The organism is Mycobacterium kyogaense (assembly GCF_003254575.1).
Taxonomy (GTDB): Bacteria; Actinomycetota; Actinomycetes; order Mycobacteriales; family Mycobacteriaceae; genus Mycobacterium; species Mycobacterium kyogaense.
The window spans coordinates 1-56,366 of record NZ_QJUA01000012.1 but is presented as its reverse complement, the minus strand read 5'-3'; the positions used below and the strand labels follow the sequence as shown (position 1 = coordinate 56,366).

General features: G+C 68.5%; 54 protein-coding genes and 1 pseudogene (1 of these 55 running past the window's edge). 27 read left to right on the top strand and 28 right to left on the bottom strand.

The genetic code is table 11. The annotated features are described in order from the left end of the window. The 3 genes in view from mptB to DMB80_RS11185 are tightly spaced (each overlapping or abutting the next) and all read left to right on the top strand, a layout consistent with a single transcriptional unit that may run on beyond the window. Positions 1-358, top strand: the 3' end of a protein-coding gene (gene mptB, locus DMB80_RS11195) for a polyprenol phosphomannose-dependent alpha 1,6 mannosyltransferase MptB (protein ID WP_111509920.1). It extends 1,310 nt beyond the left edge of the window; the window shows 358 of its 1,668 coding nt (coding positions 1,311-1,668); its start codon lies off the left edge, out of view; it ends in the stop codon at positions 356-358. Then, positions 349-1,290: an ABC transporter ATP-binding protein gene (locus DMB80_RS11190; protein WP_046361944.1), complete on the top strand. Its 942-nt coding sequence runs from the start codon at positions 349-351 to the stop codon at positions 1,288-1,290. The genes mptB and DMB80_RS11190 overlap by 10 nt, the downstream gene beginning before the upstream one ends. Continuing rightward, entirely contained in the window at positions 1,287-2,090 is an 804-nt protein-coding gene (locus DMB80_RS11185) for an ABC transporter permease (protein WP_046361943.1), read from the top strand. The genes DMB80_RS11190 and DMB80_RS11185 overlap by 4 nt, the downstream gene beginning before the upstream one ends. Here DMB80_RS11185 and DMB80_RS11180 read toward each other — a convergent pair. Beyond that, complete coding sequence (locus DMB80_RS11180; protein ID WP_111509919.1) at positions 2,058-2,699, bottom strand: hypothetical protein; 642 nt, start codon at positions 2,697-2,699, stop codon at positions 2,058-2,060. The two genes, DMB80_RS11185 and DMB80_RS11180, sit on opposite strands and share 33 nt — an antisense overlap. A 96-nt stretch (positions 2,700-2,795) precedes the next feature. Between DMB80_RS11180 and DMB80_RS11175 the strand changes: the two genes are divergently transcribed. Together DMB80_RS11175 and DMB80_RS11170 are read left to right on the top strand one after the other, a co-directional pair. Then, on the top strand, positions 2,796-3,383 hold the full coding sequence (locus DMB80_RS11175; protein ID WP_111509970.1) for a TetR/AcrR family transcriptional regulator: 588 nt from the start codon (positions 2,796-2,798) through the stop codon (positions 3,381-3,383). A gap of 21 nt (positions 3,384-3,404) precedes the next feature. Further along, positions 3,405-4,388 carry a COX15/CtaA family protein gene (locus tag DMB80_RS11170; protein ID WP_240431126.1) on the top strand — a complete coding sequence of 328 codons (984 nt, stop codon included), beginning with the start codon at positions 3,405-3,407 and terminating at the stop codon, positions 4,386-4,388. Here the strand turns inward: DMB80_RS11170 and DMB80_RS11165 are convergent. Further along, the gene (locus tag DMB80_RS11165; RefSeq protein WP_111509969.1) at positions 4,323-5,276 is read right to left on the bottom strand and encodes an ATP-grasp domain-containing protein; all 954 of its coding nucleotides are present in this window, start codon (positions 5,274-5,276) and stop codon (positions 4,323-4,325) included. The two genes, DMB80_RS11170 and DMB80_RS11165, sit on opposite strands and share 66 nt — an antisense overlap. Positions 5,277-5,295: 19 nt before the next feature. Between DMB80_RS11165 and DMB80_RS11160 the strand changes: the two genes are divergently transcribed. Next, positions 5,296-6,285 (top strand): quinone oxidoreductase family protein, encoded by a 990-nt coding sequence (locus DMB80_RS11160; RefSeq protein ID WP_205538623.1) that lies wholly within the window; start codon positions 5,296-5,298, stop codon positions 6,283-6,285. On the opposite strand, the gene DMB80_RS11155 is transcribed toward DMB80_RS11160, so the two are convergent. Beyond that, entirely contained in the window at positions 6,282-7,226 is a 945-nt protein-coding gene (locus DMB80_RS11155; protein ID WP_111509917.1) for a heme o synthase, read from the bottom strand. The genes DMB80_RS11160 and DMB80_RS11155 overlap by 4 nt on opposite strands. Before the next feature lie 189 nt (positions 7,227-7,415). Between DMB80_RS11155 and tkt the strand changes: the two genes are divergently transcribed. Genes tkt through pgl form a run of 5 tightly spaced genes read left to right on the top strand, consistent with a single transcriptional unit; the run spans position 7,416 to position 13,850 of the window. Next, positions 7,416-9,509, top strand: a complete 2,094-nt coding sequence (tkt, locus tag DMB80_RS11150) for a transketolase (RefSeq protein WP_111509967.1) — start codon at positions 7,416-7,418, stop codon at positions 9,507-9,509. Positions 9,510-9,526: 17 nt separating this feature from the next. After that, on the top strand, positions 9,527-10,642 hold the full coding sequence (gene tal / locus DMB80_RS11145) for a transaldolase (protein WP_111509916.1): 1,116 nt from the start codon (positions 9,527-9,529) through the stop codon (positions 10,640-10,642). A 42-nt stretch (positions 10,643-10,684) separates the two neighbouring features. Further along, entirely contained in the window at positions 10,685-12,214 is a 1,530-nt protein-coding gene (gene zwf, locus DMB80_RS11140) for a glucose-6-phosphate dehydrogenase (RefSeq protein ID WP_111509915.1), read from the top strand. Continuing rightward, the gene (gene opcA, locus DMB80_RS11135; protein ID WP_111509966.1) at positions 12,211-13,122 is read left to right on the top strand and encodes a glucose-6-phosphate dehydrogenase assembly protein OpcA; all 912 of its coding nucleotides are present in this window, start codon (positions 12,211-12,213) and stop codon (positions 13,120-13,122) included. Before zwf ends, opcA begins: the two co-directional genes overlap by 4 nt. Continuing rightward, on the top strand, positions 13,119-13,850 hold the full coding sequence (gene pgl, locus DMB80_RS11130; RefSeq protein WP_111509914.1) for a 6-phosphogluconolactonase: 732 nt from the start codon (positions 13,119-13,121) through the stop codon (positions 13,848-13,850). Before opcA ends, pgl begins: the two co-directional genes overlap by 4 nt. Here pgl and DMB80_RS11125 read toward each other — a convergent pair. The 3 genes from DMB80_RS11125 to DMB80_RS11115 are packed head-to-tail and all read right to left on the bottom strand — an operon-like array spanning position 13,847 to position 16,690. Beyond that, positions 13,847-14,467: a LutC/YkgG family protein gene (locus DMB80_RS11125; protein ID WP_111509913.1), complete on the bottom strand. Its 621-nt coding sequence runs from the start codon at positions 14,465-14,467 to the stop codon at positions 13,847-13,849. The two genes, pgl and DMB80_RS11125, sit on opposite strands and share 4 nt — an antisense overlap. Further along, positions 14,460-15,947: a LutB/LldF family L-lactate oxidation iron-sulfur protein gene (locus tag DMB80_RS11120; protein ID WP_111509912.1), complete on the bottom strand. Its 1,488-nt coding sequence runs from the start codon at positions 15,945-15,947 to the stop codon at positions 14,460-14,462. The genes DMB80_RS11125 and DMB80_RS11120 overlap by 8 nt, the downstream gene beginning before the upstream one ends. After that, positions 15,947-16,690 (bottom strand): (Fe-S)-binding protein, encoded by a 744-nt coding sequence (locus DMB80_RS11115; protein ID WP_111509911.1) that lies wholly within the window; start codon positions 16,688-16,690, stop codon positions 15,947-15,949. Before DMB80_RS11115 ends, DMB80_RS11120 begins: the two co-directional genes overlap by 1 nt. A gap of 49 nt (positions 16,691-16,739) precedes the next feature. On the opposite strand from DMB80_RS11115, the gene DMB80_RS11110 reads away from it, so the two are divergent. Continuing rightward, positions 16,740-17,114, top strand: a complete 375-nt coding sequence (locus tag DMB80_RS11110; RefSeq protein WP_111509910.1) for an ATPase — start codon at positions 16,740-16,742, stop codon at positions 17,112-17,114. Between the two features lie 2 nt (positions 17,115-17,116). Here DMB80_RS11110 and DMB80_RS11105 read toward each other — a convergent pair whose 3' ends face one another. Continuing rightward, a complete protein-coding gene (locus tag DMB80_RS11105) occupies positions 17,117-17,734 on the bottom strand; it encodes a TetR/AcrR family transcriptional regulator (RefSeq protein WP_111509909.1) in 618 nt (205 codons plus the stop codon). A gap of 146 nt (positions 17,735-17,880) precedes the next feature. Here DMB80_RS11105 and DMB80_RS11100 point away from each other — a divergent pair, with 146 nt between their 5' ends. The 4 genes and pseudogenes from DMB80_RS11100 to DMB80_RS28535 all read left to right on the top strand — a co-directional run bounded on the left by DMB80_RS11100 (position 17,881) and on the right by DMB80_RS28535 (position 23,027). Next, the gene (locus tag DMB80_RS11100; RefSeq protein WP_111509908.1) at positions 17,881-18,795 is read left to right on the top strand and encodes an AurF N-oxygenase family protein; all 915 of its coding nucleotides are present in this window, start codon (positions 17,881-17,883) and stop codon (positions 18,793-18,795) included. Beyond that, a complete protein-coding gene (locus DMB80_RS11095) occupies positions 18,792-19,640 on the top strand; it encodes a DUF4873 domain-containing protein (RefSeq protein WP_111509907.1) in 849 nt (282 codons plus the stop codon). The genes DMB80_RS11100 and DMB80_RS11095 overlap by 4 nt, the downstream gene beginning before the upstream one ends. Positions 19,641-19,653: 13 nt before the next feature. Continuing rightward, positions 19,654-21,309, top strand: a complete 1,656-nt coding sequence (locus DMB80_RS11090; protein ID WP_111509906.1) for an FAD-dependent oxidoreductase — start codon at positions 19,654-19,656, stop codon at positions 21,307-21,309. After that, a pseudogene (locus DMB80_RS28535) lies at positions 21,306-23,027 on the top strand (FAD-dependent oxidoreductase). Before DMB80_RS11090 ends, DMB80_RS28535 begins: the two are co-directional and overlap by 4 nt. Here DMB80_RS28535 and DMB80_RS11080 read toward each other — a convergent pair. After that, positions 23,024-24,007, bottom strand: coding sequence for an AraC family transcriptional regulator (locus tag DMB80_RS11080; protein WP_111509905.1), 984 nt, complete (start codon positions 24,005-24,007; stop codon positions 23,024-23,026). The pseudogene DMB80_RS28535 and the gene DMB80_RS11080 sit on opposite strands and share 4 nt — an antisense overlap. Positions 24,008-24,177: 170 nt before the next feature. Here DMB80_RS11080 and DMB80_RS11075 point away from each other — a divergent pair, with 170 nt between their 5' ends. The 5 genes from DMB80_RS11075 to DMB80_RS11055 all read left to right on the top strand — a co-directional run bounded on the left by DMB80_RS11075 (position 24,178) and on the right by DMB80_RS11055 (position 28,988). Then, on the top strand, positions 24,178-25,383 hold the full coding sequence (locus DMB80_RS11075) for a lipid-transfer protein (protein ID WP_111509904.1): 1,206 nt from the start codon (positions 24,178-24,180) through the stop codon (positions 25,381-25,383). Between the two features lie 72 nt (positions 25,384-25,455). Beyond that, positions 25,456-25,890 carry a type II toxin-antitoxin system Rv0910 family toxin gene (locus DMB80_RS11070; protein ID WP_111509903.1) on the top strand — a complete coding sequence of 145 codons (435 nt, stop codon included), beginning with the start codon at positions 25,456-25,458 and terminating at the stop codon, positions 25,888-25,890. A gap of 1 nt (position 25,891) precedes the next feature. Then, complete coding sequence (locus tag DMB80_RS11065; RefSeq protein WP_111509902.1) at positions 25,892-26,755, top strand: MaoC/PaaZ C-terminal domain-containing protein; 864 nt, start codon at positions 25,892-25,894, stop codon at positions 26,753-26,755. A gap of 66 nt (positions 26,756-26,821) precedes the next feature. Continuing rightward, on the top strand, positions 26,822-27,703 hold the full coding sequence (locus DMB80_RS11060; RefSeq protein ID WP_111509901.1) for an SDR family oxidoreductase: 882 nt from the start codon (positions 26,822-26,824) through the stop codon (positions 27,701-27,703). A gap of 19 nt (positions 27,704-27,722) precedes the next feature. After that, positions 27,723-28,988, top strand: a complete 1,266-nt coding sequence (locus DMB80_RS11055) for an acyl-CoA dehydrogenase family protein (RefSeq protein ID WP_111509900.1) — start codon at positions 27,723-27,725, stop codon at positions 28,986-28,988. 70 nt (positions 28,989-29,058) lie between these two features. Here the strand turns inward: DMB80_RS11055 and ppc are convergent, their stop codons facing one another. Next, a complete protein-coding gene (gene ppc / locus DMB80_RS11050) occupies positions 29,059-31,863 on the bottom strand; it encodes a phosphoenolpyruvate carboxylase (RefSeq protein ID WP_111509899.1) in 2,805 nt (934 codons plus the stop codon). Positions 31,864-31,922: 59 nt separating this feature from the next. On the opposite strand from ppc, the gene DMB80_RS11045 reads away from it, so the two are divergent. Next, positions 31,923-33,179: a flavin monoamine oxidase family protein gene (locus tag DMB80_RS11045; RefSeq protein ID WP_111509898.1), complete on the top strand. Its 1,257-nt coding sequence runs from the start codon at positions 31,923-31,925 to the stop codon at positions 33,177-33,179. Here DMB80_RS11045 and secG read toward each other — a convergent pair. The 5 genes from secG to DMB80_RS11020 all read right to left on the bottom strand — a co-directional run bounded on the left by secG (position 33,176) and on the right by DMB80_RS11020 (position 37,233). Next, the gene (secG, locus tag DMB80_RS11040; protein WP_046361928.1) at positions 33,176-33,409 is read right to left on the bottom strand and encodes a preprotein translocase subunit SecG; all 234 of its coding nucleotides are present in this window, start codon (positions 33,407-33,409) and stop codon (positions 33,176-33,178) included. The genes DMB80_RS11045 and secG overlap by 4 nt on opposite strands. A gap of 31 nt (positions 33,410-33,440) precedes the next feature. Further along, the gene (gene tpiA, locus DMB80_RS11035; RefSeq protein WP_046361927.1) at positions 33,441-34,226 is read right to left on the bottom strand and encodes a triose-phosphate isomerase; all 786 of its coding nucleotides are present in this window, start codon (positions 34,224-34,226) and stop codon (positions 33,441-33,443) included. 23 nt (positions 34,227-34,249) lie between these two features. Next, a complete protein-coding gene (locus DMB80_RS11030) occupies positions 34,250-35,458 on the bottom strand; it encodes a phosphoglycerate kinase (RefSeq protein ID WP_111509897.1) in 1,209 nt (402 codons plus the stop codon). A gap of 4 nt (positions 35,459-35,462) precedes the next feature. After that, on the bottom strand, positions 35,463-36,485 hold the full coding sequence (gap, locus tag DMB80_RS11025; protein WP_111509896.1) for a type I glyceraldehyde-3-phosphate dehydrogenase: 1,023 nt from the start codon (positions 36,483-36,485) through the stop codon (positions 35,463-35,465). A 112-nt stretch (positions 36,486-36,597) separates the two neighbouring features. Continuing rightward, complete coding sequence (locus DMB80_RS11020) at positions 36,598-37,233, bottom strand: transporter substrate-binding domain-containing protein (protein ID WP_111509895.1); 636 nt, start codon at positions 37,231-37,233, stop codon at positions 36,598-36,600. A 32-nt stretch (positions 37,234-37,265) separates the two neighbouring features. On the opposite strand from DMB80_RS11020, the gene DMB80_RS11015 reads away from it, so the two are divergent. Continuing rightward, complete coding sequence (locus DMB80_RS11015; RefSeq protein WP_240431123.1) at positions 37,266-38,510, top strand: threonine/serine exporter family protein; 1,245 nt, start codon at positions 37,266-37,268, stop codon at positions 38,508-38,510. Continuing rightward, on the top strand, positions 38,507-39,151 hold the full coding sequence (locus DMB80_RS11010) for a hypothetical protein (RefSeq protein WP_111509894.1): 645 nt from the start codon (positions 38,507-38,509) through the stop codon (positions 39,149-39,151). The genes DMB80_RS11015 and DMB80_RS11010 overlap by 4 nt, the downstream gene beginning before the upstream one ends. Positions 39,152-39,162: 11 nt before the next feature. Here DMB80_RS11010 and whiA read toward each other — a convergent pair whose 3' ends face one another. The 4 genes from whiA to uvrC are packed head-to-tail and all read right to left on the bottom strand — an operon-like array spanning position 39,163 to position 44,145. Beyond that, a complete protein-coding gene (gene whiA, locus DMB80_RS11005; protein ID WP_110797908.1) occupies positions 39,163-40,140 on the bottom strand; it encodes a DNA-binding protein WhiA in 978 nt (325 codons plus the stop codon). Continuing rightward, positions 40,137-41,204 carry a uridine diphosphate-N-acetylglucosamine-binding protein YvcK gene (gene yvcK, locus DMB80_RS11000; protein ID WP_111509893.1) on the bottom strand — a complete coding sequence of 356 codons (1,068 nt, stop codon included), beginning with the start codon at positions 41,202-41,204 and terminating at the stop codon, positions 40,137-40,139. The genes whiA and yvcK overlap by 4 nt, the downstream gene beginning before the upstream one ends. Beyond that, positions 41,201-42,091, bottom strand: a complete 891-nt coding sequence (gene rapZ / locus DMB80_RS10995) for an RNase adapter RapZ (RefSeq protein ID WP_240431122.1) — start codon at positions 42,089-42,091, stop codon at positions 41,201-41,203. Before rapZ ends, yvcK begins: the two co-directional genes overlap by 4 nt. Next, positions 42,088-44,145 (bottom strand): excinuclease ABC subunit UvrC, encoded by a 2,058-nt coding sequence (gene uvrC / locus DMB80_RS10990; protein WP_111509891.1) that lies wholly within the window; start codon positions 44,143-44,145, stop codon positions 42,088-42,090. The genes rapZ and uvrC overlap by 4 nt, the downstream gene beginning before the upstream one ends. Positions 44,146-44,233: 88 nt before the next feature. On the opposite strand from uvrC, the gene DMB80_RS10985 reads away from it, so the two are divergent. Then, entirely contained in the window at positions 44,234-46,111 is a 1,878-nt protein-coding gene (locus DMB80_RS10985) for a gamma-glutamyltransferase family protein (RefSeq protein WP_420812168.1), read from the top strand. On the opposite strand, the gene DMB80_RS10980 is transcribed toward DMB80_RS10985, so the two are convergent. From DMB80_RS10980 to DMB80_RS10965, 4 genes are all read right to left on the bottom strand, one after another. After that, the gene (locus DMB80_RS10980) at positions 46,092-46,586 is read right to left on the bottom strand and encodes a PH domain-containing protein (protein ID WP_111509890.1); all 495 of its coding nucleotides are present in this window, start codon (positions 46,584-46,586) and stop codon (positions 46,092-46,094) included. The genes DMB80_RS10985 and DMB80_RS10980 overlap by 20 nt on opposite strands. Next, positions 46,583-47,065 carry a 6,7-dimethyl-8-ribityllumazine synthase gene (gene ribH / locus DMB80_RS10975; RefSeq protein WP_111509889.1) on the bottom strand — a complete coding sequence of 161 codons (483 nt, stop codon included), beginning with the start codon at positions 47,063-47,065 and terminating at the stop codon, positions 46,583-46,585. Before ribH ends, DMB80_RS10980 begins: the two co-directional genes overlap by 4 nt. Continuing rightward, positions 47,062-48,333, bottom strand: coding sequence for a bifunctional 3,4-dihydroxy-2-butanone-4-phosphate synthase/GTP cyclohydrolase II (locus tag DMB80_RS10970; RefSeq protein ID WP_111509963.1), 1,272 nt, complete (start codon positions 48,331-48,333; stop codon positions 47,062-47,064). The genes ribH and DMB80_RS10970 overlap by 4 nt, the downstream gene beginning before the upstream one ends. Positions 48,334-48,507: 174 nt before the next feature. Continuing rightward, a complete protein-coding gene (locus DMB80_RS10965; protein WP_046361916.1) occupies positions 48,508-49,119 on the bottom strand; it encodes a riboflavin synthase in 612 nt (203 codons plus the stop codon). 61 nt (positions 49,120-49,180) lie between these two features. Between DMB80_RS10965 and DMB80_RS10960 the strand changes: the two genes are divergently transcribed. Both DMB80_RS10960 and DMB80_RS10955 read left to right on the top strand, forming a co-directional pair. Then, a complete protein-coding gene (locus DMB80_RS10960) occupies positions 49,181-49,885 on the top strand; it encodes an LppX_LprAFG lipoprotein (RefSeq protein ID WP_111509888.1) in 705 nt (234 codons plus the stop codon). Beyond that, the gene (locus DMB80_RS10955) at positions 49,885-51,450 is read left to right on the top strand and encodes an MFS transporter (protein WP_111509887.1); all 1,566 of its coding nucleotides are present in this window, start codon (positions 49,885-49,887) and stop codon (positions 51,448-51,450) included. Before DMB80_RS10960 ends, DMB80_RS10955 begins: the two co-directional genes overlap by 1 nt. Here DMB80_RS10955 and DMB80_RS10950 read toward each other — a convergent pair. From DMB80_RS10950 to DMB80_RS10925, 6 genes are all read right to left on the bottom strand, one after another. Next, complete coding sequence (locus DMB80_RS10950; protein ID WP_162938494.1) at positions 51,417-51,593, bottom strand: hypothetical protein; 177 nt, start codon at positions 51,591-51,593, stop codon at positions 51,417-51,419. The genes DMB80_RS10955 and DMB80_RS10950 overlap by 34 nt on opposite strands. Positions 51,594-51,781: 188 nt before the next feature. Continuing rightward, positions 51,782-52,783, bottom strand: coding sequence for a bifunctional diaminohydroxyphosphoribosylaminopyrimidine deaminase/5-amino-6-(5-phosphoribosylamino)uracil reductase RibD (gene ribD / locus DMB80_RS10945; RefSeq protein WP_110797904.1), 1,002 nt, complete (start codon positions 52,781-52,783; stop codon positions 51,782-51,784). After that, entirely contained in the window at positions 52,780-53,475 is a 696-nt protein-coding gene (gene rpe, locus DMB80_RS10940) for a ribulose-phosphate 3-epimerase (protein WP_111509885.1), read from the bottom strand. Before rpe ends, ribD begins: the two co-directional genes overlap by 4 nt. A gap of 4 nt (positions 53,476-53,479) precedes the next feature. Further along, positions 53,480-54,892 (bottom strand): RsmB/NOP family class I SAM-dependent RNA methyltransferase, encoded by a 1,413-nt coding sequence (locus DMB80_RS10935; protein WP_111509884.1) that lies wholly within the window; start codon positions 54,890-54,892, stop codon positions 53,480-53,482. Then, complete coding sequence (fmt, locus tag DMB80_RS10930) at positions 54,889-55,815, bottom strand: methionyl-tRNA formyltransferase (protein ID WP_111509883.1); 927 nt, start codon at positions 55,813-55,815, stop codon at positions 54,889-54,891. The genes DMB80_RS10935 and fmt overlap by 4 nt, the downstream gene beginning before the upstream one ends. A 20-nt stretch (positions 55,816-55,835) precedes the next feature. Continuing rightward, positions 55,836-56,351 (bottom strand): LemA family protein, encoded by a 516-nt coding sequence (locus DMB80_RS10925; RefSeq protein ID WP_111509882.1) that lies wholly within the window; start codon positions 56,349-56,351, stop codon positions 55,836-55,838. Between the last annotated feature and the right edge of the window lie 15 nt (positions 56,352-56,366).

The following is a 56,366-nucleotide window of genomic DNA, read 5'->3' as shown; positions in this document are numbered from 1 at the left end:
CGGCGGGCTCGGCGTCGCACTCGGCATCACCGTGCTGCTGTTCCCGGTGGTGCAGCCGTGGTACCTGCTGTGGGCGATCATCCCGCTGGCCGCCTGGGCCACCCGGCCGGGCTTTCGGGCCGCGGTCATCGCCGTCACGCTGATCGTGGGCATCTTCGGACCCACCGCCAACGGCGATCGCTTCGCACTGTTCCAGATCGTGCTGGCGACACTGGCCAGCACCGTGATCGTGCTCGCGCTGATCGCGTTGACCTACCGGTGGCTGCCGTGGCGGGCAGTGCCGGAGGCCGCGACGGGGCGCCTCGACGAGCCGGTAGGAGCGGCCGATAAGGCCGACGCCTACGCTGAATCTCCGTGACCTCCCGTTCCGGCGCCGCGCCAGTGCGGTTACGTGGCGTGACCAAGCGGTACGGCGCCACGGTGGCAGTGTCCGAGCTGGACCTGGAAGTGGGCGCCGCGGAGATCTTCGCGCTGCTCGGCCCCAACGGCGCAGGCAAGACCACGACGGTCGAGATGTGCGAGGGCTTCGCCCGTCCCGACGCCGGCAGCATCGAGATCCTCGGCCTCGACCCGGTGGCCGACAACGCCGAGGTCCGGGCGCGGACCGGGGTGATGCTCCAGGGCGGCGGCGCCTATCCCGCTGCGCGTGCCGGCGAGATGCTCCGGCTGGTGGCCTCCTATGCCGCCAACCCGTTGGACCCGGCGTGGCTGCTGGACACACTGGGGCTGACCGATTCGGCGCGCACCACCTACCGCCGGTTGTCCGGCGGGCAGCAGCAGCGCCTCGCGCTGGCGTGCGCGGTGGTCGGCCGTCCCGAGCTGGTGTTCCTCGACGAGCCGACGGCGGGCATGGATGCGCATGCGCGTCTCGTGGTGTGGGAACTGATCGATGCCCTCCGCCGCGACGGCGTGACGGTCGTGCTGACCACCCACCAACTCACCGAGGCCGAGGAACTGGCCGATCACATCCTGATCATCGATCGGGGTCAGGCCGTGGCCGGCGGCACACCGGCCGAGCTGATGCGCAGTGGCGCCGAGAACCAGCTGCGGTTCCGGGCACCGCGCATGTTGGATCTCTCCCTGCTGATCGCGGCGCTGCCCGAGAGCTACCGCGCGACCGAGACGTCCCCCGGGGAGTACCTCATCGAGGGCCGTATCGATCCGCAGGTGCTGGCGACCGTCACCGCGTGGTGCGCCCGCCTCGACGTGCTCGCCACCGACATGCGTGTCGAGCAGCGCAGTCTCGAGGACGTGTTCCTCGACGTGACGGGGCGGGAGTTGCGGCAGTGAACACACCCGGCAACACACCGAACCGCTTCGCCGAGGGCACCTTCTCCCCCGATCCGCGGCCCGCGCCGGTGCCACGGATGCTGGCCGCGCAGTACGGGCTGGAACTGCGGCTGCTGCTCCGCAACGGCGAGCAGCTGCTGCTGACCATGTTCATCCCGATCACGCTGCTGATCGGGCTCACCCTGCTGCCGCTGGGCTCGTTCGGCCCGGACCGGGCCGCGACGTTCACCCCGGCGATCATGGCGCTGGCGGTCATCTCGACCGCATTCACCGGGCAGGCCATCGCGGTCGCCTTCGACCGGCGCTACGGCGCGCTCAAGCGCCTCGGCGCTACGGCGCTGCCGGTGTGGGGCATCATCGCCGGCAAATCGCTGGCGGTGGTGACGGTGGTCTTCCTGCAGTCGATCCTGCTGGGCGCCATCGGCATCGGCCTGGGCTGGCGGCCCGCCCCGGCCGGTCTCGCACTGGGCGCGGTCATCATCGCCCTGGGCACCGCGGTGTTCGCCGCTCTGGGCCTGCTGCTCGGCGGCACCCTGCGGGCCGAGATCGTGCTCGCGGTGGCGAACCTGATGTGGTTCGTGTTCGCCGGGGTGGGCGCGCTGACGGTCGAGGGCGGCACCGACGGTGGCATCGTGCCGCGCGCGGTGGCGTGGATCGCCAGGCTGACGCCGTCGGGCGCGCTGACCGAGGCGCTGACGCGTGCGATGACGCTCTCGGTCGACTGGTTCGGCCTTGCGGTGTTGGCGATCTGGGGTGCCGCCGCAGGCTTATGCGCGCTGCGCTGGTTCCGCTTCACCTGAGTTCGCCAGCTGCGGCAGCAGGTGCTCCAGCTGCCCGACCTCCTCGATGTTGTGCCGCACCCAGGCCTCGACCATCGCGGGCCGGAACCGTCGGCGTAGCAGCGCGTTGACCGGGGCCATCGCCGCGCTGCGCGCACCGATGTCCATCACGGAGACGTAGTGGGTGCCCTCGACGCCCGCCGACCACGTGTGTTCGAGCGCGAAGATCGGCACGCCGACGAGCCGCTGCACCAACCGGATACCGGTGACGTCGAGTTTCTCGACCCGGTCGACGACGTCGACGCGGAACCTCGGATCGCCGCCGAACGCCTCGACGATGTGGAACCGGGCGCCCTCCCCGGCGCCGCCCCCGGGCGCCGCGCGCCACAGCTCCCAGCGGATGTGGTCCGTCGGGTGCCAGGCCAGATAGCGGTCCACCACGTGCCCGCCATAGCGCATCGTGCCGTCGAGGTGGGTGAACCAGTCGAGCAGCATGGCCGGCGTCACCCCGGCGAGGGGCCGGTGGTCGATCGTGACCCGGCGGCGGCCGTGGGCGCAGTCGGTGAACTGCACCGATGCGGTGTCGATCGGCCGCAGCGGATACAGCACGGGAAGTGTCGGGTGGTACATGTCCGTCCTCCGAAGATACGTTTGCGTTTCTTACGCAGAACGGTACGATCGGCCATTAAGATACGCAAGCGTTTCTCAAAGGAATCGAGTGTGATCATGCCCACCACACGTCGACGCGGCGCTGAGCTGGACGCAGCGATCAGATCGGCCGTCATGGAGTTGCTGGCCGCACACGGCCCTGACGGCGTGACGATGGAGGCGGTCGCCGCGGCCGCGCGCACCAGCAAGCCGGTGCTCTACCGGCGATGGAGTGATCGGCGCGCGCTGCTGCGCGACACCCTCATCGAGGTCGCGGCCGCGTCGATCCCCACCGCGGACACGGGCGCCTTCCGCACCGACATGCTGGCTGTGCTGCGCGGATGGGCCGAGTTGTTCGCCGGCCCGCAGGGTCCGTTGATGCGTTCGATAGTGATGGCGGTGGCGGCCGACCCCGAGCTGGCCGAGACGTTCTACGCCGACGTCGTCGGGAGCCGTAAAGCCGACGTGACCGCCCTGCTGGAGCGCGGTATCGAGCGCGGCGACGTGCGCGCCGACATCCCCATCGGCGTCATCCGCGAACTCGGTCAGAGCGTGCTGTGGCACCACCTGCTGATCACCGGCGATCCCATCGACGACGAGCTCGTGCTCACGCTGGTCGACGACGTGCTGGTGCCGCTCACCGCCCCTACTACGGCTCGTAGTTAGCCGGGCTCTACCATCGACACCGTGCCCAGCCGACGACTCGTGCCACGACTCTTCGTGCGGCTCGTCGATCTCCTTCCCGAACCGAGCCTGCGTGTTCAGCGCATCGTCGCCGCGGCCGTGATCCTCACCCAGGGCGGCATCGCCGTGACCGGCGCGATCGTCCGCGTCACCGCCTCAGGGCTGGGATGCCCGACCTGGCCGCAGTGCTTCCCCGGCAGCTACACCCCCGTCCCGCATGCCGAGGTGCCCGTCATCCATCAGGCGGTCGAGTTCGGCAACCGGTTGATCACGTTCCTCGTCGTTCTGACCGCAGCGGCGGCCGTCATCGTCGTCGTCCGTGCGCGACGCAGGCGCGAGGTGCTGATCTACGCGTGGCTGATGCCGGCGTCGACAGTGCTGCAGGCCGTGATCGGCGGCATCACCGTGCTCACCGGGTTGCTGTGGTGGACGGTGGCCGTACACCTGCTCGCCTCGATGCTGATGGTGTGGCTCGCCGTGCTGCTGTACGTCAAGATCGGCCAGCCCGACACGGGCGTGCTGGTGCGGCGCGCACCCAAGCCCCTGCGCCTGCTGACCGGCCTGTGCGGGATGACGCTGTCCGCGGTGCTGATCACCGGCACGATGGTCACCGGCGCAGGGCCGCACGCCGGCGACAAGAGCATCGACCGGCCGGTGCCGCGGCTGCAGGTCGAGATCACCACACTGGTCCATCTGCACTCGTCGCTGCTGGTGGCCTACCTCTCGCTGGTGGTGGGGCTGGGTTTCGGCCTGGTGGCCGCCCGCGCCACCCGGCCCGTGATGCGTCGTCTCGCGGTGCTGGTCGCACTTGTCGCCGCGCAGGGGCTGCTCGGTGCCGTGCAGTTCGCCACCGGGGTTCCCGAGGTCCTGGTGGCGTTCCACGTCGCCGGGGCGGCCGCGTGCACCGCGGCGACGGCCGCGCTATGGGCGGCGCTGCGCGAACGGGCCCTTCGCGAGGGGACCCAAGCCGAGCTCGTCGAGAGCTGACTCGACCGCCAGCGCGAATCTGCGCTGCTGCCGGTTCCGGGCAGGCTCGTCGAGCTGACGCCATCCCAGTGACGGCTCAACCAACTCGAGCTCCAGCAGGGCGGGCGCGTCGGGCCCGCCCAGCACGTCGACGCGCGCGTACAGCAGGTCGGTGACCCGGATGCCCAGATGAGCCGCTGCGGCGGCCAGCGCCGCGTGGCCGACCTCCCACAGCTCGTCGTCGGGGTCCGCGAGCTGCAGGCGCTCCTCGGCGTAGGTGCCGGACGGGTCGAGCGTCGGCCCCTGCCCGGGCTCGGGCAGCATCGGCCCCTTGGTGAAGGCGTGTGACGGCTCACCGCGCAGGAACACCAGCGCGGTCTCCCCGTCTGCGACTCGCGCGTCGTAGGGCTGCACCAGCGCCGTCCGTCCGTCGGCCTGCAGGGCCACGGCATGCGCGTACGCCGCGTCCGCGTCGCGGAACCGCATCGCGCCCACCGATCCGGCGCCGACCGCCGGTTTGACCACGACCTCCCCCTGCGGGATCGCCACCGTCTCCCCCGGCCCGAAGAAGGCACTGCGCACCGTCGCCACGCCGGCGGCGGCCAGGTCCGCCAGATAGCGCTTGTCGGTGTTCCACGCGACGACGTCGGGGCTGTTGAGCAGCCGGGGCACCTGTCGCGTCCACGCCAGGAACTCTGTGAGCCGCTCGGTGTAATCCCATGCCGCGCGCAGGATCACGACGTCGGCCTCCAGCGTCGCGGGGTCGTCCCAGGACAACCACCGGGCGTGCAACCCGCGGGTCCGCAGCGCGCCGACCAGACCGGCGTCGTCACCGTCGCCCTCCGGTAGCGCAGGACATCCCGCCAGCACGATGCGCGGATGGAACACCTCGGGGCGGGCGAGCTTCATGACGGGCATGATGTCACCTATGTACGCGATCGAAGTCGCCGAGACCGGCGGGCCGGAAGTTCTGTCCTACGTGGAGAAGCCCCAGCCTGCACCGGGACCCGATCAGGTGCTGATCAAGGCCGAGGCGATCGGCGTGAACTTCATCGACACGTACTTCCGCTCCGGGCTGTATCCGCGGGAGCTGCCGTTCGTCGTGGGCACCGAGGTGTGCGGCACGATCGAGGCCGTCGGCGACGACGTCGCCGCGCTCAACGTCGGCGACCGGGTGGTGACTGCGCAGGCCCTCGGCGCCTACGCCGAGTACTGTCTGGCCCCCGCCGACTTCGTCGCCTACGTGCCCGAGGGCGTCGCACCTGACGTGGCCGCTTCCGCGCTGCTGAAGGGCATGACGGCGCACTACCTGATCAAATCCACCTACCCGATCCAGCAGGGCGACACCGTGCTGGTGCATGCCGGCGCGGGCGGCGTCGGGCTGATCCTGACGCAGTGGGCCACCAGCATGGCGACGTCGGTGATCACCACCGTGTCCACACCGGACAAGGCGGAGCTGTCCCGGCAGGCCGGCGCGGTCGAGGTGCTGGACTACCCCAGTCAGGAGGACGGGGGCGCCGCCGCCTTCGGCGCGCGCATCCGCGAGCTCACCGACGGGAGCGGCGTGGAGGCGGTGTACGACGGGGTGGGCGCCTCGACGTTCGAGGCCAGCCTGGCCAGCCTCGCGGTGCGCGGCACCCTGGCACTGTTCGGCGCGGCGAGCGGGCCGGTGCCACCGTTCGATCCGCAGCGCCTCAACGCCGCGGGCTCGGTCTTCCTGACGCGGCCCAACCTCGCGCACCACACCCGCACGGCCGATGAGTTCTCGTGGCGCGCGGGCGAACTGCTGACCGCCATCGCCGACGGCACCCTGAGCGTGACCGTGAGCAATCGCTATGCACTACAGGACGCCGAGCAGGCTCACCGCGACCTGCAGGGCCGCAAGACCGTGGGCTCGGTCGTGCTGCTGCCCGGTTAGCGGGTCAGCAGCGTCGGCAGGTCCAGCGCCGAATCGACGGCCAGCGCGCAGAACACCACCGCGAGGTAGTTGTTCGACTGCAGGAACAGTCGCAGCGGCTTGACCGGCTCACCGCGTCGCACGCCGGCGTAGAGCTGATGGGCCATGACCAGGAACCAGGTGCCGGCGAGGATGGCGACCGATGCGTACAGCCATCCGGTTGCGAGCGCCAGGGCGAGCGTGGCGATCACGGTCAGCCAGGTGTAGACGAGAATCTGCTTGGTGACCTGTACCTCGGTGGCGACCACGGGCAGCATCGGCACGCCGGCCGCCTTGTAGTCCTCCTTGTAGCGCATCGCCAGCGCCCAGGTGTGCGGCGGCGTCCAGAAGAAGATGATGAGGAACATCACGATCGCCGGCCAGCTGATCGTGCCGGTCACCGCGGACCAGCCGATCATCACAGGCATGCAGCCTGCGGCCCCGCCCCACACGACGTTCTGCGAGGTCCGCCGCTTGAGCAGCAGCGTGTACACCAGCACGTAGAACGCGATCGTCGCGCCCGCCAGGTGCGCGGACAGCATGTTGGTGGTCCACCACAGCCAGAAGAACGATCCGACCGACAGCGCCAGCCCGAACACCAGCGCGTGACTGCGGGGCACGGTCGCGCGGGCCAGCGCGCGCCGCTCGGTGCGCTTCATCACCTTGTCGATGTCGGCGTCGGCGACACAGTTCAGCGTGTTGGCGCCGGCGGCGGCCAGTAGGCCGCCGAACATCGTGTTGAGGATCAGCAGCGGGTCGACGCTGCCGCGATGCGCCAGCAGCATCGCCGGGATCGTGGTGACGAGCAGCAGTTCGATGACGCGCGGCTTGGTCAGGCCCAGATAGCCGAGCAGTCTGGTGCGGAACCCGTGCGGCGCGGCGTCGGCCGAATCGCCGACGAGGTCGCCTTCGCGGATCCTCACCCAACCAACTCCTTCGTGCCACGTCTACTACAGGCGATGGTAGACCGCGGGGCGCCGTCCCCGAAATTCGCCGTCTGGTTACGGGTGGTAACCGGTACGGCGGGTATCACCCCTGCGTCTTCGCGTCGGTGAGCACTAGGGTGGTTGGTGCGGATCGACACGCCCCACCAAGTCCAAGGAGTGCGCCTCGTGACCACGCTCGAAGAGATCTCTTCGCTGACCCGACCGAACCATCCCGACGACTGGACCGAGCTCGACTCCCGCGCGGTGGACACCGTCCGCGTGCTGGCTGCCGATGCCGTCCAGAAGGTGGGCAACGGTCACCCCGGGACGGCGATGAGTCTGGCGCCGCTGGCCTACACGCTGTTCCAGCGCCAGATGCGCCACGACCCCAGCGACGTGCACTGGTTGGGCCGCGACCGGTTCGTGCTGTCCTGCGGGCACTCCAGCCTCACGCTCTACATCCAGCTCTATCTCGGCGGGTTCGGACTCGAACTGTCCGACATCGAAGCGCTGCGGACGTTCAAGTCCAAGACACCCGGTCACCCCGAGTTCCGGCACACCAAGGGCGTGGAGATCACCACCGGCCCGCTGGGGCAGGGCCTTGCCTCCGCTGTCGGCATGGCGATGGCGTCGCGCTACGAGCGCGGCCTGTTCGATCCCGACGCACCGGCCGGTGAGAGCCCCTTCGACCACTTCATCTACGTGATCGCCTCCGACGGCGACATCGAAGAAGGCGTGACCAGCGAGGCGTCCTCGTTGGCGGGCACCCAGCAGCTGGGCAATCTGATCGTGTTCTACGACAAGAACCAGATCTCCATCGAGCACGACACCAACATCGCGCTGAGCGAGGATGTCGCCGCGCGCTACCGCGCCTACGGGTGGCACGTGCAGGAGGTCGAGGGCGGCGAGAATGTCGTCGGTATCGAGCAGGCCATCGCCGAGGCCAAGAAGGTGACCGACAAGCCGTCGTTCATCGCGCTGCGCACGATCATCGGATATCCGGCGCCGAACAAGATGAACACCGGCGGCGTGCATGGCTCGGCGCTCGGGGACGACGAGGTCGCCGCCACCAAGAAGGTCCTGGGTTTCGATCCGGACAAGACGTTCGAGGTCAGCGACGAGGTGTTCGAGCACACCCGCAAGCTGGTCGAGCGGGGCCGTGAGGCGCACGAGAAGTGGCAGCCGGGCTTCGACGCGTGGGCGGAGCGTGAGCCCGAGCGCAAGAAGCTGCTGGACCGCCTGACCGCCGAGGAACTCCCCGAGGGCTGGGATTCGGACATCACGTACTGGGAGCCCGGCTCGAAGGCGGTCGCGACCCGCGCCGCGTTCGGCCAGGTACTCAACGACGTCGCACCGAAGCTCCCGGAACTGTGGGGTGGCTCGGCCGATCTGGCGGGCAGCAACAACACGACGATCAAGGGCGTGAAGTCGTTCGGTCCGCCGTCGATCTCGACGTCGGATTTCGAGGCCGACTGGTACGGCCGGGTGCTGCACTTCGGCATCCGGGAGCACGCGATGGGCTCGATCCTGTCGGGCATCGTGCTGCACGGCCCGACCCGGGCATTCGGCGGGACGTTCCTGCAGTTCTCGGATTACATGCGTCCGGCAGTGCGGTTGGCCTCGCTGATGGACATCGACACCATCTACATCTGGACCCACGATTCGATCGGACTGGGCGAGGACGGACCCACCCACCAGCCGATCGAACATCTGGCTGCGTTGCGGGCCATTCCGAATCTGTCGGTGGTGCGGCCGGGTGATCCGAACGAGACGGCATACGCGTGGAAGAGCATCCTCGCGCGCGGTAACGGCAGCGGCCCGGTCGGTTTCATCCTGAGCCGCCAGGGCATCCCCGTGCTGGAGGGCACCGACTCCGAGGGCGTCGCCAAGGGCGGGTACGTGCTCGGTGGTGGCTCCCCCGCCGACGACGCCGACGTCATGCTGATCGCGACGGGCTCCGAACTGCAGATCGCCGTCGAGGCGCAGAAGGCGTTGCGCGACAAGAACATCAATGCCTACGTCGTGTCGATGCCGTGCCTGGAGTGGTTCGAGTCCCAGCCCAAGGAGTACCGCGACAGCGTGTTGCCGCCTCAGGTGTCGGCGCGCGTCGCCATCGAGGCCGCGGTCGCGCAGAGTTGGTACAAGATCGTCGGCGACACCGGCGAGATCATCTCGATCGAGCACTTCGGCGAGTCGGCCGACGACAAGACGTTGTTCCGCGAATTCGGGTTCACTCCAGAGGCAGTGGTGGCCGCCGCGGAACGCAGTATCGCGAACTAGTCAGCGAAGGAATTGACATGACCCAGAACCAGAACCTGGCGGCCCTCTCGGCCGCGGGTGTTTCCGTATGGCTCGACGACCTGTCCCGCGAACGGCTGCAGACCGGCAATCTGCAGTCGCTGATCGACACGAAGTCGGTGGTGGGCGTGACCACCAACCCGTCGATCTTCCAGGCGGCGCTGTCCAAGGGTGACGCCTACGACGACCAGATCAAAGAGCTCGCCGAGCGCGGCGCCGACGTCGACGCCACCATCCGGACCGTCACCACCGACGACGTCCGAAACGCCTGCGATGTCTTCGCGAAGATCTACGAGCAGTCCGATGGCGTCGACGGCCGGGTGTCGATCGAGGTGGACCCGCGGCTGGCCCACGACACCGACAAGACGATCCTGCAGGCGATCGAGCTGTGGAAGATCGTCGACCGGCCCAACCTGCTGATCAAGATCCCCGCCACCGAGGCCGGTGTCCCGGCGATCGCTTCGGTTCTCGCCGAAGGTATCTCGGTGAACGTGACGCTGATCTTCTCCGTCGAGCGCTACCGCCTGGTGATGGACGCCTACCTCAAGGGTCTCGAGAAGGCCAAGGAAGCCGGCCACGACCTGTCCCGAATCCATTCGGTCGCATCGTTCTTCGTCTCTCGCGTGGACACCGAGATCGACAAGCGACTCGAGGACATCGGCACCGATGAGGCGTTGGCGCTGCGCGGCAAGGCCGGTGTCGCCAACGCACGACTGGCGTACGCCGCCTATGAAGAGGTGTTCCTCGGCGGTGAGCGCTTCGAGAAGCTGAAGAACGACGGCGCGCGGGTGCAGCGGCCGCTGTGGGCGTCGACGGGCGTGAAGAACCCCGACTACTCCGACACGCTCTACGTCACCGAGCTCGTCGCCCCGAACACCGTGAACACGATGCCGGAGAAGACGATGGACGCGGTCGCCGACCACGGCGTGGTCACCGGTGACACGGTCACCGGCAAGGGCGCGGAATCGCAGGAGATCTTCGATCAACTCTCCGCTGTCGGCATCGACCTGACCGACGTGTTCATCGCGCTCGAGGAGGAAGGCGTCGAGAAGTTCGAGAAGTCGTGGCAGGAATTGCTCGAAGCCACGCAGGGCCAGCTCGACGAGAAGAAGTGACCCGGCTGCGATGAGCGCTTGCGCGAAGAGCAAGAGACGACGATGAGCGAAGCCTGGCAGAACCCGCTGCGGGACAAGCGCGACAAGCGCATGCCCCGCATCGCGGGCCCGTGCTGTGTGGTGATCTTCGGTGTCACCGGGGACCTCGCCCGCAAGAAGCTGATGCCCGCGATCTACGACCTGGCCAACCGGGGGCTGCTGCCACCGTCGTTCGCCCTGGTCGGCTTCGCGCGGCGGGACTGGGCCGACCAGGACTTCAGTCAGGTCGTCCTCGACGCGGTCAAGCAGCACGCCCGCACGCCGTTCCGCCAGGAGGTCTGGGATCGCCTGGCCGAGGGAGTTCGCTTCGTACAGGGCACCTTCGACGACGAGAAAGCCTTCGAGAGCCTCGCCGAGACCCTGGGCAAGCTCGACGCCGAGCGCGGAACCGGTGGCAATCACGCTTTCTACCTGTCGATTCCGCCGAAGGCGTTTCCTCAGGTGCTCGAACAGCTCTCCCGCACCGGCCTGGCCAAGAAGCCGGAGGGCAGCTGGAGCCGCGTCGTCATCGAGAAACCATTCGGGCACGACCTCAAGAGCGCCGAGGAGCTCAACTCGATCGTCAACAACGTCTTCCCGGAGTCGTCGGTGTTCCGCATCGACCACTACCTCGGCAAGGAGACGGTGCAGAACATCCTGGCGCTGCGGTTCGCCAACGAGCTGTTCGAACCGGTGTGGAACTCCCATTACGTGGACAGCGTGCAGATCACGATGGCCGAGGACATCGGTCTGGGCGGGCGCGGCGGTTACTACGACGGCGTCGGGGCTGCGCGTGACGTGATCCAGAACCATCTGCTGCAGCTACTGGCGCTGACGGCCATGGAGGAACCCGTCAGCTTCTCCCCCGACGAGCTGCAGGCGGAAAAGATCAAGGTGCTCTCGGCGAGCAAGCTGGCCGAGCCCCTCGACGAGACCACCTCGCGGGGTCAGTACACCGCGGGCTGGCAGGGCGGCGAGCGGGTGGTCGGATTGCTGGAGGAGGAGGGGTTCTCGAAGACCTCCACCACCGAGACGTTCGCCGCGATCACCGTCGACGTCGACACCCGCCGGTGGGCCGGTGTCCCGTTCTACCTGCGGACCGGAAAGCGGTTGGGCCGCAGGGTCACCGAGATCGCGCTGATCTTCAAGCGGGCCCCGCACCTGCCGTTCGACGCCACCATGACCGAGGAGCTGGGGCAGAACGCCCTGGTGATCCGGGTCCAGCCGGACGAGGGCATCACGCTGCGCTTCGGGTCCAAAGTGCCGGGCAACATGATGGAAGTCCGCGACGTCAGCATGGACTTCTCCTACGGGTCGGCGTTCGCCGAGGAATCGCCGGAGGCCTACGAACGGCTGATCCTCGACGTCCTGCTCGGCGAGCCGTCGCTGTTCCCGGTCAACCAGGAGGTCGAATTGGCTTGGCGCATCCTCGATCCCGCGTTGGAGTACTGGGCCTCGCACGGGAAGCCGGACCCCTACGAATCGGGCGGGTGGGGCCCTGATTCGGCCTTCGAGATGTTGCGGCGCTCCGGCCGGGAATGGAGGCGGCCATGATTCTCGACCTTCCGGACACCACCACCGACGTCATCAACAAGAAGATCATCGCGCTGCGCGAAGAAGGCGGCGCTATAACGCTGGGCCGGGTGCTCACCCTCGTCATCGCGCCCACCACCGAGGCACTGCTCGAGGACTCGATCGAGGCGGCCAACGCAGCGAGCCGCGAGCATCCCTGCCGCGTCGTCGTCGTCGCACCGGGTGACCGCCTCGCGGACAAGGCCAGGCTCGACGCGCAGCTACGCGTGGGGCGGGACGCAGGCGCGAACGAGGTCGTGTGCCTACGGCTCTCCGGGCCGCTGGCCAACCACGCCAGCAGCGTCGTGATGCCTTTTCTGCTGCCCGATACGCCGGTCGTGACGTGGTGGCCCGATGTGGCCCCCGATGTGCCCGCCGAGGATCCACTGGGCAAGATCGCGCTCCGGCGTATCACCGATGCCACCAACGGCACCGACCCGCTGGGCTCTATCAAAGGCCGCCTCAAGGGCTACACCCCGGGCGACACCGACCTGGCATGGAGCCGGATCACCTACTGGCGGGCACTGTTGACGGCGGCTGTCGATCTGCCCCCACACGAGCCGATCACCTCGGCGCTGGTGTCGGGGCTGGCCACCGAGCCGGCGCTCGACGTGCTGGCCGGATGGTTGGCCTACCGCATCGACGGCCCGGTCCGCCGCGCCGTGGGCGAGCTGAAAGTGGAGCTGGTCCGCGACAGCGAGACGATCACGTTGAGCCGCCCCCAGGAGGGCGTCACCGCGAGACTCACCCGCACCTCCGCCCCCGAGGCTCTGGTTCCGTTGGCGCGCAGGGAGACACGCGAGTGCCTCGCCGAAGACATGCGGCGCCTCGATGCCGATGAGATCTATCACGAGGCCCTCCAGGGCATCGAGAAAGTGCAGTACGTGTGAACGCGATCGTCGAGCGCTTCGCAGACAAAGACGCTCTGGTGACTGCCGCCGGGGACCGGCTGGTGGACGCGATCACCGCGGCGATCTCGGCTCGGGGTCAGGCCAGCGTGGTCCTGACCGGCGGCGGCACCGGCATCGGGATGCTCGAGCGAGTCAAGGAGCGCAGCCGCGAGATCGACTGGTCGAAGGTGCACGTCTACTGGGGCGACGAGCGGTTCGTCACCCACGACGACGACGAGCGCAACGACAAGCAGGCCCGCGAGGCGCTGCTGGATGACATCGACATACCCGCGGTCAACGTGCACGCGATGGCGGCCAGCGACGGCGAGTTCGGCGACGACCTCGACGCGGCGGCGGCGGGCTATGAGCGAGTGCTGAACGAGACTTTCGTCGATCCCGAGCGCGAATTCGACGTGCACCTGCTGGGCATGGGCCCTGAAGGCCACGTCAATTCCCTGTTCCCGGACACCGACGCCGTGCGGGAGACCGAGCGCATGGTGGTCGGGGTGACCGATTCACCCAAGCCCCCGCCGCGCCGGATCACGTTGACCCTCCCGGCGATCCAGCGATCGCGTGAGGTGTGGCTGGTGGTGTCCGGCGACGGCAAGGCCGACGCGGTCGCCGCTGCGCTCGGCGGGGCGGCCCCGGTCGATCTGCCCGCGGCCGGCGCTGTGGGTCGCGAGGCCACAGTGTGGCTGCTCGACGAGGACGCGGCGAGCATGCTCTAGCCCAGGACGATCACGTGTAGCGTCCGCGGGCCGTGCACGCCCTCGACTCGGTCCAGCTCGATGTCGCTGGTGGCGCTCGGTCCGCTGATCCACGTCAACGGTCGAGTGTGGGAACCCGAATCGACTAGCCGCGCAAGGGCATTGGGCACGTCGTCGACGATCTGTGAGACGTGCACCACGCACACGTGCACGTCGGGCACCAGGCTCAGCGCCCGCCTGCCCTGGCCTGGGCCGTGGTCCAGGACCAGTGTGCCGGTGTTCGCGATCGCCACCGTCGCGGTGGTGACCACCGCGTCGACGGCATCGAGTGCGTCTGCATTCAGCCCCGTGTCGGACACCCACGGCGCAGCGCCGGGCCACCGGGCCTGGACGGCGGGATCTGCGATCACGGTGCGCGCATCGGCCAGCGCGGCGCTGATCGCTTGTGCCGCATCGGCTTCGGCGACGCGGTCGACGCGGGCACGGTAATCGGCGACACGCTCGACAAACCGCTCGACGAGGTCGAGATCACCGGTGCCGACGTCGGCGCCGTAGCGCCACGGGATGTCGGCCGGCGCCGGCCGGTCGGACAGCGCCGCACGGACACGGGCCAAGATCGCCTCGCGCGCCTCACTCATGGCCGCCTCCTGTTCTGTCCCACCACGCCCGGAACGACTCTGTCGGCGGCACCGGCGCGTCGCGCGCCCCCGACCAGGCGCTGGCAGGCCACGGCAGTGAGCGCAACCGCTGCTTGCCGCCGAACAGCTTGCTACGCAATGTCTTACCGCCCGCGGCCGCCACCTTTTCGAGGGCCTCCAGGCGGCGATGGTCGCCGAGCAGCCAGCTCGCCGCCGTCATCGCGACCTGCTCGCCCGACGGCACTCCCCCGCGATGTTCGTCGACCACGCGGGTCCGCATGTGCACCAGCATCGACGGGATGTCGATGCGGACAGGGCACACGTCGAAACACGCTCCGCACAGACTGGACGCATAGGGCAGCGATTTGTCGATCGCGCTCGTGGTGCCCCGCAGTTGTGGCGTCAGCACGGCACCGATCGGCCCGGGATAGACCGAACCGTAGGAGTGTCCGCCGGCGCGTTCATAGACCGGGCACACGTTCAGGCATGCCGAGCAGCGGATGCACCGCAGCGCGTCACGGCCGTCCACGTCGGCGAGCACCCCCGTGCGTCCGTTGTCCAGCAGCACGATGTGCACCTCGCGCGGGCCGTCGCCCTGCGCCGGCCCGGTCCAGATCGAGGTGTACGGGTTCTCCCGTTCCCCGGTGCTGCTGCGCGGCAAGACCTGCAGCATCACCTCGAGATCGCGCCACGACGGCAGCACCTTCTCGATGCCCACCACGGAGATCAGCGTCTCGGGCAGGGTCAGGCACATCCTGCCGTTGCCCTCCGACTCCACCACGACCAGGCTGCCGGTGTCGGCGATCGCGAAGTTGGCGCCGGAGACGGCGACCTTCGCCCGGAGGAATTTCTCCCGCAGGTGCAGCCGGGCCGCTTCGGCGAGGCGGCGCGGTTCATCGGTGAGATCGTCGGGCGCGGGCCGGCCGACCCGGCCCATCTCCCGCAGGAAGATCTCGCGCACCTCGGCGCGGTTGCGGTGGATGGCCGGGACCAGGATGTGGCTCGGCCAGTCGTCGCCCAGCTGGACGATCAGCTCAGCGAGATCGGTCTCCCACGCGTCGATTCCAGCCTCGGCCAACGCCTCGTTCAGCTCGATCTCCTGGGTGGCCATCGACTTGACCTTGACGACCTCGGAGGCGCCCTGCGCCCGCACCAGCTCGATGACGATCTGGTTGGCCTCGGCAGCGTCGCGCGCCCAGTGCACGGTGGCTCCTGCCGCGGTGGCGTTGGCCTCGAAGGCCTCCAGGTGCTCGTCGAGCCGGTGCAGCGCCGCGTCCTTGATGGCGGCTGCCGCCAGCCGCAGCTCCTCCCAGTTGTCGAGCTCTCCGACGACGTTGGCCCGCTTGGCGCGGATGGTGCCGGTGGCGTGGGTGAGGTTGCGGCGCAACACCGAGTTCTCCAACGCCGACTTGGCTGCGGTCGGGAAGGACGGAAGTCCGAGGTGTACCCCCGTGACACCGACGTGCGGGTGTCCGCTCATCAGGAGTCCTCCTCACTGCTGGCCAGGATTTCCGCGAGGTGCATGACGCGCACACCGGCACGCTGACGCGACAGAAGTCCGCCGATGTGCGCCAGGCACGAATTATCGCCGGCGACAAGCACTTCGGCGCCGGTGTCGCGGACTGCCCTGGCCTTGTCAGAACCCATCGCCACCGAGGTGTCCGCGTTCTTCATCGCGAAGGTGCCGCCGAATCCGCAGCACTGGTCGGCCCGTTCGAGGTCCACGAGGTCGATCCCGCGCACGGCCTCCAACAGCCGGCGGGGCCGATCGCCCACACCGAGCATCCTCAGTGAATGACAGGTGGGGTGGTAGGTGACGCGGTGAGGGAAGTACGCGCCGACATCGGTGACGCCGAGGACGTCTACGAGGAATTCGGAGAGCTCGTAGACGCGCGGTGCCACGGTCGCGACGCGCGCCGACAGGTCGTCGTCCCCGGACCGGGCGGCGATATCGCGATGCTGGTGACGCACCGATCCGACACAGGACCCCGACGGTGCGACGACGGCGTCGTAGCCGGCGAATGCGGCGGTGAATGCGCGGACCGCCGGAACGGCCTCGTCGGCGTACCCGGTGTTGGTGAACATCTGCCCGCAGCACGTCTGGTCACGCGGGAAGTCGACCTCGCAGCCCAGGCGGCGCAAAAGCCGGACAACGGCTTTCGGCGTCTCGGGCCACATCAGGTCGTTGTAGCAAGCGGCGAACAGCGCTACCCGAATCCTCATACGGACATCTTGACCACCGTATCCGACCGGGCGGGTCATACTTGCCGACATGGCAGATCGAAGCGGCAGACCCGTGCGCACCGGATCCGAACGCATCCGCAAGCTGGCGCAGGCCGCGCTCAACGCCGACGTCACCGTCGAGCAGGTAGACACCATCCTGGAGGGATTGAGCGAGACGCTCGATGACCTCGATAAGTCCACCGGCAACCTGGATGCCACCCTGGCCCGGTTCAACGACACAATCAGCAGCATCGACGAACTGGCGCCCCGCCTGATCGCGGTGGTCGACCGACTCGAGGGCATCGTGACGCGGGTCGAGCGGATCGTCGGGGTCGGCGAGTCACTGGTCGCCCCGCTGGCCATCACCGACCAGGTCGTGCGCGGGGTGATGGGCCGAGTGATGCGCGGCGCGGGGCTGGGGTGACCTCAGCCAGCCGGTGCCGCATAGCTCTCGGCGCGGAGCGCGACGAGAGCCGGGACGAGAAACCGACGTGCGTAGTTTTCCGGCCCCATCGGGCCGTCGATGTCGACGACGCCCCCCGGTATCAGGACGAGCGAATGGATCTGCCGAGCAATGTGTTCGGCGAACGGCGCCTGCATCTCGGCCGGTATGGTCTCATTCCGGACGAGTGATTCGATCAACTCGCGTGCGCGGTCGAGCGCAACGCTGCGATCAGCGATGATGTACGGCTTCAATGCGTCCGGGTTGACCTTGAGTGTCGTTTGAAGCGCTTGGTGGTCTCGCAGCCACCGGTATGCCGCACTGAACCCGACGATCAAGCGTTCGTCGGGGTCCTCGATATCGCTCACAGCCCTGCTGATTGCCGCAAAGAATCTCTGCAACTCTGCCGAAACCAGAGCCTGGATCAGGGAATCCTTGCCCTTGAAGTGCATGTACAGCGTGGCCCGCCCGATGCCACCGAGACGCGCGACCTCATCCATCGAGACCTTGCGCAACCCGGTGGTCTCGGCCAAGTGAAGTGTGGCTCCTAGTATCCGGCGACGCGTACCGGATGCGGTCCCGGGGCCTGGACGAGCAGCCATGCCGTGGAGTTTACCCTGGCCGCATCTTCGCCAGGTGAAATAATTACAGACACATAGATGACTTTTGTCTGTATGCCTGTTAGGTTCCGAGACACCAGGTCGGTCGACGACGTCGGCCGCTCGTCCAGCGTTTCGGAGGACAGACAATGACGACCACCTCGTCGACTCGATCCGATGCCCGGCGCGATCGCGCACAGAAGGCAGATCGGTTGCTCGACGGGTCGATGCGACGCTCTTACGACTCGTCGATCGACATCGACTGGGATGCGCCGCAAGATCCGGATGTGTTCTACCTGCCGGAAGAGGGCATCTCCCTTTTCGGCACCCCCATGTGGGAATCGATGCCGCATCGTCAGCGCGTCGAGCTATCGCGGCAAGAGGTCGCGAACATGCTGAGCCGCGGCGTCTGGTTCGAAAACACGCTCAACCAAGGCCTCTTCCGCGCGATGCTCTACCAGGATCCGTCCGCGCGGGACGTGCACTACGCACTGACCGAAATCGGCGACGAGACCCGGCACATGATCATGTTCGGCCGCGGCGCCACTGCGATCGGCGCTCAGCCGTACCGGTTGTCCAAGCTCGAAGCATTCACCGTGCAGTTGTTCCCGATCGCGTACAAAGGTCTGGCACTCTGGGTTGCCGCGTTGTGCGGCGAGGAGATCCTCGATGATCTGCAGCGCAAATCCGCGCACGATCCCGACATCCAGCCCATCGTCGCGCAGATCTTCCGCATCCACAGCGCCGAAGAAGCACGCCACATCCGGTACGCACGGGAAGGCGTCCTGCGCCGGCTGGAGCGCGCCGCATGGTGGGAACGCGCGTTCGTGCGTCAGATGAACGGCATCGCGGCAATTGTCCTGCGGCGCATCATGTACAACAAGGATGTCTACCGCCGCGCGGGCCTGGACCCCGAGGAGGCGATGCGGCAGGCGCGTGCCAATGAGCCGGTGAACGCGAGCCGGCGCGAGGCATTCGCGCCCCTGTACCACTTCTTGGTGGACAACGGCCTGATGGGCTGGGTGTCCCGTCTGATGTGGCGCAAACAGGGATTCCTCGAGTGACCCCACGCAACACCACCGTGGTCGACGTCGCGGTACGTGGTGCCTCTCCTGGCATCGAGCACTTGGCGCGCCGTGTCCGACGAGTGATTGCAGCGGAGCCCATCGTCCTGTCAGCCGATCTCCCCATGACGTTCGATCCCGAGAAAGACCGGTGGATCCTTACCGGAGACAACGGCAGTAGATGCGAGGCCGGCATCGTGGTCGATGCAACGGAAGCCGTGGATCGGCGTGGTCTACTCGACGAGGACGACGCCCGCGCGCGCTTCGGCTCGCATCGGTATCTCGGAGTGGCGCGGCACGGCTTTCCCAACTACTTCGTGGCCGGTGATCGCGACGCGGCACGCTACATCGTCCGTTGCCTGAAGGCCTTCGGCAGCAGACACGCGACGCGGATCGAGATCCGCGGTCACGCTCAGTCGCAGGCGGGTCGCTACATCGACCTGCAGCTGGAGCGCCTCAATCCCTCGGTGCGCAAGCGTCCAGTTCTCGACGACTTCGAATTCACCCATCGCGACGAACGGGAGAGCGACGGCGACTACCGCGGTCCCGCGATGATCACCGACGCGAACGGGGCCGCATACGAGGTCGACATCCATGTCCTCGCGGTGTTCCAGCCGATCGACAACGCCATCCGATGGTCCGGTCGGGTTCAGCCGACACCGCTCCTGAATGCGTTGCACCGCAGGGTGAACCAGCCGATCACGATCACCGTCGGAGCCAATCCGGCAGTATCCGCGGTCCTCGTCGACCGTGACCCGTGGGGCGGTTCGCACATCCTCGGCTCCGGAGCATCCCCCTATCCACTGCCGCTGGCAGCTGAGCTGGCCGGATTCACAGACATCTAGCGAGGAACCCGTCATGGCCTACGTCATCACCCAGAATTGCTGTAGCGACGCCTCGTGCCTCGCGGCGTGCCCGGTCGGGTGCATCCATCCCCGTCCGGACGAGCCGGGCTTCGGCACCGCCGAGATCTTGCACATCGATCCCGAGGCCTGCATCGACTGCGGCGCCTGCGCCGACGTGTGCCCGGTCGACGCGATCCTGCCCGAAACCGGCCTGCGGGACGACCAGCGCTGGTTCGCCGAAGCCAACGCGCGGTACTACGCAGACCACCCGATGTCCCCGAACTGGGACACGCGGAAGGCGCCGCTGATCCGACGTGGACTCGATGGGCTCCGCGTGGCCGTCGTCGGGTCCGGTGCGGCGGCCTGGTACGCCGCACGTTCCCTACTCCGTCACCCCGGAGTCGAGGTGACGATGTTCGAGAAGCTGCCCGTCCCCGGCGGTCTGGTCGAGTTCGGGGTGGCACCGGACCATCCGTCCACCAAGGCCGCCATGGCGCAGTTCCGGTGGATGCGCGACCAACAGTCCCGCTTCGGACTGCGCCTCAACGTCGACGTCGGCACCGACGTCACACACACGGACCTGATGCGTCACCACCACGCCGTCGTCTACGCGCACGGCTCCCAGGAGGAACGCCAGCTCGGCGTCCCTGGCGAAGAATTCGTCACCGGCGCATTGTCTTTCGTCAGCTGGTACAACGACCATCCGTACGCCGGGGACTTCACACCGAACCTGTGCGGACGGCGCGCGATGATCGTCGGCAACGGTAATGTGGCGCTGGACATGGCGCGGATCCTCGCCACCGCCCCCGACGCGCTCGCCGGTACCGGGATCGCGCCACGTGCGCTGGCTGCGCTGCGGGACTCGCACGTGGAAGAGGTGGTGATCGTCGGCCGCCGCGGCCCCACAGATGCCGCATTCACCGCCGCCGAACTGCACGGCCTGATGCAGACCGCGGGTATCGACGTGGTGGTTGATCCGGCCGACCTGGTCGATTCACCCTCATCGGCCACCGTCGACCTCCTGCGCGCCGCGTCCGTCGCCGCACCCACGCCCGGGGCCCGTCGAATTGTGCTGCGGTTCAACACCGTCGTCGAGCGAGTGACTCCATCGGACGACGGTGGAGTGTCGGTGGCACTTGCCGCCCCGGGTGGCGGGTCCGACGAAACAGTCGACGCCGCCGTGCTCTTGCGGGCCGTCGGCTTTCGTGGCACTCCCATTGCGGGCGTACCCTACTCGATCGAGACAGGCACGATCCCCAATGACGACAAGCGGGTCGTCGATCCGGACACGGGCGCGGTCATCCCCGGCGTGTACGCCACCGGATGGATCGCACGCGGGCCGAACGGCGGGATCGGCATCAACCGCAGTTGCGCCGAGGCCGCAGCCGAACACGTGATGGACGACTACGCAGGAGGGGCGCTCGGAGACCACCTCGACAGTGGATTCCCCGAATTGCTGCGCAACACCTGTCCACGAGTCGTAACGATCGACGGCGCCGACGGTTACGCGGACGCCGTCGAGCAAGCCAACGCGTACCGACGTGGGCGCCCGAGCGAACCGAGGACCCCGCTCGCAGTCGCCCGCGTCACACTACTTCCGTTGTGGCCCAGGGTTGGCCGCAGGTCGGGTCACCGCACCCCGGCATCGGCTGGCGGATCGAGGTCGTGAGCGACGGCAACCACTTCGATGTGTTGGTGATCGGTTCCGGTTTCGGTGGCAGCGTCACAGCGCTGCGGTTGACCGAGAAGGGTTACCGCGTCGGCGTACTCGAAGCAGGCCGGCGATTCGATGACTCCGACTTCGCGGAATCCACCTGGAACCTGAGAAAGTTCCTGTGGGCGCCGCGATTCGGTTGTTACGGCCTGCAGCGTATCCACCTACTGAACAACGTGATGGTGGTGGCCGGCGCCGGTGTCGGGGGAGGCTCGTTGAACTACGCGAACACCCTCTAGAAGCCGCCGGCGCCATTCTTCGACGATCCGCAGTGGCGCCACATCACGGACTGGGACGAGGAACTGAGCCCGTTCTACGATCAGGCCCGCCGGATGCTGGGCGTGGTGACCAATCCGCACGAGACCCCGGCGGATGAGGTGCTCAGGCAGGTCGCCGAAGAGATGGGCGCCGGTGAAACGTTCGTCCCGACCCCGGTCGGCGTGTACTTCAACGAGCCCGGACGCACCGACCCCGATCCGTTCTTCGGCGGGACCGGTCCCGCACGCACCGGTTGCACCCAGTGCGGCCAATGCATGTCGGGCTGCCGTGTGGGAGCGAAGAACACGTTGATCAAGAACTACATTCACCTCGCGGAACGCATCGGAGCACAGTTCATCCCGATGACCACGGTGACCGGGCTGCGCGAGGCCGCCGACGGCGGTTGGGCGGTGTACACCCGAGCGACTGGTACACGCAGGCAACGCGGTGTGTACACCGCCGACACCGTCGTGTTCGCGGCCGGGACGTGGGGCACGCAGCAGCTGCTGCATTCACTCAAGGACAGCGGCGCACTGCCGAAGCTCTCCGACCGGCTCGGCGTGCTCACGCGTACGAACTCGGAGTCGGTGCTGGGTGCGGCGCGCTACAAGGCCGACCCTGCACATGACCTGTCGCGGGGAGTCGCGATCACCAGCTCGTTTCACCCGACACCGGACACTCACATCGAGCCCTGCCGCTACGGACCGGGCCGCAACGCCATGGGGCTGCTGCAGACACTCCTCGTCGACGGCGGCCCGGGACGCACCCGGATTCCGAGGTTCCTCGAAAAGCTGACGAAGACGCCGTCCGAACTGAAACTGCTGCTCACCCAGAAGGACTGGGGGCAGCGCGTCATGGTGCTGCTGGTCATGCAGAGCCTGGACAACTCGATCACCACGTACACCCGCAAGATTCCCGGCTCCCGCCGGCGACTCATGACCTCCACACAGGGGCACGGCGCGCCGAACCCCAGCTGGATTCCCATCGGCAACGAGGTGGCTCGCCGGGTCGCGGCGAAACTGGACGGATCGCCGGCGGCGCATGGGGCGACATCCTCAACATTCCCGTGACCGCCCACTTCCTCGGCGGCGCTGTGATTTCCGAGACACCCGAAACCGGCGTCATCGATCCCTACCATCGGATCCACGGCTACCCGTCGCTGTACGTCGTCGACGGTGCCGCGATCTCCGCCAATCTCGGAGTCAACCCGTCGCTGTCGATCACTGCGCAGGCCGAGCGCGCCGCCTCGCTGTGGCCGAACAAAGGCGACGTGGACCGGCGCGCCGAGCAGGGCACCGGCTACCGACGCATCGCTCCGATCCCACCAATATCGCCCCGCGGTTCCCGCCGGCGCGCCCGGCCAGCTCCGGCTGCCGACACCGCGAGTGGTGGTCCACCCCGTTGAGCCCTGCTAGCGGTAATCGCTTGGTGCAGAACCGGTCCAGCGCCGAAAAGCTCTCCGGAACGCGCTGGTCTCGGAGAACCCGAGGCGCGTGGCGAGGTCGGCGATTGTCTCGTCGCCGTGCACCAGAGCCTGGACCGCTCGGTCCCGGAGCACCTCGTCGCGGATCCGGCGCTGGGAGGTGCCGTCCTCTCGGAGCAGTCGGCGCAGGTGGGGCGGGCTGATGGACAGCCGATCAGCGAGATCGTTGGCAGTCATCCACGGCCCGTTCGAGTTTCGTTCCATGATGAGCCGGATCTGGGTGGTGATCGTGGTGGTGTGCTCATGCGCGTAGAACAGGACCCCCGGTGCGTCGCGGAGAAAGTCCTTGAGATCGGCCTCGGAGCGGACCACAGGTCGGGTGAGCGCCTCGGGGTCGAACGACATCGTGTTCCGGGCCGCCCCGAACACCGGCCGGATACCGAAAATCGCCAGGTAGTCATCACTGAGATGTTCTGCGTTGACACGGAATTCGAGGTGGCGCAACTGCAGCGATGATCCCGTGAGCCAACCCGCGAACCGCTGGAGGCTGCTCATCAGCGTGAACGCGATGAACGAATCGACCGGCGAATCCGGATCGTCCAGCTGGCGGACCGTGACGACATCGTCGTTGACCTCGTACTCGCCGCGAACTCCGGCCCACACCGAGCTGAGCTCGAGCATCCGGGTCAATGCCGCGCGCAGGTCACGGCTGTGGATCAGGGTGAAGCCCGACAGGCGGAGCGTGCCGCGCGGAACGGGTCGCGGCCCCAAGCCGAAGAATTCGTCGTCAGTGACGTCCCAGAAATGCCGGATCACCGCGGTGGTCTGTTCCGGCGTGAGCCTGGTCAGCTCCAGGGAGTAGCGCTGCCAGTCGAGCCCGGTCTCCTGTAACGCGCGCTGTACGTCGAAGCCGCGCTTGACCATGGCCTCGACTGTGGCGCGGAGAAATTGGACGGGGATGGTGTATGCCATGTCTCGGCGGACGCCCTTCGCGTGACCTGCGATCGAATCAGCTTCCGATCCTATTACCGATGATCGTTTCGGTCCCCCAAGACGCCTGCCGGGGTCCTCGTCAGGGTCCGGCGGGCGACCTAGCCTCGATTCGGAACAGTTGATCAGCTGACCTATCGAGAGGACCGCCAGTGGCAGAACGGGTTTTCGTTGTCGGTGTCGGCATGACGAAGTTCGAGAAGCCGGGCCGACGGCGCAACGACGACGGCAGCGCGTGGGATTACCCGGACATGGCCAGGGAGTCGGGCACCAAGGCGCTCGCCGATGCCGGGATCTCCTACGACGAGATCGAGGAGGCGTACGTGGGCTACGTCTACGGCGAGTCCACCTCGGGGCAGCGTGCCGTCTACGAGCTGGGATTGACCGGCATCCCGGTCGTCAACGTCAACAACAACTGCTCGACCGGCTCCACCGCCCTGTACCTCGGTGCGCGGTCGATCAGGGGCGGTCTGGCCGACTGCGTTCTGGCACTTGGTTTCGAGAAGATGCAGCCCGGTTCGCTGGGCACCACCTACGACGACCGGGAACAGCCGATCGCGAACCACATGCAAGCGCTGGCGGAGATCTCCGAGGTGCTCTTCCCGCCAGCACCATGGATGTTCGGAGCCGCCGGCCGCGAGCACATGCAGACCTACGGCACGACCGCCGAGCATTTCGCCAAGATTGGGCACAAGAACCACAAGCACTCGGTAAACAACCCGTACTCGCAGTTCCGCGACGAGTACAGCCTTGACCAAATACTCGATGCCCGGATGATCTACGACCCGCTGACCAAGCTCCAGTGTTCGCCGACCTCGGATGGTTCTGCCGCGGCAGTCCTGGCGAGCGAAGACTTCGTCGACAGGCACGGGCTTGCTCATCAGGCGGTCGAGATCGTCGGTCAGGCGATGACGACCGACTTCACGTCCACCTTCGACGGCACCTGCAAGAGCATCATCGGCTACGACATGAATGTCCAAGCCGCACAGAAGGTGTATGACCAGTCCGGTCTGGGGGCCGCGGACTTCCAGGTCATCGAGCTGCACGACTGCTTCTCTGCCAACGAACTCCTGCTCTACGAGGCGTTGGGTCTGTGCGCCCCCGGTGAGGCGGGCACGCTGATCGACGCCGACGAGACCACTTACGGCGGCACGTGGGTCGTCAACCCCTCGGGCGGCCTCATCTCGAAGGGCCATCCGCTCGGAGCGACAGGCCTCGCACAGTGCGCCGAACTGACCTGGCAGCTGCGGGGCACCGCCGACCAGCGCCAGGTCGCCGATGTGACCGCGGCGCTGCAGCACAACATCGGCCTGGGCGGTGCTGCCGTCGTCACCGCCTACCAACGCGCCGATCGCTGATCGACGTCACTCCCCCGCCGACATCCATCCGACACATCAACCAGATTCCCGAAAACCAAGGAGACCATCGACATGGGGCACATCGAGCAGACCGCCACTCTCCCAGCATCTTCGGCCACACTGATCGAGGTGATCAGCGACCCGAACACGTGGGGTGAGTGGTTCACCATCCACGAGCGCTGGATGGTGGAGCCGCCGGCCAAGCTGACCGCCGGAGCCAACCTCACCGCGAAGATCTTCATGCTCGGAATGGCGAACAAGATCGAGTGGGTCGTCGAGGAGGTGACGAACAACAAGCTGGTCCTGTCCGGCACGGGCATGGCGGGGGTCAAGGCGGACTTCTCGTTCGAGCTGACACCGTCCGGCGACAGCACCGACGTGCGGGTTGCGGGCGATTTCGAGGGCGCGCTGATCAAGGGTGCACTCGGCAAGGCGGTCGAAAAGGACGGCACCAAGCAGATCCAGGAGTCGCTCGACAAGCTCGCCGCGCTCGCCACCGGTGCCTGAGGTGGGCGATCGGCACGAATTCGACCGCGCAGGTCTGAATCTGTGGTCCGACGAGGAGCGTTTCGAGGTCACTCGCGAACGTCTCGCGGAGTACGCCGCGGCGACCAATGACCCGGTCCCCGCGCACCTCGCAGGTGACGTCGGCTCACCGGTGTTCGCCATCGTGCCGGCGTTCGACGCGTTGATGGCCCCGGCCGTGGATGTGGTCCCGATGAGCATCTTCGGCCGGATCACGCACGGCGAGCAGGACTTCCACTTCCACCGCCCGATCAAGCCGGGCGACACGCTGGTGTCTCGCGGGCGCGTGATCGGCTGGGAGACGAAGTCCACCGGTGCGCTGGTCTACATCCACCTCACCTGCCACGACCAGATCTCGGGTGAACTCGTCAACGAGCAGTACCTTTCTGGTTTCTTCCGCGGCGTCGACGCGGGCGAGAAGGTCGGCGAAGCGATCCCCGTGATCGCGTCGCACCCCGGGGTCAAGGAGGGGCCGCCGGCGGCAACCGTGACCGCGCACGTCGACGACGACCAGACCTTCCGGTACGCACCGGCATCGGGCGATCCGGTGCCGCTGCACTTGGACGAGGAGGTCGCCAAGGACGCAGGCCTTCCGGGCATCATCGCCCACGGCCTCTGCACGATGGCGATGGCCGGCTGGGGAATCGTTGCCGAGGTAGCCGGTTCTGACGTGGCCCGGGTGAATCGCTTGGCCGTGCGGTTCTCGAAGTTCGTTTTTCCCGGCGACGACCTGTCGACCCGGATCTGGCGCGTGTACACCGAAAATGGCGTCACCACATACGCCTTCGAGACGGTCCGCGGTGACGACATCGTACTGAGCAACGGCATCGCTGAAATCACCGACTGATCCCGCCATCACGTGTCACAACCGATCGTGACGGCGAAGCAAACGTTTCCAATTGAAGGAGAAGACATGGGTGCCTTGGAAGGCCGCGTGGTCGTCATCACCGGCGCCGGTCGCGGTATCGGTCGCGAACACGCTCTGCTGTTCGCCCGTGAAGGTGCCGCCGTCGTGGTCAACGACCTCGGTGGCAGCAACAGCGGTGACGGCGCAGACGGCACCCCCGCACAGGAGACGGTCAACGACATCGTCGCCGCCGGCGGACGTGCCGTGGTGAACACCGAGAACATCGCGACCTGGGCGGGCGCCGAGGCGCTGTTGGACCAGGCCATCGATGAGTTCGGCAGGCTCGACGTCGTCGTGAACAACGCAGGCATCCTCCGCGACGGGTTCATCCCGGCATTGGTGGAGTCCGACTGGGATGCCGTGGTGGCCGTGCACCTCAAGGGCCACTTCTCGGTCATCCGGCACGCCGCGACCTACTGGAAGGCCGAGTCGAAGGCCGGTCGCCAGCCCGACGCCGCGATCGTCAACACAGCCTCGGCATCGGGTGTGACCGTTCCCAATGCGGGACAGGCCAACTACGGGGCGGCGAAGGCGGCCATCGCCGCGCTGACGCTGGTCGCCGCAGACGAGTTGCAGCGCTACGGTGTGCGGGCCAACGCGATCGCGCCGATCGCCCGCACGCGGCTGACGCTGGCGACGCCGGGCATGGGTGCGTTGATGGCCGCTGAGGCGGCCGACGCCGAAGCCGAGGGTGGCTTCGACGCCTTCAGTCCCGCCAACATCTCACCGCTGGTTGCGTACCTCGCGACTGCCCAGTGCCCGATCACGGGCAAGGTGTTCGCCGTACAGGGCGGCGCCATCAGCGAGCTCGCCGGCTGGCACGACGTCAAGACCATCGAGACCGACGAGGCGTGGACCATCGACGACATCGCCGCTCGGCTGCCCTGATCAGAGAAGGAGAAGAGAAATGTTCGAATGGTCTGAGACCGACGAGATGGTCCGCGATTCCGTGCGCACCTTCATCGACCGGGAAATCCGTCCCCACATCGATGAACTCGAGCACGGCGACCTGCCGCCGTACGACATCATGCGCAAGCTCTTCAAGGAGTTCGGCCTCGATGCGTTGATCGACGAGACGGTCGACAAGATGCTGGCCAAGGAACAGGAGAAGGCCGACCGGATCGCCGCCGGTGAGCCCGAACCCGAGAAGAAGTCGGGCGGCAAGTCCGGCGGCAACCCGCTGGCAGCCCAGGGCAGCATGGCCGCAGTGCTGATCAGTGAGCTCACCGGCGTCACCCTCGGTAGCGTGGCCGCCGTCGGCGTCAGCCTCGGCCTCGGTGCGGCCACGATCGCGAGCCGCGGCACCCTGACCCAGAAGCAGCGCTGGCTCAAGGACATCGTCACGCTGAACAAGGTGGCCGCGTGGGCGATCACCGAGCCCGACTCCGGCTCTGACGCGTTCGGCGGCATGAAGACCTACGTCCGCCGCGACGGCGACGACTACATCCTCAACGGACAGAAGACCTTCATCACCAACGGGCCGTACGCAGACGTCATCGTCGTCTACGCCAAGCTCGATGAGGGCGATCAGGCCGGCAAGCGGGACCGGAAGGTGCTGACCTTCGTCCTCGACACCGGGATGGAGGGCCTCACGCAGGGCAAGCCGTTCAAAAAGATGGGCATGCACTCCTCCCCCACAGGTGAATTGTTCTTCGACAACGTCCGGCTCACGCGGGACCGGCTGCTCGGCGAGACCGAGGATCACAAGGGCGGTGACGGCCGTGACAGCGCCCGCTCGAGTTTCATCGTGGAGCGGGTCGGTTGCGCCATCCTGTCGCTGGGGATCATCAACGAGTGCCACCGTCTGTGCGTCGATTACGCCAAATCACGCACTCTCTGGGGTCAAGAGATCGGCAGGTTCCAGTTGATCCAACTGAAGCTGGCCGAGATGGAGATCGCGCGGCTGAACGTACAGAACATGGTGTTCAACGCGCTGGAGAGTTTTGCCGCAGGCAAGATCCCCTCACTGGCCGAATCGTCGGCGATGAAGCTCTACTCCACCAAGGCCGCTACCGACGTGGCGATGGAGGCAGTCCAGCTCTTCGGCGGAAACGGATACATGGCCGAGTACCGGGTCGAGCAGCTCGCCCGCGACGCCAAGTCGCTGATGATCTACGCGGGTAGCAACGAGATCCAGGTGACGCACGTCGCGAAAGGCCTGCTCGCGCGTTGATGTTCGGGGCGCAGCAATCTAGCCACCGTTGCGGCAGCAACAATTCAGCCACCGTTGCGGCAGCAACAATCTAGCCACTGTTGCGCAAGGCGGTGGCCAACCCGCTCATCGTCAGTAGGATGCCGCGCTGCACCAGCTCGTCCTCGTCGCCCGACCGGTAGCGGCGCAGCAGTTCGACCTGCAGGTGGTTCAGCGGTTCCAGGTACGGGAAGCGGTTGAACACCGACCGCGCCAGCGCCGGGTTGTCGGCCAGCAGGTCGTCCTGGCCGGTGATGAGCTTGTGCATCCGGATGGTGCGGGCGTGTTCGTCGACGATCTTGTCGAACACCCGGTGCCGCAACTCGACGTCGTCGACCAGTTCGGCGTAGCGCGCCGCCAGCCCCAGATCCGACTTCGCCAGCACCTGAGCCATGTTCGACAGCACCGTCGCGAAGAAGGGCCACCGCCGGTAGAGGTCCTGCAGCACTTTCAGCCGCGCGTCGCTGTCGGGCCCGTCGCCGATGTAGTCCTCGAACGCGGTGCCGGTGCCGTACCAGCCCGGCAGCATGATGCGCGACTGACTCCAGGCGAGCACCCACGGGATCGCCCGCAGGTCGGAGATGGACGTGGTGGGTTTGCGCGAGGTCGGCCTGCTGCCGATGTTCAGGGCACCGATCTCGCTGACCGGCGTCGAGGCCTTGAAGTAATCGACGAAACCCGGTGTCTCGTGAACCAATTCGGCGTACGCGCGCTGCGCACGGGCGGCCAGGTCGTCCAGAACGGCATAGGCCGGTTCCGCTTCGTCTCCGAGTCCTTCGACGTCGAGCAGGGTGGCCTCCAGCGTGGCCGCCAGCAGCGTCTCCAGGTTGCGGTGCGCCAGGCGGGGTTCAGCGTACTTCGCGCCGATCACCTCGCCCTGCTCGGTGATGCGCAGCGAACCGTTCACCGCGCCCGGCGGCTGCGCCAGGATCGCGTCGTAGCTCGGTCCGCCGCCCCGGCCGACGGTGCCGCCGCGGCCGTGGAAGAGCCGCAACCGGATTCCCGCCGCGCGAGCCATCTCGACCAGATCCAGCTCGGCCCGGTACAGCGCCCAGTTCGCGGCGAGGTACCCGCCGTCCTTGTTCGAGTCCGAGTAGCCGAGCATCACCTCATGGCTGTCCCCGCGGGCGGCCACGATCGCCCGGTAGAGCGGAAGGTCCAGCGCTGCCTGCATGATCGCCGACCCACGCTGCAGGTCGTCGATGGTCTCGAACAGCGGCACGATGCCGACCGGCGCGTAGGGGTGCTCACCCGAGACATCCAGCAGCCCTGCCTCTTTCAGCAGCAGCGCCGCCTCGAGCATGTCCGACACGGACTGGCACATCGAGATGATGTAGTTGGGTACCGCGGCGGGCCCGAACACGTGCACCGCACGCGCCGCGGCGATCACGATGTCGAGTTCCTTGCGGGCCAACTCCGACAGCTGCGCACCCGGGCCGATCAGCGGGCGGCGCGTGGCGAGCTCAGCGGCGAGCAACTCGACCCGCTCGTCCTCGCTCAGCGACGCATAGTCGGCGTGCACGCCGGCCCAGGCCAGCAGCTCGGCGATCACCTCCTCGTGCATGTCGGAGTTCTGCCGCATGTCCAGACCACTGAGGTGAAAGCCGAAGACGCGCACCGCTTCCCGCAGGCGCGCCAACCGGTCGTCGGCGAGCACCGCGCTACCGTTGGCCCGCAATGACGCGTCGACGGCGTCGAGATCGGCCGACAGCTCGGCCGGGGTCTCGTACGCCGTCATGCCGAGATCGAGTTGGTGTTCGGGCTGCCGGTCCAGTATCTGGCAGGCGGTCGCGGTCAACCGCGCGTGCACGACGCGCAGCGCGCGCCGGTAGGGCTCGTCGGCGCGGGCGGGCTCGGCGCACGCATCGGCCAGCGCGGCCAGCTCCTCGCTGACGTGGACCAACCGGACCGACATCGACAGTTCCTGCTCGAGCGCGGTCAGTTCGGTGAAGTAGTGCGTGAACGCGGTGAAAGCCGCACTGCCGGTGGCCATCCGGACGATCTCGGCGGTGACGTTCGGGTTGCCGTCCCGGTCCCCGCCAATCCACGAACCGGGGCGCAGGATCGGCTCGCGCAGCAGGTCCGCGTCGGGCCAGCGGCTCTGCAGCGCGGCCCGCACCTCGGCGTTGACCCGCGGGATGACGTCGAGGAACGCCGCCGGGTAGTACCGAAGGCCCGTCTCGATCTCGTCGGAGATCTTGAGGCGGGACAACCGGATCAGCGCGGTCTGCCACAGGGTCAGGATGTGCCGGCGCAACTCGCGCTCGATGTCGCGGCCGTCCTCGGTGTGGGTCAATCCGCGCAGCCGCATCCGCATCAGTTCGGTGATGCGGTGCTGGGTGTCGAACACGGTGCGGCGCCGTGTCTCGGTGGGATGCGCGGTGATGACCGGGGCGACCAGCGCACCGTCGAGCGCCTCGGCCACCTCCTTGGCGTCGAGGTCGGCGTCGTCGAGCTTGAGGTACGTCGCGGCCAGGGTGCTGTTCTGCGGCGGTTCCCCGGCAGCCTCGTGCACGGCGCGACGGCGTTCCCGGTGGATGTCCTCGGCGACGTTGGCCAGCAACGCGAAATGGGTGAACGCGCGGATCACCGGGATCGCGTGGCGGGCATCGATGCCGTCGAACAGTCGCGCCAACTCCGAGCGGTCGATCTCGGAGCGGCGCACCCGGAACGACTCGACCCGCGCCTGCTCGATGAGTCCGAATGTCTCCTCACCGTTCTGCTCGCGCACGGTGTCGCCGAGGATCGCGCCGAGCAGCCGGATGTCTTCCCGCATCGGCTCGGTCGCCTCCCGCCCCACCTGCGTGCGCTGGACGGCTCCGATGGGTTCGAGCAGGTTGTCGGTTGTCGGCGGCATGGTGCCCAGTATCGACGTAGCCACAGGGGGACGCACGGCGAGCACGGTAGCGTGGCCGGATGAGCGTCACCGAAGCCACCGAAGCCGAGGTCGTGGTAGTCGGCGCCGGTCTGGCCGGCTTGCGGTGTGCGTCGGTGCTCGCCGAGGCGGGGCGCGAGGTGCAGGTGTGGGAAGCCGCCGACGACGTGGGCGGCCGGATTCGCACCGACGTCGTCGACGGCTTCCGCTGTGATCGCGGCTTCCAGGTGCTCAACCCCGCCTACCCGGAGCTGGATCGCTGCGTCGACGTGGCCGCGCTGCGGTTGCAGCCGTTCGGCGCGGGGGTCGGGGTGCGCCGGGAGCGCGGTGATGTGGTGCTGGCGCATCCGCTGCGGGCGCCGTCGCGTCTGCCGGGCATGCTGGCCCGTCGCGCGGTCGCGCCGAAAGATGTGGTGGCGCTGACGCGATGGGCGCACGGGGCGTTGCGGCCGGGGCACCTGAAGCGGGGCGGCGACACCTCACTGGTGACCGCGCTGGACCGCAGCGGCGTCTCGGGCGAGCTGCGTCGGGTGATCGATCGGTTCCTGTCCGGGGTCGTGCTCGACGACTCCGGGGCGACATCGAACGCGTTCGCGTTGCTGCTGGTGCGCACGTTCGCGCTCGGAGTGCCCGCACTCCCGGCCGGAGGCATGGCGGCGCTCCCCCGCCAGCTGGCCGCCCCGCTGGGTGAGCGCGTGGCACTGCAGCGCCGGGTGGTCGACATCGCACGGGTGGGTTCCGGCTGGCAGGTGACGGCCGACGACGGAAGCCGCGTGCAGGCCCGCGAGGTGGTGGTGGCAACCGACGCGCCACAGGCGGCGCAGTGGATCGGCGGCGTCTCCGCCACCATGCACGGCGTCGTCACCGACTGGTGGGCCACCGACCAACCGTGGCAGGGTCCGCCCATGCTGTGGGTGGACGGCAGGCCCGGCGCGACCGGGCCGGTGGTCAACACCGCCGTCATCAGCGCCGCGGCGCCCAGCTATGCACCGGCGGGGCGGCATCTGATCGCGGCGTCAGCGCTACTCGGGCCGGGCCGGCCCGAGCCGACCGAGGACCAGATGCGCGCCCATGCGGCGACGATCCTGGGCCTCACCGGGGCGGACTGGCAGCCGGTGATCAGGCATGTCGTGCCCGACGCGTTGCCGCCTCAGCTGCCGCCGCTGGTGGTGCGCAAGAAGGTGCGCGATCCGTCGGGGCTGTGGGTGTGCGGCGATCACCGCGACACCGCGTCCATCCAGGGTGCGCTGCTCAGTGGGCGCCGAGCCGCCGAAGGTGTACTCCGCGCGCTGGTCTAGCTGTATTTGATCTGCAGCGCCATGCCGATGATCGAGACCACCCAGATGCCGGTGATGAACAGCGTCAACCGGTCCAGGTTCTTCTCGACCACGGTGGAGCCCGAGAGGCTGGATTGGACGCCGCCACCGAAGAGGCTGGACAGACCGCCACCCTTGGCACGGTGCAGCAGAACCAAGAGCACGACCAGCACGCTGGTCACGACCAGGATGATCTGCAGGGCCAATTCCATGGCCGCCAGACTACAGGGCGCCGATGGCCGATCAGGGCAGTGGGCCGCCCGCGGCGATCGCCGACAGGGTGGCGAACTGCTCCCCGTCCAGCGAGGCCCCGCCGACCAGTGCACCGTCGACGTCGCCCTGTCCGATGAGCTCGCCGATGTTCTTGGCGTTCACCGAACCGCCGTAGAGCACACGCACGCCCGCCGCGATCTCCGCCGAGGCGAGCTCCCCGAGTTCCTTGCGGATGGCGGCACACACCTCCTGCGCGTCGGCAGCGCTGGCCACCCGGCCCGTACCGATCGCCCACACAGGTTCGTAGGCGATGACGGTCTTGCTGATCTGCTCGGCGGACAGCCCGGCCAGTGAGCCGCGCAGCGACGTCACGTTGAACTCCACGTGATCGCCGGCCTCGCGCACCTCGAGCGGCTCACCGATGCAGACGATCGGGGTCAGCCCGTGCTTGAGCGCGGCCGCGGCCTTGGCGGCCACCAGCGCGTCGTCCTCGTGGTGGTAGGTGCGCCGCTCCGAGTGCCCGACGACGGCGAAGCTGCAGCCCAACTTGGCCAGGAACGCCCCGCTGATCTCACCGGTGTAGGCGCCCGAGTCGTGTTGCGAGACGTCCTGGGCGCCGTAGGTGAGCCGCAGCTTGTCGCCGTCGACCAACGTCTGGACGCTACGCAGATCGGTGAACGGCGGGATAACCGTCACGTCGACACGATCGAAGTACTTGTCCGGCAACGAGAAAGCGATCTTCTGCACCAGCGCGATCGCTTCGAAGTGGTTCAGATTCATCTTCCAGTTGCCGGCGATCAGCGGCTTACGGGACATGGTGGAGGTCTCCTAGTCGAGAACTACTGAAGGACTTCGATACCGGGCAGTTGTTTGCCCTCAAGGTATTCCAGCGACGCGCCGCCGCCGGTGGAAATGTGCGAGAAACCGTCGTCGGGCAACCCGAGCTGGCGCACCGCGGCGGCCGAGTCACCGCCGCCGACGACGCTGAACGCGCCCTTGCCGGTGGCCCCGATGATCGCCTCGGCCACACCCTTGGTGCCCGCTGCGAACGCCGGGAACTCGAAGACGCCCATCGGACCGTTCCAGAAGACCGTCTTGGCGTTGGACAGCAGCGCCGCGAACCGCTTCACCGACTCCGGCCCGATGTCCAGGCCCATTTTGTCGTCGGGGATCTTGTCGGCCGCCACCGTCTCGGCCGGCGAATCGGCCGCGAACTTCTCGGCGACCACGATGTCCACCGGCAGGTGCAGTACGTCGCCGTAGTCGTCCAGCAGCTTGCGGCAGGTCTCGATCATGCTCTCCTCGAGCAGCGAGCTGCCGACCGAAAGCCCTTGTGCCGCAAGAAAGGTGAAGCACATGCCGCCGCCGATGATGAGGCTGTCGGCCTTGGTGGCGAGGTTCTCGATCACCGCGAGCTTGTCCGACACCTTCGACCCGCCCAACACCACCGCGTAGGGCCGCTGCGTCGAATCGGTCAGCTGCGCGAGCACCTTGACCTCGGTGGCGACCAGCGTGCCGGCATAGTGCGGGAGCAGCGTCGCGACGTCGTACACCGAGGCCTGCTTGCGGTGCACCACGCCGAAACCGTCGCTGACGAACGCGCCGTCATCACCGACCAGTTCGACGAGTGCCTTGGCGAGCTGCAGCCGCTCGGCGTCGTCCTTGCTGGTCTCCCGCGCGTCGAAGCGGATGTTCTCGAGCAGCAGGATGTCGCCGTCGGTCAGGCCCTCGGCGCGGGCGAGCGCATCGCTACCCACCACGTCACCGGCCAGCTGGACGTGCCGACCGAGCTTGTCGGCCAGCGCCGCGGCCACCGGCTTCAGCGAGAACTTCGGATCCGGTTCGCCCTTGGGGCGGCCCAGGTGCGCGGTCACGACGACCTTCGCGCCGGCGTCGCTGAGCGCCTTCAACGTCGGCACCGAGGCGATGATGCGGCCCGGATCGGTGATGGTGTCGCCGTCGAGGGGGACGTTCAGGTCGGAGCGCACGAGCACGCCCCGTCCCGTTACTCCCTCTGCGAGCAGGTCTTCGAGGGACTTGATACTCATCGAGTTACAGCGACTTGCCGACCAGGCCGACGAGGTCGACCAGACGGTTGGAGTAGCCCCACTCGTTGTCGTACCAGGACACCACCTTGGCCTGGTTGTCGATGACCTTGGTCAGACCCGAGTCGAACAGCGAGCTGTGCGGGTCGGTGACGATGTCGCTGGACACGATCGGCGCGTCGTAGTACTTCAGGATGCCCTTGAGCGGTCCGTCCGCGGCGGCCTTCATCGCGGCGTTGATCTCGTCGACGGTGCCCGGCTTGGCCAACTCCGCGGTGAGATCGGTGACCGAACCCGTCGGGATCGGCACGCGCAGCGCGTAGCCGTCGAGCTTGCCCTTCAGCTCGGGCAGCACCAGGCCGATGGCCTTGGCGGCGCCGGTCGAGGTCGGCACGATGTTGATCGCGGCGGCGCGGGCGCGGCGCAGATCGCCGTGCGGGCCGTCCTGCAGGTTCTGGTCCTGCGTGTAGGCGTGGATCGTCGTCATCAGGCCCTTGACGATGCCGAACTCGTCGTTGAGGACCTTGGCCAGCGGGCCGAGGCAGTTCGTGGTGCACGACGCGTTGGAGATGATGTTCTGGCTGCCGTCGTACTTCTCGTCGTTGACGCCGAGCACGATCGTGATGTCCTCGTCGCTGGCGGGCGCCGAGATGATGACCTTCTTGGCGCCGGCATCGAGGTGGCCCTGAGCCTTGTCACGCTTGGTGAAGATGCCGGTGGATTCGACGACGACGTCGACACCGAGGTCGCCCCAGGGCAGCGCGGCCGGGCCTTCCTTGACTTCGAGCGCCTTGATCTTGGTGTCGCCGACGACGATGGTGTCCTCGCCCTCGAGGCTGACGTCGTAGGGCAGCCGGCCGAGAATCGAATCGAACTTCAGCAGATGAGCCAGCGTCGCGTTGGAGGTGAGGTCGTTGACAGCGATGATCTCGATGTCGGTGTTCTTACCCGCCTGCTTCTGCGCGTCCAGAGCGCGGAAGAAGTTGCGCCCGATACGGCCGAAACCGTTCACGCCTACCCGGATCGTCACGTCAGTCTCCTACTCGGTCGTTCTCGGTCGTGGAACTGCTCACACTCGGTGAGGTGTCCCGGTCAGCCTAGTGCGTACGGTTCCTCCCGCGCGCAGTTGCCCCGAGACCGCCTCATCGCACCGCCGAGGCCTGGTCGACGTAGGGATTGCCCAGCCACTTCCGGCGCAGCTTCTGCAGCGTGCCGTCTTCCTCCAGCTCGGCCTGCGCCACCTGCAGGCGGGCCATCAGCGCGGTGTTCTCTGCCGCGACGGCGACCGCGATCTCCTCCACCGACAGCCCGCGCGCCACCACCTCGACGTCGGGCACGTCGCGCACCAACCGAACCAGCACCGGCGCCGGCGCGATCAGCGCATCGCAGGCGCCCGACTCCAGGTCGGCGACCGCAGCCTCGAGGCCGGCGCGGTCGTCGCTGCGCACCGTCAGGCCGTCGAGGTCGGCCACCGCGTGGACGTGCGGCAGCCGGCGGGTGTTCACCGCGAGCCCGTTGCCGGTGATCACATAGGGCGGCAGGGACATCGCTGCCCCATCGAGTCCGGCACCGCCGGTGACCGTCAGCCCGCCGAGCAGCACGTCGTAGTCGCCGGTCCGCAGCCGCGCCAGCCCGTCGGCGACGTCGTCGAGGGTCTCGATGACGACGTCGTCGCCGAGTCGCTCCCCCAGCGCGACGATCAACTCGGCGTCCAAGCCGCCGTCATCGGAGGTGAAGGGTGGGTACGGTCCGGCCAGACCCGCCCGCAATGTGCCCATGAACCCACCGTAGGGGGTTTACTGTCCGCCCGGTGGGAGACGAACCGACACAGCAGCCGGCCAGCCCGACGTTGTTTCTCGCCCGGCTGGGCGCAGCGATGATCGCGGCCGGGTATCCGATCGGAACCGTGCGCCAGACACTGGCGACCTGCGCCGGGAGCTACGGCGTGGACGGCGAAATGCTGCTGCTGCCCAACCACATTCAGCTCAGCGGCGGGGACTCGCTGGAGATGTCGAGCGCCGAGCACGAGGTGCGCTTCGACCAGACCTTCCCGCTGGCCACGCTGGTGGGGCAGGCTCGGCGCGCCGAGATCGACCCGGCGGCCGGCCTCGCCGAGCTCGCCCGCATCGACACGATGGAGTCCCGCTTCGGCCCGTGGGCGTTCGTGGTCGGCTACACGCTGCAGAGTGCGGCGTTCGCCCTGATCCTGCAGCCCAACCTGGTGGCGCTCGGCGCGGCCACGCTGTTCGGGTTCGGCGTCGGGGTGGCCGGCGTGCTGGCCCGCCGCAGCGAGCCGCTGACCCAGCTGCTGCCCGTGCTCGCCGCGTTCACCGTGGCGTTGTGTTCGTTCACGCTGGGCCGGCTGCTGCATCTGGGCGAGGGCAGTCTGCGGGCGCTGGCGCCCTCCCTGGTCATGTTCCTGCCCGGCACGGCGATCACGCTGGCGGTCATCGAGCTGAGCACCCGCGACATGATCTCGGGCTCGGCCCGGCTGATATCCGGCGCAATGCGGTTGGCGCAGTTGGCCTTCGGCATTTTGATCGCCGCCCAGGTGGTGGGGCTGACCGCGAGTGAACTCAGCGTGGCGGTGGTGGACCGCTTCGGGCCGTGGGCACCGTGGGCCGGGTGCGCGCTCTATGCCGTCGGCCTTTTCCTCTACCACGGCCCGCCGACCCGTTTCATGGGCTGGATGCTGGTGATCCTGTTCGTCTCCTACGCCGGTCAGCTCGCCGGCAACGCGGCACTGGGCAGCTACGCCAGCGGCTTCGGGGGTGGGCTGGCCCTGGCGCTGTGCGCCCTGTTCGTCGCGCACCGCCCGAACACACCCTCGGCTGCCACACTGCTGCTGCCCGGGTTCTGGCTGCTGGTTCCCGGTTCGCTCGGCTTCATCGGCGTCACCGAGCTGATCGGCAACGACAGCTCCGACGCCGTCGGGGTCACGTTGATCTCGATGATCTCGATCGCCCTGGGCATCCAGGCGGGACTGCTGGTGTGGAGCGCGTGTCGCCAGATGCCCGCCGCGCTGGGGCAGCGAGCGCGATACTGCCGATCATGACCGATTGGGTGATCCCGGCGATCACCGCCTCAGCCAGCTTGCTCGGCACCATGGTGGGCGGGATCGCGACGTACTGGACGGCGAAGAAGACCCACGAGCGGCAGAGCCGTCACGACGAGGAACGGCAACGGTTCGACCTGCTGCGGGAAACGACGATCCGGTTCGTGGCCGCGATGACGGAGGTCTCGGTGGCGAGCACCGGGCTCAAGCAGCTCTCCGCGGAGTGGGCGGAGATGACGAAACGGCTGGCCCGCACCACCGACCGCAACGAATTCCTGGCGCTGGCCCGCGAGTCCGATCCGTCGATCCCGGAGAACATGGACCGGTTGGCCGTGCTGTTCCGGGTGGTGCGCGCCACCGGCGTGCTCGAGGACGACGTCAAGCGGGCGATCACGCTGCTGACCGAGCTGCGACTGGTGGCACCGAGCGACATCGCCGACAGCGCGCAACGCGTCATCTACACCGCGTTCGCCCAGGAGATCACCAACGCGTTGTCCCTGGATCAGCGCAACGCGGCCACCGATGCGTTCAACGCCTCGATCAACGACTTCGTCAACCGGGTGCGTCACTACATGCACGTCGAGGACCACGAGTTCGACACGATCGACAGGGCGACGCTGGAGCACCTGCTGGAGCGTTAGATCCAGGCGGTTCAGGCGTCTTCGAGCAGATCCGGGGTGACGGCCGACTCGGTGTCGGGGATACCGTCGATCTTGGCTTTGCGGTCGGCCATCGACAGCAATCGCCGAATACGTCCTGCCACAGCATCTTTGGTCATCGGCGGGTCGGCCAGCCGGCCCAGCTCCTCGAGCGAGGCCTGCCGGTGCGCGACGCGCAGACTGCCCGCGGCAGCCAGATGGTCGGGCACGGTGTCGCCCAGGATCTCCAGCGCCCGCTCGACCCGGGCGGCCGCGGCGACCGCGGCGCGGGCGGACCGGCGCAGGTTCGCGTCATCGAAGTTGGCGAGCCGGTTGGCCGTCGCGCGCACCTCGCGGCGCATCCGGCGCTCCTCCCAGGTCAACCGGGTGTCCTGGGCTCCCATCCGGGTCAGCAGCGCACCGATGGCCTCGCCGTCGCGGACCACCACCCGGTCACTGCCGCGTACCTCGCGCGCCTTGGCGCTCACCCCGAGCCGGCGGGCGGCGCCGACGAGCGCGAGAGCCGCTTCCGGGCCGGGGCAGCTCACCTCCAACGCCGACGACCGACCGGGTTCGGTCAGCGAACCGTGCGCGAGAAACGCTCCGCGCCAAGCAGCTTCGGCGTCGGCGACACTGCCGCCGACCACCTGGGCCGGCAGGCCGCGCACCGGGCGCCCCCGCAGATCCAGCAGACCCGTCTGGCGCGCCAGCGCCTCCCCGTCCTTGGCGACGCGCACCACGTACCGGGTGCTCTTGCGGATACCGCTGGCCGAGAGCACGTGCACCACGGCGTGGTAGCCGTACAGGTCGTAGATGTCCTTGCGCAGCCGGCGCGCGATGATGCCGAGGTCCACCTCGGCCTCCACCACGACACGCCCCGACACGATGTGCAAGCCGCCCGCGAAGCGCAACAGCGCGGCGACCTCGGCGCGCCGAGCGCTGACCGAATTCACCACGAGCCTGCTGAGTTCGTCTTTGACCTCGGCTGTCATCGCCACGGGTCGTCACCTCTCGGTCGGTTCACTGTCGGTGTGGGCACCGCATGCGGTGTGCCGGTGGGTGCTGTGCCCCCTTCCGAGCCCCCTTCTGAGCCCCCTTCCGCGACCCCTTCTGCGCGCCGTTGCAGCACGCCTTCCAGCGCCGCCGCCAACCTCGCGGGGTCATGTAAAGGTGTACCAGGTCGGCACACGTCGGCGAACTCCACGCGGGCCTCCAGCATGGTCGCGGTGCGGCGCAGTTGATCGCGCTCGCGGTCGCTGGGCACTCGCGACGAGTCGACGATGATGTCGTTGACCGTGAAGGTGGGCGCGTGCTGCGCGAGCACGTGGATGTGGCGCTCCACGGAGAATCCGGATGTCTCGCCGGGCTCGGCGACCAGGTTGAGCACCAGGGCACGCCGCGCCGTGGTGCTCTGCAGGGCAGCCACCAGCTGGGGCACCAGGACGTGCGGGATCACACTGGTGAACCACGACCCGGGCCCGAGCACCACCAGATCGGCGTCCATGATCGCGTCGACGGCCTGGTGGGTGGCCGGCGGATCACCGGGCAGCAGCCGGACCCTGCGCACCTTCCCGACTGTCGTCGCGATCGCCACCTGCCCGCGGATCGCGCGGCTGACCCTCGGGTCGGACTCCAGGCCCGCGACGTCGGCCTCGATGCTCAGGCCCATCGGGCACATCGGCAGCACCCGGCCCTTGACGCCCAGGATGCGACCGAGTTCGTCGAGTGCGGCCACCGGGTCGGCGAGCACCTCGTTGAGGCCGGCCAGCATCAGATTGCCGATGGGATGTCCGGCCAAAGCACCACTCCCGCCGAAGCGGTGCTGGATGATGGTGGCCCACAGCCGACCGTGCGGACTGTCAGATGCCAAGGCCGCCAATGCCATTCGCAGATCACCCGGGGGCACGATGTCGAGCTCGCTGCGCAGCCGGCCCGAAGAGCCGCCGTCGTCGGCCACCGTGACGATCGCGGTGACGTGCGGGGTCAGGCGCCGCGCCGCCGACAGGGTGGCATACAGCCCGTGCCCACCGCCCAGCGCGACGATGCGCACACTCATTCGCGCCCCAGATCCCGGTGCAGGACGCGCACCGTCAGCGCCGTGTCCTGCAGCCGGTCGGCCAGCGCCTCGGCCATCGCGACGCTGCGGTGTTTACCTCCGGTGCAGCCGATGGCCACGGTCATGTAGCGCTTCCCCTCCCGCCGGTATCCGTCGATCACGACGTCCAACAGGTGATGGTAGGAGTCCAGGAACTCCACGGCGCCGGGTTGGCCGAGGACGTAGTCGCGAACCTCCGGATGCTGCCCGGTGTGCGGGCGCAGCTGGTCCACCCAGTGCGGGTTGGGCAGGAACCGCACGTCCATCACCGTGTCGGCGTCCATGGGCAGTCCGTACTTGTAGCCGAACGATTCGACGGTCACGTTGGTGTTGGCGACGGTCTCGGCGGCGAAGGCCCGCTCGATGCTCTCCCGCAGGCCGTGGACCGACAGCGACGACGTGTCGATGACCAGGTCGGCGGTGGCCCGCACCGGGGCGAGCAGTGCCCGCTCGGCGGCGATCCCTTCGGCCAGGGTCTGATTGCCCTGCAGGGGATGGCTGCGCCGATTCTGCTCGTAGCGGCGCACCAGCATGTCGTCGGACGCCTCGAGGAACACCACCCGGGGGGTGATGTCGCGGGCCGCCAGTTCGCTGCGCACCCCGGCCAGATCCCCGGTGAAGCCGCGGGACCGCACGTCCATCACCACGGCCAGCTGGGTGATCCGTGAGCCAGCGGCCAGCCCGAGGTCGACCATCCGTGCGATCAGCTCCGGCGGCAGGTTGTCCGCCACGTACCAGCCGAGATCCTCGAGGACCTTGGCTGCGGTGCCCCGACCGGCTCCGGACAGACCGGTCACCAACACCACGTCGATTCCGCCCGTTTCGCTGTCCATGCCCGCTTCTGTCATCCCGTCACCGTGTGTCGATCATCGTCGATGGGCGCCGCCCCCGCGTGCTGTTCGGTGTGCTGCTCGGCGTGCTGGTCGGTGCGATGTTCGGCAGCCGAGTCCGTTGCCGGCTCGTCGGCCGGCACGCCCAGCGCCTCCAGCACGGCCGCGGCCGTGGCCATGCCGATGCCGGGCACGGCGGTGATCTCCTCCACCGACGCCTGGCGCAGCCGCGCCAGCGAACCGAAGTGCGTCACCAGCGCCTTGCGCCGATGCTCCCCCAGTCCCCGTACCGAATCCAGCGCCGACGCCGTCATCCGCTTCGACCGCTTGCTGCGGTGATAGCTGATCGCGAACCGGTGCGCCTCGTCGCGGACCCGCTGCAGAAGGTAAAGCCCGTCGCTGTTGCGGGGCATGATCACCGGATCGGGTTCTGACGGCACCCACACCTCTTCGAGGCGCTTTGCCAGCCCGATCACCGCGACGTCGGTGACGCCGAGATCCTCCAGCACCGCCGCTGCGGCGTTGACCTGCGGGGCGCCGCCGTCGACGACGAAGAGGTTGGGCGGGTAGGCAAAGCGTCGTGATTTGCCTTCTGCGGAGAAATCGCCGGGCTGCTGGGTGTCGCGCAGGTGGCGGTGGAATCTACGCCGGGTGACCTCGGCGATCGACGCGACGTCATCGGAGCGCCCGTCCCCGGCGGCCTCGCGGATCGCGTAGTGCCGGTAGTCGGACTTGCGCGGCAGGCCGTCCTCGAAGACCACCAGCGAGGCCACCACGTCGGTGCCCTGCACGTGGCTGATGTCGACGCACTCGATGCGCAGCGGCGCATCCTCGAGCCCCAGCGCTTCCTGAATGCTCTGCAGCGCAGCGCTTCTGGCGGTGAAGTCGCCGGCACGCTTGAGCTTGTGCTGATTGAGCGCCTGCTCGGCGTTGCGCTGCACCGTCTCGGCGAGTGCGCGCTTGTCCCCACGCTGGGCGACCCGTAGTGACACCCGCGACCCACGCAGCTGGCACAACCACGTCTCCAACTCCGGGGCCGTCTCCGGCAGAACCGGCACCAGCACCTGCTTGGGTACCGGGTTGGTGGTCTCGTCACCGCCCTCGTCGGCGGCGCCACCGAGCGCGGCTTGGTCGCCGTAGAACTGGGTGAGGAACTGCTCGACCAGGTACTCGAGAGTGGATTCGCCTGGCTCACCGGATTTCTCGATCACCCACCCGCGCTGGCCGCGCACCCGGCCACCCCGCACGTGGAACACCTGGACGGCGGCCTCCAACTCGTCGTCGGCGAACGCGACCACGTCGGCGTCTGTGCCGTCCCCGAACACCACGGCCTGCTTCTCCATCGCCCGGCGCATCGCGCCGATGTTGTCGCGCAGCCGGGCTGCCCGCTCGAAGTCCAGGTCCTCCGCCGCGGCATTCATCTGCTGTTCCATCTCGCGGATCAGCCGATCGGTCTTGCCGGCGAGGAAGTCGCAGAAGTCAGCGACGATCTGGCGGTGCTCCTCGGCGCTGACCCGCCCGACGCACGGCGCCGAGCACTTGTCGATGTAGCCGAGCAGACACGGCCGACCGATCTGGCTGTGCCGCTTGAACACTCCGTTCGAACACGTGCGGGCCGGGAACACCCGCGTGAGCAGGTCCAGCGTCTCGCGGATCGCCCACGCATGCGAATACGGCCCGAAATAGCGGACGCCCTTGCGGCGCGGGCCGCGGTACACCTTGAGCCGCGGGTAGTCCTCGTTCAGCGTGACGGCCAGCACCGGATACGACTTGTCGTCGCGATAGCGGATGTTGAACCGCGGATCGAATTCCTTGATCCAGTTGTATTCGAGCTGCAGCGCCTCGACCTCGGTCGTGACCACAGTCCACTCGACGCTGGCTGCCGTCGTCACCATCTGCCGGGTACGCGGCGCCAACCCCGACAGATCGGCGAAGTACGAGTTGAGCCGACTGCGCAGACTCTTGGCCTTGCCGACGTAGATGACCCGGCGATGCGAATCACGGAATCGGTAGACGCCCGGCTCCACGGGAATCGACCCGGGAGCAGGTCGGTATGTCGCGGGATCCGGCACGGACCCAGGTTACTGCGACGGCCCGACGGGGTAGAGCGACGAGGTGGCGCTGCCGACCGTGACGTCGACCCGGATGCTGACCCTCCTCATGGCTGTCGTGCTGGTCTGCGCCGGTTGCACCGCCCCTGAGGCATCAGCCGCGCCCGCGGGATCGTGCGCAATCGTGAGCAACGGCACGCCCGTGACCAAGCCGCGGGGCGGTCGCGACGAGTCCGCGCCGGAGACCGCGACCGGCTACCGCACCGGGATGGCCGCGGTGCACACCGATCACTACGCAGTTGCCACCGCCAACCCGCTGGCCACGCAAGCTGCGTGCGAGGTGCTGCGCGACGGCGGCACGGCGGCCGACGCCCTGGTCACCGCCCAGGCCGTCCTCGGCCTGGTCGAGCCTCAGTCCTCGGGCATCGGCGGGGGTGGCTTCCTGCTGTACTACGACGCGGCCGCCAACTCGGTGCAGGCGTTCGACGGGCGCGAGACCGCGCCGGCGGCAGCCACCGCGAACTACCTGCGCTGGGTGTCCGACACCGACAGGACAGCGCCCACGCCCGACGCCCGCGCCTCGGGCCGCTCGATCGGAGTGCCCGGCATCGTGCGCATGCTTGCCGATGTACACGCCCAGCACGGCCGCACCCCGTGGCGAGGCCTGTTCGGCCCCGCGGTGCGGCTCGCCGACGACGGGTTCCAAATCAGCCCCCGGCTCGCGGCGGCCATCGCCGATGCCGCCCCGAAGCTGCGGATCGACGCCGCGTCGGCCGACTATTTCCTCGAGCCCGACGGCTCCCCGAAGTCGGGTCGCCTCACCAATGCGGCGTACGCCAAGACGCTGGGGGCGATCGCCACCGATCCGGCCGCGCTCTACACCGGACCGATCGCCGCAGACATCGTCGCCGCCGCGGCCGACACCGCGGGCGGACGCACCCCGAGCCTGATGAGCACCGCGGATCTGGCCGGCTACCGCACCAGGATCCGCGAACCACTGTGCACGCCGTACCGCGGCAAGCAGATCTGCGGGATGCCCCCACCGTCGTCGGGCGGTATCGCGGTGGCCGAAACGCTGGGCGTGCTCTCCCACTTCGACATGGCCGCACACCGGCCCACCGACGTCGACGCCAACGGTGGCCGTCCGACCGTGCAGGGGGTGCATCTGATCGCCGAGGCCGAACGGCTGGCCTACGCCGACCGCGACCGCTACGTCGCCGACACCGACTTCGTGCCGCTGCCGGGCGGCTCACCGAACGCTCTGCTGGCGGCCGACTACCTCGCCGGCCGCGCAGCGCTGGTCTCCCCCGACCGCACGATGGGAACGGCGAAGCCGGGTGAGTTCGGGCTGCCCGCGGCGCTGGCGCCGCCCGTCCCCGAACACGGCACCAGCCACATCAGCGTCATCGACGCACAGGGCAATGCGGCCTCGCTGACCACCACGATCGAATCGGCGTTCGGCTCGTTCCACATGGTCGACGGCTTCCTGCTCAACAATCAGCTCACCGACTTCTCCGCCGAGCCGACTGCGCCCGACGGCGCGCCCGTCGCCAACCGAGTGGCGCCGGGGAAGCGTCCCCGCAGCACGATGGCTCCCACGCTGGTGTTCGACACCGACGCCGGCGGGGCACGCGGTCCGCTGTACGCGGTGGCCGGCTCACCGGGCGGCTCGACGATCATCCAGTTCGTCGTGAAAACGCTTGTCGGCATGCTTGATTGGGGGCTGGACCCGCAGCAGGCCGTGTCGATGGTCGATTTCGGGGCTGCCAACTCCCCCACCACGAACGTCGGCGGCGAGCATCCCGTCGTCGACATCTCCGACGACGGCGGGCACGACCCGCTGGTCACCGGATTGCGCGACCTCGGGCACGAGGTCGACATCGCCGATCAGTCCAGCGGGCTCTCGGCGATCGTGCGCGCCGGCCCGGGGTGGGTCGGCGGGGCCGATCCGCGCCGGGAGGGTGCGGTCATGGGTGACGGCGGTTGATGTCCCCGCTGCGCTGGCCGCTCTCATAGCGCTGCATCGCGGCGCGGACACTGTCCATCGCGTCCGCCGCTCGCTCCTTGTCGACAGCCTGGATCGCCATCACGGCCACGTACTCGTCGTCGGGCAGGTCCAGGCGGGCCCAGCGGGCACCCGGATGGAAGGACAGGCCACGCACCACGCTCCAGTCGAACACTCGGTAGCCGAACAGGTTTCGGACCGCGACGCCGGCGGGCCCCACCCGCAGCCGAGGCCGCGCGAACAGGCAGACCGCCGCACCGAACACGACACCGAGCGCGGCGATGGCGACCTGGTCGGCGGTCCGGAAGATCACACCGGTCGTCCCGACCTTGAGCAGCGCCCCCACGATCACGTGGGCGGCGACGATCACGACGGCGGCCGCATATGCGAACCTCGGGGTGAGGTGCGGTTTGACCTCCACATCCCACTCCGGGACGTCCCGACCGCCGGCGCTCATGACGGCGAGGCGAGCCGGTGCAGCGTCAGAGCGGTCGACAGTGCGGCCGCGGCGGCCTGCGCACCCTTGTCCTCGGCCGACTCGGGCAGCCCGGCGCGGTCGAGGGCCTGATGCTCGGTGTTCGTGGTGAGCACGCCGTTGGCGACGGGAGTGGACTCGTCCAGCGACACCCGGGTCAGACCCTGGGTCACCGCGTCACACACGTAGTCGAAATGCGGGGTCTCGCCGCGGATCACGACGCCGAGGGCGACAACGGCGTCGTGGGTCCTGGCCAGCGCCTGCGCGACGACGGGGATCTCGATGGCACCGAGCACCCGCACCACGGTCGGGTTCGTGATCCCGGCCTCGGCCGCGGTGCGGCGGGCACCCTCGAGGAGGGCATCGCAGATGGTCTCGTGCCAGGTGCTCGCGACGATCGCCAGGGACACACCGGACGCGTCGAGCTCCGGCATGTCGGGAACGCCTGCCGCAGGGCTCATTTGGTGCCGCCCATGTCGCCGGGCAGCGCCTCGTCGTAATCCTCGAGTCCGACCAGGTCGTGGCCCATGCGGTCCCGCTTGGTCATCAGGTAGCGGATGTTCTCGGAATTGGCCCGCACCGGCAGCGGCACACGCTCGATGATGTGCAGGCCGTAGCCGTCGAGTCCGACGCGCTTCGCCGGGTTGTTGGTCAGCAGGCGCATGGACCGCACGCCGAGGTCGACCAGGATCTGCGCACCGGTGCCGTAGTCGCGGGCGTCGGCCGGCAGACCGAGCTTGAGGTTCGCGTCGACGGTGTCGTCGCCGGCGTCCTGCAGCTGGTAGGCCTGCAGCTTGTGCATCAAGCCGATGCCACGGCCCTCGTGACCACGCATGTACAGCACCACCCCGCGACCCTCCCGGGCCACCATCGCCAGCGCGGCGTCGAGTTGCGGCCCGCAGTCGCACCGGCGCGACCCGAACACGTCACCGGTCAGGCATTCCGAGTGCACGCGGACCAGCACGTCGTGCCCGTCCTCGTGGGGACCGGCGATGTCGCCCCGGACCAGGGCGACGTGCTCGACGTCCTCGTAGATGCTGCTGTAGCCGACGGCGCGGAACTCGCCGTGTCGCGTCGGGATGCGGGCTTCGGCGACCCGCTGGATGTGCTTCTCGTGCTTGCGCCGCCACTCGATCAGGTCGGCGATCGAGATCAGCGCGAGGTCGTGTTCGTCGGCGAAGATCCGCAGCTCGTCGGTCTGGGCCATCGCGCCCTCGTCCTTTTGGCTGACGATCTCGCAGATCGTGCCGGCCGGCTGCAGGCCGGCCAGCCGGGCCAGGTCGACGGCGGCCTCGGTGTGCCCGGGGCGGCGGAGCACCCCACCGTCCTTGGCGCGCAACGGAACGACGTGGCCGGGCTTGGTGAAGTCGTCAGCGACCGCGGTCGGATCGGCGAGCAACCGCATCGTGGTCGCCCGATCCGATGCCGAAATACCGGTTCCCACACCGTGTTTGGCGTCGACGGTGACGGTATAGGCGGTGCCGTGCTTGTCCTGGTTGACCGCGTACATCGGCAGCAGGCCCAGGCGGTCGCAGATCTCCCCGTCGAGCGGGACACAGAGGTAGCCGGAGGTGTAGCGCACCATGAACGCGACCAGTTCGGGGGTGGCTTTCTCGGCGGCGAAGATCAGGTCGCCTTCGTTCTCCCGGTCTTCGTCGTCGATGACGACGACGGCCTTGCCTGCGGCGATGTCGGCCACCGCCCGCTCGACCGAATCCAGCCTCGTCATCCTCACCACCTTGCCGGTCCCCACACGGGAAACCACGTATGTCCCGTTCAGTATGAACCACGCGACAGCCCGCGTTATTGCCCGCCTGAGCGAGGTCCTCGCGTCATCGCCTGGCGTGACGTTCGCCACGTACGGGCGCGCCGGGCAGTGGCGCCCGCTTCCCGCCCGTTCGACTTAGTCGCCGTCCGGATTCTTCGTGGGGGTCATCAGCCGCTCGACGTACTTCGCGATGACGTCGACCTCGAGGTTCACCGGCGCTCCCACCTCGGCGCGCCCCAGCGTCGTCAGGTCCAGCGTGGTGGGGATCAACGACACCTCGAACCAGTCGGGGCCCAGGCCAGACACCGTCAGCGAGACCCCGTCGACGGTGATCGACCCCTTCTCGACGATGTAGCGCGACAGCGTCTCCGGCAGCCCGATCCGCACGACCGTCCAGTGCTCCGAGGGGGTGCGGGACACGATGTGGCCGGTGCCGTCGACGTGTCCCTGCACGATGTGGCCGCCGAGCCGGCTGCTGACCGCCGCCGCTCGCTCCAGATTGACCCGGGTGCCGACGTCCGCCCCGTTCAGGCTGGACCTGTTCAGCGTCTCGGCCATCACGTCGGCGGAGAACGATCCGTCGGCCAGCACGTCGACCACGGTGAGACAGACCCCGTTCACGGCGATCGAATCCCCATGTCCGGCATCTGAAGTCACGATCGGGCCACGAATGACCAAACGTGCGGCATCGCCGAGGTCCTCCCTGCCGACGATCTCGCCCAGTTCTTCGACGATTCCGGTGAACACCTGTCCAGCCTAGGCCCACCGGCGAACGGTCCCTGCGCGGCGCACCCTCTACGATGCAGGCATGCAGACCCGCCTCTTGGCGCTCGTCGCCGCTCTCTTCGCTGTCGTCACCCTCATCGCGGGGTGCTCCGGCTCATCGTCCCAGGATTCGGGGACCGACCTACCGGATGCCACCACGTTGCTGCGGGAGTCGGCCGACACCACGAAAGCCCAGTCCAGCGCGCATCTCCAGCTCGCCGTACAGGGTCAGATCGCCGAGTTGCCCGTGGAATCCCTCGAGGGTGACCTGACCCAGAAGCCGGCCGTGGCCGCCAAGGGCACCGCCGACATCGTGTTCCTGGGCCAGAAGCTGCAGGGCGTCGAGTTCGTGGTCTCCGACGGTGACCTCTACGCCGCGATCACCGCCGGGGGCAGCCTGTCGAACTTCGGGCCGGCCGCCGACATCTACGACGTCGCCGCGATCCTGAGCCCCGACAACGGCCTGGCCAACGTGCTGGCGAACTTCTCCGACGCGAAGTCCGAGGGCCGCGAGACGATCGAGGGTGTCAAGACCGTCCGGATCACCGGCAACGTGCGCGCCGACGCCGTCAACAAGATCGCGCCGCAGATCGCCGCGAAGGGCCCCGTGCCGGGCACCGCGTGGGTCGCCGAGGACGGCAATCACGAGCTGATGCAGGCCCGCCTGGAACCGACTCCGGGGAACAGCGTGACGATGACGCTGTCGAAGTGGGGTGAGCCGGTGACGGTCGACAAGCCGGCGGTGTGATGCAGAGCACACTCGGGCACTCCGCCCCCGCGGCGAATCGCAACGTCGCGATCGCCGCCGGCGGCCTCGCGGTCATGCTCGGAGCGCTCGACACCTACGTCGTCGTCTCGGTGATCCGCGACATCATGTTCGACGTCGGCATCGGCATCAATCAGATTCAGCGCGTCACCCCCATCATCACCGGCTACCTCCTCGGCTACATCGCGGCGATGCCGCTGCTGGGCCGGGCCTCGGACCGGTTCGGACGCAAGCTGCTGCTCCAGGTGAGTCTCGCCGGCTTCGCCGTCGGCTCGATCGTCACCGCGCTGTCGACCGACCTGACGATGATGGTGATAGGCCGCGCCATCCAAGGCGCCGCCAGCGGCGCTCTGCTGCCCGTGACGCTCGCGCTGGCGGCAGATCTGTGGGCCAGCCGCAACCGGTCCGCGGTGCTCGGCGGTGTCGGCGCCGCCCAGGAGCTGGGCAGTGTGCTCGGCCCCCTCTACGGCGTGGCCCTGGTGGCGGTGTTCACGCACTGGCAGGCCGTCTTCTGGGTCAACGTGCCACTCGCCGCGGTGGCGATGGTGATGATCCACTTCAGCCTGCCGGCCGCGGACAAGGACCGGCCGAAGGAAAAGGTCGACGTCGTGGGCGGGTTGCTGCTCGCGGTCGCGCTCGGACTCGCAGTGGTCGGCATGTACAACCAGGCCCCGAACGGCAAGCAGGTGCTGCCGAGCTACGGCCTACCCGTGCTGATCGCCGCAGTAGTCGCCGCGGCGGCCTTCTTCGCCTGGGAGAGATTCGCCACAACACGGCTGATCGACCCCGCGGGAGTCCGCTTCAGACCGTTCTTGGCGGGTCTCGGCGCGTCGCTGTGCGCGGGTGCCGCACTGATGGTCACGCTGGTGAACATCGAGCTGTTCGCCCAGGGCGTGTTGGGCAAGGAACAGCAGGAGGCGGTCTTCCTGCTGGTGTGGTTCCTCGGCGCGCTCCCGGTCGGCGCGCTGGTGGGCGGATGGATCGCCACCAAGGCGGGCGATCGCATCGTGGTCTTCGTCGGGCTGCTGATCGCCGCGGCCGGGTACTGGCTGGTGTCGAAGTGGACGGTGAACGTCCTGAGCGCCCACCACGACCTGGGTGTCGTGCAGCTGCCGACCTTCGACACCGACCTGGTCATCGCCGGTGTCGGCCTCGGTCTCGTGATCGGCCCACTGACCTCGGCCACGCTGCGGGTGGTGCCCGCGGCACAGCACGGCATCGCCTCGGCCGCCGTGGTGGTGGCCCGCATGATCGGCATGCTGATCGGTATCGCCGCGCTCTCGGCGTGGGGTTTGTACCGGTTCAACCAGCACCTGGCCAGCCTGCCGGCCAGCTCTGGGGGTGACACGCTGGCCCAGCGGCTGGCAGCAGAGGCGCTGCGGGTGCGCCAAGCCTATGTGCTGCAGTACGGCGAAATATTCACGATCACCGCGGTGGTGTGCGTGGTCGGGGCGCTCCTCGGACTACTGATCAGCGGTCGCGATCAGCATGCCGACGAACCGGAGCTCGAGCCTCAGCAGCGCTCGAGCCCGCGGCCCATCAGCTGAGGCTCGGCAACGAGGTCGTCGATCACGGGGTTGTCGTCGGTGGTGTCGTCCATGGTCAGCCCCCGCCAGGCGTCGCGGATTACCGCCTTGATCGAGTCTGGGGTGACCGGGCTGTAACTGAGCCAGTCCTGCAGTGCAGTCATGCTCTTCTGTCCTTTGTTCGTGCTCACCATGCGCAACTCGTCGGTGAAAGCGCGATATTCCCCGTCAGTCTACCGAGCGATCCATCGCGTCGGGCCCGCAGCGATGCGCGCGCGTCGTGTGAGAGCGCTTACGGAAACCCTTGATGGACAATGGGCAACGATCTGATAACGACGACCGACGGCCTGGATCAGGCTCGAACGAGGCTCAACAGCACGTCCGGACCGACGGGATGGACGCCGTCGAAGCGCCACCGATGTGCCTGCCCGATGCTCGTCACGCCGACGTCGTCGATGGCGGTGATCGGGCCGCCGAGCAGAATCGGCGCGACATAGGCGAGAATTCGGTCGATCACGCCGGCCCGCAAAAACGCCCCGGCCAAGGTCGGGCCGCCTTCCACCAGCACATCGGTGCGGTCCGACAGCGCCTGGACCACTTCGTGCGGATCGCGGGTCCGGATCACCATCGTGCGCGAGTCATCGTTGAGAACCGTTGCGTCAGGCGAGATCTCACGCATCCCGACCACCACACGCAGCGGCTGGTGCTCGGTCAGCGAACCGTCGGGGCGACGCGCGGTCAATGCCGGGTCGTCGGCGAACACCGTGCCGGTGCCCACGACGATCGCATCGGCGATCGCGCGACGCCGGTGCACGTCGGCGCGGGCTGCCTCCCCAGTGATCCACCGGCTGGTGCCATCGGCGGCAGCGCTACGTCCGTCCACACTCGCCGCGAATTTCCATGTCACGTGCGGCATCCCGGTGCGCTGCTTGTGCAGCCACTCGCGCAGGGGCCCGCCCGACACCGCATCGGCGCCCACCCCCGCGGTCACCGCGACACCCGCACGCGCCAACCGGGCAGCTCCGCCGGCGGCGACGGGATTCGGATCCGCGACGGCGAACACCACATTCGCTATCTGCGCGGCGAGCAGAGCGTCCACGCACGGCGGCGTGCGACCGACGTGGTTGCACGGCTCGAGCGTCACCACCGCCGTGCCGCCGGCAGCCCGCTCCCCCGCGCGGCGCAGCGCCAACACCTCGGCGTGCGGCCCGCCGGGCGGTTCGGTGGCGCCCACGCCTGCGATCTCACCGTCGGCGTCCAGGATCACCGCCCCGACCGGCGGGTTGGGATACGTTGTGCCCTTGACCTTTTCGGCCTGCTCAACAGCCGCTGCCATCGCGGCGTCGAGGTTCACGGCGCGAAGTGGCTGGCGGCCGCCGCGGCCTGGGCGCGCAGGGCCGACACGGCGCGCGCGGGATCGTCGGCGCCGTAGACGGCAGACCCCGCGACGAAACAGTCCACCCCGGCCTCGGCCGCCGCCTCGATCGTGTCGGCGCTGATTCCGCCGTCGATCTCGACGAGCACGGTCAGCTCACCGGCGTCCACGAGACGGCGCACGATACCCACCTTGGGCAGCACCTCGGCGATGAACTTCTGCCCGCCGAAACCGGGCTCGACCGACATCACCAGCAGCGTGTCGAAGTCACGCAGGATCTCCAGGTAGGGGTCGACCGGGGTGCCCGGCTTGATGGCCAGGCCGGCCTTGGCGCCGGCGGCCCGGATGTCGCGGGCGACGGCGCGCGGATCGTCGGTGGCCTCTGCGTGGAACGTGACGTTGTGGGCGCCCGCCTCGGCGTAGGGCGGCGCCCACCGGCCCGGATTGTCGATCATCAGGTGACAGTCCATCGGGATGTCGGTGACCTTGAGCAGCGATTCGACGACGGGCAGGCCCAGGGTGAGGTTCGGCACGAAATGGTTGTCCATCACGTCGACGTGCACCCAGTCTGAGCCCTCGATCGCAGCCACCTCGTCGGCGAGCCGGGCGAAGTCGGCGGCCAGGATCGACGGCGCGATCATCGGGGCGGTGTGGGCGGACTGTCCGGGCATGGGGTCAGCCTATCGGGGGCCCGGTGACGCGAAGAGCAGCGGCGAACATCGCGTCGGTTCCGTGCCGGTGCGGCCACAGCTGCACCGATGACGCGTCGCCGGTGTCGGCGGCCGGGCCGAACAGCTCTCCGGTGTCCAGCGCCTCGACCGGGTGACGGCGCAGCGCGTCGGCCACCACGCCGGTGGTCTCCGCCAGATGCGGGGAGCAGGTCGCGTACAGCACGACACCGCCGGGCCGGGTCAACCGGATCGCCGATGCCAGCAGCTCACGCTGCAGCTTGGCCAGCGGGGCCACGTCGCCCGGCTGGCGCCGCCACCGCGCTTCGGGTCGGCGGCGGAGCGCGCCCAGCCCGGTGCAGGGCGCGTCGACGAGCACCCGGTCGAAGCCGGGGGTCAGTCCGGAATCACGCCCGTCGACCCGGACCACCTCGACGGGCAGTCCCGCGGTGTTCTGCTCAACCAGCTCTGCGCGCCGCGGTGCCGGCTCCACCGCCGTGACCTGGACACCCGCCGGTTGTCCGAGTGCGGCGAGCAACGCGGTCTTGCCGCCGGGACCCGAGCACAGATCCAGCCACCGGCCACCGTCGGGACCGTCGAGCTCGGCCAGCGTCAGCGCACGCGCCACCAGCTGGCTGCCTTCGTCCTGGACCAGAGCCCGTCCGTCGCGCACCGCGGCGAGCGCACCGGGGTCACCCTCGGCCAAATACACGGCGTACGGCGAGTATCGGCCGACTGCACCGCCGACCTCCTCGGCCAACTCTGCGGCGGTGATCGCACCGGGGCGCGCCACCAGGTGCACCTCCGGGCGGGCGTCGTCGCTGGCCAGCAGGGCCGCCAACTCGTGCGCGCGGGCACCGAGTGCGTCGGCGAAAGCCTGCGCGACCCAACGGGGATGGGCATGCACGAAGGCCAGATTGCCGATCGGGTCGGTGGCCGCGGGCGGGGCCAGCTCCGCCAGCCATGACGCTTCGTCGCGGCGGGCGATGGTGCGCAGCACACCGTTGACGAAACCCGCTCGCGCCGTGTCGAATTCGATGCCGGCCTGCTCCACTGTCGTCGAGACCGCGGCGTGGTCTTCGACCCGGGTGCGCAGAATCTGGTAGGCGCCCAACCGAAGTAGATCGAGCAGGACCGGATCGATGTGCTCGACCGGGCGACCCGCCGCGGCACCGATGACCGCGTCGAGTAGGCCCTGCGCGCGGCACGTGCCGTAGGTGAGTTCGGTGGCGAATGCGGCGTCGCGGCCGGCGATTCCGCGGTCCCGAAGCATCGCGGGCAGCGCGAGGTTCGCGTAGGCGTCGCGCTCCGACACCGCGCGCAGCACATCGAACGCGGCTCGGCGGGCCGGGTCCAGCGGTGTGCGCCGCTGGGAACGCCGGGGTGACGACTGCCGAGGCGGCTTCTTCGGCCCGGTCACCGCAGCGCTCCGATCTCGTCGAGGCGCGCACCGCGGGCCCAGTCTGCCGCGTTCATCGGCTTCTTGCCCGGCGGTTGCACGGTGTGCAGTTCGACGGCGTCGGTGCCGGTCCCCACCAGCACCCGCTTCTTCTCGACGCCGAGGCGCCCGGGCGCCAGATCGCTGCGGTCTGACACCGTGACGGGCCCGACTTTGATCCGCTGCTCGCCGAGCATCGTCCATGCTCCCGGGTTCGGGGTGACAGCGCGCAGGCGCCGGTCCACCACGTGGGCGGGCAGGTCCCATCGAACCCGGGCGTCGTCGACGGTAATCTTCGGGGCGACGCTGATGCCCTCGGTCGGCTGCGGGACCGCGGTGAGCGTGCCGTCGGCGATCCCGTCCATGGTGGCCTCCAGCAGCCCTGCTCCGGAGTCGGCCAATCGCCCCAGGAGATCGCCGGCGGTGTCGCGGGGTGTGATCGTCTCGGTGACGACGCCGTAGACCGGTCCGGAATCCAGGCTCGGTTCGATCTGGAACGTGGTGGCCCCGGTGACGGTGTCGCCGGCGGCGATCGCGGCCTGCACCGGCGCCGCGCCGCGCCACGCGGGCAGCAGCGAGAAGTGCAGGTTCACCCAGCCGCGTGGGGGCACGTCGAGCAGCACGTCGCCGAGCAGAGCGCCGTAGGCCACCACGGCACAGCATTCCGGTGCCAGCGCAGCCAGTTCCGCGACGAACTCCGGTGAGTTGGGGCGCGACGGGCGCAACACCGGGATGCCGGCGTCGAGGGCCAGCTGCGCCACCGGCGACGGGGTCGGGGTGCCGCGCCGGCCCGCCGCGGCATCGGGGCGCGTCAGGACAGCGATCACCTCGTGGCGGGGCGACGAGAGGAGGCGACGCAGGGACGGGAGAGCCGGCTCCGGGGTGCCGGCGAAGACGAGACGCACCGGGTCAGTCTAGGAACCGCCTACCGGGCGATCTGGTAGTACTCCTTTTCGCCGACCCCGCTCAGCGGGGCGACGAACATCCAGGGAATGGTGCCGAGCAGCCGATTGAGGGTGGCGACCGAGTCGTTGTAGTACTGGCGCGCGAACGCGAGCTTGTCCTCGGTGTCGGCGAGGTTGCGCTGCAGGTCGAGGAAATTGGCCGACGAACTGAGCTGCGGTGAGGTCTGTCCCAGGTTCAGCAGCGGTGTGAGGGCGGCGTCGAGCTGCCGCTCGGCCGCGCTGCGCTGTGCCACCGACCGACCCGCAGTCGCCGAGGTGAGCGCTTCCCGGGCGTCGGTGACGCGGTCCAGAACGTCTTTCTCGTGGGCGGCGAAGGTCGCCACGGTGTGCACCAGGCTGGGGATCAGCGATGCCCGCCGGGTCAGCTCGACGTCGATGCCTGCCAGCGCCTCGGCGACACGGACGTCGGCCGACCGGATCTTGTTGTAGCCGGCCACATATCCGACCAGTATCAGCAGAACCAGCACCAGCACGATGCCTTATACCCCTCT

Excerpts from the sequence above, each read along its gene's own strand:
- DMB80_RS11180 (WP_111509919.1), bottom strand. The coding sequence starts at position 2,699 with ATGTACCACCCGACACTTCCCGTGCTGTATCCGCTGCGGCCGATCGAC.
- DMB80_RS11175 (WP_111509970.1), top strand. The coding sequence starts at position 2,796 with ATGCCCACCACACGTCGACGCGGCGCTGAGCTGGACGCAGCGATCAGA.
- DMB80_RS11165 (WP_111509969.1), bottom strand. The coding sequence starts at position 5,276 with ATGAAGCTCGCCCGCCCCGAGGTGTTCCATCCGCGCATCGTGCTGGCG.
- DMB80_RS11160 (WP_205538623.1), top strand. The coding sequence starts at position 5,296 with ATGTACGCGATCGAAGTCGCCGAGACCGGCGGGCCGGAAGTTCTGTCC.
- tal (WP_111509916.1), top strand. The coding sequence starts at position 9,527 with ATGACCCAGAACCAGAACCTGGCGGCCCTCTCGGCCGCGGGTGTTTCC.
- zwf (WP_111509915.1), top strand. The coding sequence starts at position 10,685 with ATGAGCGAAGCCTGGCAGAACCCGCTGCGGGACAAGCGCGACAAGCGC.
- opcA (WP_111509966.1), top strand. The coding sequence starts at position 12,211 with ATGATTCTCGACCTTCCGGACACCACCACCGACGTCATCAACAAGAAG.
- DMB80_RS11125 (WP_111509913.1), bottom strand. The coding sequence starts at position 14,467 with ATGAGTGAGGCGCGCGAGGCGATCTTGGCCCGTGTCCGTGCGGCGCTG.
- DMB80_RS11120 (WP_111509912.1), bottom strand. The coding sequence starts at position 15,947 with ATGAGCGGACACCCGCACGTCGGTGTCACGGGGGTACACCTCGGACTT.
- DMB80_RS11115 (WP_111509911.1), bottom strand. The coding sequence starts at position 16,690 with ATGAGGATTCGGGTAGCGCTGTTCGCCGCTTGCTACAACGACCTGATG.
- DMB80_RS11110 (WP_111509910.1), top strand. The coding sequence starts at position 16,740 with ATGGCAGATCGAAGCGGCAGACCCGTGCGCACCGGATCCGAACGCATC.
- DMB80_RS11105 (WP_111509909.1), bottom strand. The coding sequence starts at position 17,734 with ATGGCTGCTCGTCCAGGCCCCGGGACCGCATCCGGTACGCGTCGCCGG.
- DMB80_RS11100 (WP_111509908.1), top strand. The coding sequence starts at position 17,881 with ATGACGACCACCTCGTCGACTCGATCCGATGCCCGGCGCGATCGCGCA.
- DMB80_RS11090 (WP_111509906.1), top strand. The coding sequence starts at position 19,654 with ATGGCCTACGTCATCACCCAGAATTGCTGTAGCGACGCCTCGTGCCTC.
- DMB80_RS11080 (WP_111509905.1), bottom strand. The coding sequence starts at position 24,007 with ATGGCATACACCATCCCCGTCCAATTTCTCCGCGCCACAGTCGAGGCC.
- DMB80_RS11070 (WP_111509903.1), top strand. The coding sequence starts at position 25,456 with ATGGGGCACATCGAGCAGACCGCCACTCTCCCAGCATCTTCGGCCACA.
- DMB80_RS11060 (WP_111509901.1), top strand. The coding sequence starts at position 26,822 with ATGGGTGCCTTGGAAGGCCGCGTGGTCGTCATCACCGGCGCCGGTCGC.
- DMB80_RS11055 (WP_111509900.1), top strand. The coding sequence starts at position 27,723 with ATGTTCGAATGGTCTGAGACCGACGAGATGGTCCGCGATTCCGTGCGC.
- ppc (WP_111509899.1), bottom strand. The coding sequence starts at position 31,863 with ATGCCGCCGACAACCGACAACCTGCTCGAACCCATCGGAGCCGTCCAG.
- DMB80_RS11045 (WP_111509898.1), top strand. The coding sequence starts at position 31,923 with ATGAGCGTCACCGAAGCCACCGAAGCCGAGGTCGTGGTAGTCGGCGCC.
- secG (WP_046361928.1), bottom strand. The coding sequence starts at position 33,409 with ATGGAATTGGCCCTGCAGATCATCCTGGTCGTGACCAGCGTGCTGGTC.
- tpiA (WP_046361927.1), bottom strand. The coding sequence starts at position 34,226 with ATGTCCCGTAAGCCGCTGATCGCCGGCAACTGGAAGATGAATCTGAAC.
- DMB80_RS11030 (WP_111509897.1), bottom strand. The coding sequence starts at position 35,458 with ATGAGTATCAAGTCCCTCGAAGACCTGCTCGCAGAGGGAGTAACGGGA.
- DMB80_RS11020 (WP_111509895.1), bottom strand. The coding sequence starts at position 37,233 with ATGGGCACATTGCGGGCGGGTCTGGCCGGACCGTACCCACCCTTCACC.
- DMB80_RS11010 (WP_111509894.1), top strand. The coding sequence starts at position 38,507 with ATGACCGATTGGGTGATCCCGGCGATCACCGCCTCAGCCAGCTTGCTC.
- whiA (WP_110797908.1), bottom strand. The coding sequence starts at position 40,140 with ATGACAGCCGAGGTCAAAGACGAACTCAGCAGGCTCGTGGTGAATTCG.
- yvcK (WP_111509893.1), bottom strand. The coding sequence starts at position 41,204 with ATGAGTGTGCGCATCGTCGCGCTGGGCGGTGGGCACGGGCTGTATGCC.
- rapZ (WP_240431122.1), bottom strand. The coding sequence starts at position 42,091 with ATGACAGAAGCGGGCATGGACAGCGAAACGGGCGGAATCGACGTGGTG.
- DMB80_RS10985 (WP_420812168.1), top strand. The coding sequence starts at position 44,234 with ATGGCTGTCGTGCTGGTCTGCGCCGGTTGCACCGCCCCTGAGGCATCA.
- DMB80_RS10980 (WP_111509890.1), bottom strand. The coding sequence starts at position 46,586 with ATGAGCGCCGGCGGTCGGGACGTCCCGGAGTGGGATGTGGAGGTCAAA.
- ribH (WP_111509889.1), bottom strand. The coding sequence starts at position 47,065 with ATGAGCCCTGCGGCAGGCGTTCCCGACATGCCGGAGCTCGACGCGTCC.
- DMB80_RS10970 (WP_111509963.1), bottom strand. The coding sequence starts at position 48,333 with ATGACGAGGCTGGATTCGGTCGAGCGGGCGGTGGCCGACATCGCCGCA.
- DMB80_RS10960 (WP_111509888.1), top strand. The coding sequence starts at position 49,181 with ATGCAGACCCGCCTCTTGGCGCTCGTCGCCGCTCTCTTCGCTGTCGTC.
- DMB80_RS10955 (WP_111509887.1), top strand. The coding sequence starts at position 49,885 with ATGCAGAGCACACTCGGGCACTCCGCCCCCGCGGCGAATCGCAACGTC.
- DMB80_RS10950 (WP_162938494.1), bottom strand. The coding sequence starts at position 51,593 with ATGACTGCACTGCAGGACTGGCTCAGTTACAGCCCGGTCACCCCAGAC.
- rpe (WP_111509885.1), bottom strand. The coding sequence starts at position 53,475 with ATGCCCGGACAGTCCGCCCACACCGCCCCGATGATCGCGCCGTCGATC.